Origin of the sequence: Pseudomonas sp. ML96, from assembly GCF_000761545.1 — a bacterium.
Classification (GTDB): Bacteria; Pseudomonadota; Gammaproteobacteria; order Pseudomonadales; family Pseudomonadaceae; genus Aquipseudomonas.
On sequence record NZ_JPMY01000003.1, the window covers coordinates 56681 to 114351 of the forward strand.

General features: G+C 65.3%; 36 protein-coding genes (2 of these 36 running past the window's edge). 19 read left to right on the top strand and 17 right to left on the bottom strand.

Translation table 11 applies throughout. The features are described 5' to 3' along the window. The 3 genes in view from IP89_RS02070 to IP89_RS02080 are tightly spaced (at most 52 nt apart) and all read right to left on the bottom strand, a layout consistent with a single transcriptional unit that may run on beyond the window. Positions 1-476, bottom strand: the beginning of a protein-coding gene (locus tag IP89_RS02070; RefSeq protein ID WP_043307277.1) for a carboxyl transferase domain-containing protein. 1132 nt of this gene lie to the left of the window's left edge; 476 of the gene's 1608 nt are visible here — the first part of the coding sequence; its start codon is at positions 474-476; its stop codon lies beyond the left edge, outside the window. 52 nt (positions 477-528) lie between these two features. Then, positions 529-1692, bottom strand: a complete 1164-nt coding sequence (locus IP89_RS02075) for an isovaleryl-CoA dehydrogenase (protein ID WP_043307278.1) — start codon at positions 1690-1692, stop codon at positions 529-531. A 28-nt stretch (positions 1693-1720) separates the two neighbouring features. Then, a complete protein-coding gene (locus IP89_RS02080) occupies positions 1721-2119 on the bottom strand; it encodes a MerR family DNA-binding transcriptional regulator (RefSeq protein WP_043307280.1) in 399 nt (132 codons plus the stop codon). Positions 2120-2216: 97 nt separating this feature from the next. On the opposite strand from IP89_RS02080, the gene IP89_RS02085 reads away from it, so the two are divergent. Both IP89_RS02085 and IP89_RS02090 read left to right on the top strand, forming a co-directional pair. Continuing rightward, positions 2217-2984, top strand: coding sequence for a 3-hydroxyacyl-CoA dehydrogenase (locus IP89_RS02085; protein ID WP_043307281.1), 768 nt, complete (start codon positions 2217-2219; stop codon positions 2982-2984). Positions 2985-2992: 8 nt separating this feature from the next. Further along, entirely contained in the window at positions 2993-4120 is a 1128-nt protein-coding gene (locus tag IP89_RS02090; protein ID WP_043307282.1) for an acyl-CoA dehydrogenase family protein, read from the top strand. A gap of 51 nt (positions 4121-4171) precedes the next feature. Here the strand turns inward: IP89_RS02090 and IP89_RS02095 are convergent, their stop codons facing one another. After that, positions 4172-5101, bottom strand: a complete 930-nt coding sequence (locus IP89_RS02095; RefSeq protein WP_043307283.1) for a LysR family transcriptional regulator — start codon at positions 5099-5101, stop codon at positions 4172-4174. A gap of 131 nt (positions 5102-5232) precedes the next feature. On the opposite strand from IP89_RS02095, the gene IP89_RS02100 reads away from it, so the two are divergent. Next, positions 5233-6462 (top strand): acyl-CoA dehydrogenase, encoded by a 1230-nt coding sequence (locus tag IP89_RS02100; RefSeq protein WP_043307286.1) that lies wholly within the window; start codon positions 5233-5235, stop codon positions 6460-6462. Between the two features lie 56 nt (positions 6463-6518). Here the strand turns inward: IP89_RS02100 and IP89_RS02105 are convergent, their stop codons facing one another. From IP89_RS02105 to xthA, 4 genes are all read right to left on the bottom strand, one after another. Continuing rightward, positions 6519-6704 carry a hypothetical protein gene (locus IP89_RS02105; RefSeq protein WP_043307288.1) on the bottom strand — a complete coding sequence of 62 codons (186 nt, stop codon included), beginning with the start codon at positions 6702-6704 and terminating at the stop codon, positions 6519-6521. Then, complete coding sequence (locus tag IP89_RS02110; protein ID WP_043307290.1) at positions 6704-7690, bottom strand: TerC family protein; 987 nt, start codon at positions 7688-7690, stop codon at positions 6704-6706. Before IP89_RS02110 ends, IP89_RS02105 begins: the two co-directional genes overlap by 1 nt. Before the next feature lie 155 nt (positions 7691-7845). Next, complete coding sequence (locus IP89_RS02115; RefSeq protein ID WP_043307292.1) at positions 7846-9201, bottom strand: substrate-binding domain-containing protein; 1356 nt, start codon at positions 9199-9201, stop codon at positions 7846-7848. A gap of 100 nt (positions 9202-9301) precedes the next feature. Further along, a complete protein-coding gene (xthA, locus tag IP89_RS02120) occupies positions 9302-10114 on the bottom strand; it encodes an exodeoxyribonuclease III (RefSeq protein ID WP_043307293.1) in 813 nt (270 codons plus the stop codon). A 133-nt stretch (positions 10115-10247) separates the two neighbouring features. On the opposite strand from xthA, the gene IP89_RS02125 reads away from it, so the two are divergent. The 6 genes from IP89_RS02125 (at position 10248) to IP89_RS02150 (ending at position 20510) form a co-directional block, all read left to right on the top strand. Next, positions 10248-10889 carry a GNAT family N-acetyltransferase gene (locus tag IP89_RS02125; protein ID WP_043307295.1) on the top strand — a complete coding sequence of 214 codons (642 nt, stop codon included), beginning with the start codon at positions 10248-10250 and terminating at the stop codon, positions 10887-10889. Positions 10890-10993: 104 nt separating this feature from the next. Continuing rightward, entirely contained in the window at positions 10994-11494 is a 501-nt protein-coding gene (gene tpx / locus IP89_RS02130; protein ID WP_043307296.1) for a thiol peroxidase, read from the top strand. Between the two features lie 163 nt (positions 11495-11657). Continuing rightward, positions 11658-12863 (top strand): MdtA/MuxA family multidrug efflux RND transporter periplasmic adaptor subunit, encoded by a 1206-nt coding sequence (locus IP89_RS02135; RefSeq protein ID WP_043307298.1) that lies wholly within the window; start codon positions 11658-11660, stop codon positions 12861-12863. Then, positions 12860-15958 carry an MdtB/MuxB family multidrug efflux RND transporter permease subunit gene (locus IP89_RS02140; RefSeq protein WP_043307300.1) on the top strand — a complete coding sequence of 1033 codons (3099 nt, stop codon included), beginning with the start codon at positions 12860-12862 and terminating at the stop codon, positions 15956-15958. Before IP89_RS02135 ends, IP89_RS02140 begins: the two co-directional genes overlap by 4 nt. Then, positions 15955-19062 (top strand): efflux RND transporter permease subunit, encoded by a 3108-nt coding sequence (locus IP89_RS02145; protein WP_043307301.1) that lies wholly within the window; start codon positions 15955-15957, stop codon positions 19060-19062. The genes IP89_RS02140 and IP89_RS02145 overlap by 4 nt, the downstream gene beginning before the upstream one ends. Then, positions 19059-20510 carry an efflux transporter outer membrane subunit gene (locus tag IP89_RS02150; protein ID WP_043307303.1) on the top strand — a complete coding sequence of 484 codons (1452 nt, stop codon included), beginning with the start codon at positions 19059-19061 and terminating at the stop codon, positions 20508-20510. Before IP89_RS02145 ends, IP89_RS02150 begins: the two co-directional genes overlap by 4 nt. Before the next feature lie 51 nt (positions 20511-20561). Here IP89_RS02150 and IP89_RS02155 read toward each other — a convergent pair whose 3' ends face one another. From IP89_RS02155 to IP89_RS02165, 3 genes are all read right to left on the bottom strand, one after another. Then, positions 20562-21011, bottom strand: a complete 450-nt coding sequence (locus tag IP89_RS02155) for a nuclear transport factor 2 family protein (RefSeq protein WP_043307304.1) — start codon at positions 21009-21011, stop codon at positions 20562-20564. 87 nt (positions 21012-21098) lie between these two features. Then, complete coding sequence (locus IP89_RS02160) at positions 21099-21758, bottom strand: glutathione S-transferase family protein (protein ID WP_043307306.1); 660 nt, start codon at positions 21756-21758, stop codon at positions 21099-21101. A gap of 50 nt (positions 21759-21808) precedes the next feature. Beyond that, positions 21809-22711, bottom strand: a complete 903-nt coding sequence (locus IP89_RS02165; RefSeq protein ID WP_043307309.1) for a LysR substrate-binding domain-containing protein — start codon at positions 22709-22711, stop codon at positions 21809-21811. 120 nt (positions 22712-22831) lie between these two features. Here IP89_RS02165 and IP89_RS02170 point away from each other — a divergent pair, with 120 nt between their 5' ends. The 10 genes from IP89_RS02170 to fhuB all read left to right on the top strand — a co-directional run bounded on the left by IP89_RS02170 (position 22832) and on the right by fhuB (position 36986). Further along, on the top strand, positions 22832-23266 hold the full coding sequence (locus IP89_RS02170) for a PACE efflux transporter (RefSeq protein ID WP_043307311.1): 435 nt from the start codon (positions 22832-22834) through the stop codon (positions 23264-23266). Between the two features lie 103 nt (positions 23267-23369). Beyond that, positions 23370-23846, top strand: a complete 477-nt coding sequence (locus IP89_RS02175; RefSeq protein ID WP_043307313.1) for a chemotaxis protein CheW — start codon at positions 23370-23372, stop codon at positions 23844-23846. After that, complete coding sequence (locus tag IP89_RS02180; RefSeq protein WP_043307315.1) at positions 23833-25317, top strand: CheR family methyltransferase; 1485 nt, start codon at positions 23833-23835, stop codon at positions 25315-25317. The genes IP89_RS02175 and IP89_RS02180 overlap by 14 nt, the downstream gene beginning before the upstream one ends. Next, a complete protein-coding gene (locus tag IP89_RS02185; protein ID WP_043307317.1) occupies positions 25302-25910 on the top strand; it encodes a chemotaxis protein CheW in 609 nt (202 codons plus the stop codon). The genes IP89_RS02180 and IP89_RS02185 overlap by 16 nt, the downstream gene beginning before the upstream one ends. 82 nt (positions 25911-25992) lie before the next feature. Further along, positions 25993-28194 carry a response regulator gene (locus IP89_RS02190; protein WP_043307318.1) on the top strand — a complete coding sequence of 734 codons (2202 nt, stop codon included), beginning with the start codon at positions 25993-25995 and terminating at the stop codon, positions 28192-28194. A 10-nt stretch (positions 28195-28204) separates the two neighbouring features. Continuing rightward, positions 28205-29266, top strand: a complete 1062-nt coding sequence (locus tag IP89_RS02195; protein WP_043307319.1) for a chemotaxis protein CheB — start codon at positions 28205-28207, stop codon at positions 29264-29266. 1 nt (position 29267) lies between these two features. Next, positions 29268-32846: an EAL domain-containing protein gene (locus IP89_RS02200; protein WP_043307322.1), complete on the top strand. Its 3579-nt coding sequence runs from the start codon at positions 29268-29270 to the stop codon at positions 32844-32846. 503 nt (positions 32847-33349) lie between these two features. Continuing rightward, positions 33350-34117: an ATP-binding cassette domain-containing protein gene (locus IP89_RS02205; protein ID WP_043307324.1), complete on the top strand. Its 768-nt coding sequence runs from the start codon at positions 33350-33352 to the stop codon at positions 34115-34117. Beyond that, entirely contained in the window at positions 34117-34974 is an 858-nt protein-coding gene (locus IP89_RS02210) for an ABC transporter substrate-binding protein (protein ID WP_043307326.1), read from the top strand. Before IP89_RS02205 ends, IP89_RS02210 begins: the two co-directional genes overlap by 1 nt. Beyond that, positions 34971-36986, top strand: coding sequence for a Fe(3+)-hydroxamate ABC transporter permease FhuB (fhuB, locus tag IP89_RS02215; protein ID WP_081963141.1), 2016 nt, complete (start codon positions 34971-34973; stop codon positions 36984-36986). Before IP89_RS02210 ends, fhuB begins: the two co-directional genes overlap by 4 nt. A gap of 54 nt (positions 36987-37040) precedes the next feature. Here fhuB and fhuF read toward each other — a convergent pair whose 3' ends face one another. The 6 genes from fhuF to IP89_RS02245 form a co-directional block, all read right to left on the bottom strand. Further along, positions 37041-37790 (bottom strand): siderophore-iron reductase FhuF, encoded by a 750-nt coding sequence (fhuF, locus tag IP89_RS02220; protein WP_043307327.1) that lies wholly within the window; start codon positions 37788-37790, stop codon positions 37041-37043. Positions 37791-37806: 16 nt separating this feature from the next. After that, positions 37807-39102 (bottom strand): lysine N(6)-hydroxylase/L-ornithine N(5)-oxygenase family protein, encoded by a 1296-nt coding sequence (locus tag IP89_RS02225; protein WP_043307329.1) that lies wholly within the window; start codon positions 39100-39102, stop codon positions 37807-37809. 150 nt (positions 39103-39252) lie between these two features. Further along, positions 39253-40251 (bottom strand): GNAT family N-acetyltransferase, encoded by a 999-nt coding sequence (locus IP89_RS02230; protein WP_043307330.1) that lies wholly within the window; start codon positions 40249-40251, stop codon positions 39253-39255. Then, a complete protein-coding gene (locus IP89_RS02235) occupies positions 40241-42427 on the bottom strand; it encodes a TonB-dependent siderophore receptor (protein ID WP_052080921.1) in 2187 nt (728 codons plus the stop codon). The genes IP89_RS02230 and IP89_RS02235 overlap by 11 nt, the downstream gene beginning before the upstream one ends. Positions 42428-42539: 112 nt before the next feature. Then, entirely contained in the window at positions 42540-47924 is a 5385-nt protein-coding gene (locus tag IP89_RS02240) for an amino acid adenylation domain-containing protein (protein ID WP_043307332.1), read from the bottom strand. Continuing rightward, positions 47921-57671, bottom strand: the 3' portion of a protein-coding gene (locus IP89_RS02245; RefSeq protein WP_043307333.1) for a non-ribosomal peptide synthetase. The gene runs 1037 nt beyond the window's last position; the window shows 9751 of its 10788 coding nt (coding positions 1038-10788); its start codon lies beyond the right edge, outside the window; it ends in the stop codon at positions 47921-47923. Before IP89_RS02245 ends, IP89_RS02240 begins: the two co-directional genes overlap by 4 nt.

Below are 57671 nucleotides of genomic sequence, written 5' to 3' on the forward strand. Positions count from 1 at the left end.
TCCGGGAACACCTCTTCCTGGCGCGGCAGGTTGGCGCCGCCGGAGTCCACCAGGTAGATGCACGGTAGGCGGTTCTGCTGGGCGATGGTCTGCGCGCGCAGGTGCTTCTTCACGGTCAGCGGGTAGTAGCTGCCGCCTTTCACCGTGGCGTCGTTGGCGATGATCATGCATTCGACGCCTTCCACGCGGCCGATGCCGGCGACCACGCCGGCGGCTGGCACTTCTTCGCCGTACACCTCGTGGGCGGCCAACTGGCCGACTTCGAGGAAGGGCGAGCCGAGGTCCAGCAGGCGGTTGATGCGCTCGCGTGGCAGCAGCTTGCCGCGCGAGGTGTGACGTTCCTGGGCCTTGGCGCCGCCGCCTTCGTGGACGCGGGCGAGCAGGGCGCGCAGATCGCTGACCTGGGCGAGCATGGCCGCGCTGTTGGCAGCGAACTCCGGCGAGCGGGTGTTGATCTGGGTATGCAGGATGGCCATCTGGCGCGCTCCGTCGACGGCGGCTGGGCAGGGCGCCCGTGCCGCCCGGTGATCACTTGGTCTCGTTGTACAGCTCGCGGCCGATCAGCATGCGGCGGATCTCACTGGTGCCGGCGCCGATCTCGTACAGCTTGGCGTCACGCAGCAGGCGGCCGGCCGGGTACTCGTTGGTGTAGCCGTTGCCGCCGAGCAGCTGGATGGTGTCCAGAGCCATCTTGGTGGCCATTTCGGCGGTGTAGAGGATCACCGCCGCAGCGTCCTTGCGCGACTCTTCGCCGCGGTCGCAGGCCTTGGCCACGGTGTACAGGTAGGACTTGGAGGCGTTCATGCCGGCGAACATGTCGGCCAGCTTGCCCTGCACCAACTGGAACTCGCCGATCGACTGCTTGAACTGCTGGCGCTCGTGCACGTAGGGCAGCACCACGTCCATGCAGGCGCTCATGATCCCGGTCGGGCCGCCGGAGAGCACGGTGCGCTCGTAGTCCAGGCCGCTCATCAGCACGGCCACGCCACGGCCTTCGCCGCCGAGGATGTTTTCCTCCGGTACTTCCACGTCCTCGAACACCAGTTCGCAGGTGTTGGAACCGCGCATGCCCAGCTTGTCCAGCTTCTGGTGGCGGGAGAAACCCTTGAGGTCGCGCTCGACGATGAACGCGGTCATGCCGCGCGAGCCGGCGTTGATGTCGGTCTTGGCATAGATCACGTAGGTGTTTGCGTCCGGGCCGTTGGTGATCCACATCTTGTTGCCGTTGAGCACGTAGCGATCGCCGCGCTTCTCGGCGCGCAGCTTCATCGATACCACGTCGGAACCGGCATTGGGTTCGCTCATGGCCAGGGCGCCGATGTGCTCGCCGGAGCACAGCTTGGGCAGGTACTTGGCCTTCTGCTCGTGTGTGCCGTTCTTGCGGATCTGGTTCAGGCACAGATTGGAGTGCGCGCCGTAGGACAGGCCGACCGAGGCGCTGGCGCGGCTGATCTCTTCCATGGCCACCACGTGGGCCAGGTAGCCCATGTTGGTGCCGCCGTATTCCTCTTCCACGGTCATGCCGAGCAGGCCCATGTCGCCGAACTTGCGCCACATGTCCATGGGGAACTCGTTGTCGCGGTCGATCTGCGCCGCACGCGGGGCCAGCTCGGCCTGGGCGAACTGGTGCACCGAGTCACGCAGCATGTCGATGGTCTCGCCGAGACCGAAGTTGAGGGTCGGGTAGCTCATGGTTCCACCTGTAATTGTTGGATTAAGTTCAGGAAGTAACGCTTTGATCTGAAACAGTTTCTGCCAGTGCAGCCAGGCAGCGCTCTTCGGCCGTGTCGAGCTCCAGCTGCATCTGTTCGATGTCCAGCAATTGCTGCTCCAGCTGGGCGCGGCGGGCGGCGATCTTGGCCATGAAGGTCTCCAGCTGCTTGCGATTGCCGCTGCTGGGGTCGTAGAGGTCGATCAGCTCCTTGCACTCGGCGAGGGAAAAGCCGATGCGCTTGCCGCGCAGGATCAGCTTGAGGGTCACCAGGTCCTTGGGCCGGTAGATGCGCTCCTGGCCGCGGCGCTCGGGCACTAACATGCCTTGCTCCTCGTAGAAGCGAATGGCGCGGGTGGTGACATCCAGCTCGCGGGCCAGATCGGAGATGGAGTAGGTGATGGACATGGCCGGCTCTCGTTTACCTTTACGTTAACGTAAACCTGTGCAAATCTGCCTGTCAATGTCGGCAGGGTCCGACGCCTCATCGATTCGAGGACTGTTCATGCGTATCGAAGACTCCGTATTCCTGATCACCGGCGGCGGCTCCGGCCTCGGCCTGGCCAGTGCTCGCGAGCTGGTCGGCCAGGGTGCCAAGGTGCTGTTGCTGGACATCAATGCCGAGGCCGGCGCCAAGGCGGCCGCCGAGCTGGGTGAGCGGGCGCGTTTCCTGCGTGCCGATATCAGCAGCGAGGCCGATGGCCGCGCTGCCGTGGAAGACGCCCTGCAGGCCTTCGGCGCCGTGCATGGGTTGGTCAACTGCGCCGGTATCGCGCCGGCCGAGAAGGTCATCGGCCGCAATGGCGCCCACGGCCTGGACAGCTTCCGTCGCACCATCGAGATCAACCTGATCGGCAGCTTCAACATGCTGCGCCTGGCCGCCGAGGCCATGGCCAGGAATGAACCAAACGAGGGTGGCGAGCGTGGCGTGATCATCAACACCGCCTCGGTGGCCGCCTTCGACGGGCAAATGGGCCAGGCCGCGTACTCCGCGTCCAAGGGCGGCGTGGCCGCCATGACCCTGCCGGTGGCGCGCGACCTGGCTCGCTCGGGCATCCGCGTAATGTGCATCGCGCCGGGCATCTTCGAGACGCCGATGATGGCCGGCATGCCCCAGGAGGTGCAGGACTCCTTGGCCGCCAACGTGCCGTTCCCGCCGCGCCTGGGCCGCCCGGCCGAGTATGCCGCGCTGGTCCGCCATATCGTCGAGAACGCCATGCTCAACGGCGAGACCATCCGCCTGGATGGCGCGCTGCGCATGGCCGCCAAGTGAGGTGAACGATGCTGCCCAGTGAACAGGACATCCTGATCCGCGACATGGCCCGCCAGTTCGCCCAGGAGCGGCTGAAACCCTTCGCCGCCGACTGGGACCGCGAGCATCGCTTCCCCGCCGAGGCCTTGAGGGAAATGGCTGACCTCGGCTTCCTCGGCATGCTGGTGCCGGAAGAGTGGGGCGGTGCGGCCACCGGCCATCTGGCCTACGCCATGGCTCTGGAGGAGATCGCCGCCGGCGACGGCGCCTGCTCGACCATCATGAGCGTGCACAACTCGGTGGGCTGCATGCCCATCCTCAAGTTCGGCAGCCAGGAGCAGAAACAGCGCTTCCTCCAGCCCTTGGCCAGCGGCGCCATGCTTGGCGCCTTCGCCCTGACCGAGCCACAGGCCGGTTCCGATGCCAGCGACCTGCGCACCCGCGCGCGGCGAGATGGTGATCACTATGTACTGAATGGCGCCAAGCAGTTCATCACTTCCGGCAGCCACGCCGGGATGGTGATCGTCTTCGCCGTGACAGACCCGCAAGCCGGCAAGAAGGGCATCAGCGCCTTCATCGTGCCGACCGACACGCCCGGCTATTCGGTGGTGCGGGTGGAGGACAAGCTTGGCCAGCACGCCTCGGACACCTGCCAGATCCAGCTCGACGAGGTGCGCATCCCGGCATCATTGCGCCTGGGTGAGGAGGGCGAGGGCTACCGCATCGCCCTGAGCAACCTGGAAGGCGGGCGCATCGGCATCGCCAGCCAGTCAGTGGGCATGGCCCGCGCCGCATTCGAGGCGGCGCGCGACTACGCCCATGAGAGGCAGACCTTCGGTAAGCCGATCATCGAGCACCAGGCCGTGGCCTTCCGCCTGGCCGACATGGCTACGCAGATCGCCGTGGCGCGGCAGATGGTGCATCACGCAGCTAGCCTGCGCGAAGCCGGCCAGCCGTGCCTGACCGAGGCCTCGATGGCCAAGCTGTTCGCTTCGGAGATGGCCGAGAAGGTCTGCTCGGCGGCGATCCAGACCCTGGGCGGCTACGGTTACCTCAAGGATTTCCCGGTGGAACGCATCTACCGCGATGTGCGCGTGTGCCAGATCTACGAGGGCACCAGCGATGTGCAGCGTATGGTGATCACGCGCAGCCTGTAGGGAACAAGAAAAAAGGGGCCGAAAGGCCCCTTTTTCATGCGAGTTGCATCGTCAGGCCGATTCGGCGGCCTTCTTTTCCTGGGCGATGACCTGCTGCGACAGCTCGATCAACTGCTCGCGCATCCAGCGGTTGGCCGGGTCCTGGTCGGTGCTCTCGTGCCAGTACAGGTGGGTCTCCAGGGCCGGGACGTCGTTGACCGGCAGGTCGACGAAGTGCAGGCCATGGCGACGGGCGAAGCGCTCCGGCACGGTCACCGCCATGTCGGTGTTGTGCAGCACGCTGGAGGCCATCAGGTAGTGCTGCGAGCGCAGCGCCACCTTGCGTTGCAGGCCCATCTTGCCCAGTGACAGGTCGACGTAGCCGAGGCCGCTGCGGCGGCTGGAGATCTGGATATGGGTCAGCGACAGGTATTCGTCGAGGTTCAGCTTGTCCTTGGCCAGCGGGTGGGCCGGGCGCATGGCGCAGACGTAGCGATCTTCCATCAGCTTGACGTGGCGTACCTGCGGGTCGGTGTTCAGCGGCGCATCCACGGCGAAGTCCAGGCGGCCGGCGGCCAGCTCCTTGGTGGTTTCGCGGCGCTTGGCCTGGAAGCTCTCGATCTGCACCGAGGGCGCCAGCCGGCGCAGACGCTGGAACAGCGTCGGCAGGAGGATCTGCTCGGAGAGGTCGGTCATGCTGATGCGGTAGGTCTTGTTCGCCTGCAGGGCGTTGAAGGTGCGGCTCTCCTGCACCGACACGCGCAGCAGCTGCAGGGCGTTGCGCACCGGGCCGATGATGTTCTGCGCCATCGGCGTGGGCACCATGCCCTGGGCGGTGCGCACGAACAGCGGGTCGTTGAAGGTTTCGCGCAGGCGCGCCAGGGCGTTGGAAACGGCCGGCTGGGTGATGCCGACGATCTGCCCGGCGCGAGTCAGATTGGCCTCGGTATAGATGGCGTCGAAGACGATGAAGAGGTTGAGATCGACCTTGTTCAAATTCATGTCCCGCTCCGTGCATCAAGCCTTATCGCATATTGCTTATGAATGTTGATAAGGGAGGAAAATAGCTTAGATAAATCGAGGGTGCTGTTCTAGCATCATTCCACATCGAAGCCAACCACCAAGGTATGCCCATGGATTTCGCCTACTCCCCCAAGGTCCAGGAACTGCGTGAACGCGTCACCGCCTTCATGGAAGCCCACGTCTACCCGAACGAAGCGGTGTTCGAGCAGCAGGTCAACGAAGGTGACCGCTGGCAGCCGACCGCGATCATGGAAGAGCTCAAGGCCCGCGCGAAGGCCGAAGGCCTGTGGAACCTGTTCCTGCCGGAATCCGAGTACGGCGCCGGCCTGACCAACATGGAATACGCGCCGCTGGCCGAGATCATGGGTCGCTCGCTGATGGGCTCCGAGCCGTTCAACTGCTCCGCACCGGACACCGGCAACATGGAGACCCTGGTGCGCTACGCCAGCGAAGCGCAGAAGAAGCAGTGGCTGGAGCCGCTGCTGTCCGGCGAAATCCGCTCCGCCTTCGCCATGACCGAGCCGGGTGTGGCTTCCTCGGACGCCACCAACATGCAGGCCAACGCCGTGCGCGATGGTGACGAGTGGGTGATCAACGGCCGCAAGTGGTGGACCTCCGGCGCTTGCGATCCGCGCTGCAAGATCATGATCTTCATGGGCCTGACCAACCCGGACGCGCCGCGCCACCAGCAGCACTCGATGATCCTGGTGCCGACCGACACCCCGGGGGTGAAGATCCTCCGCCCGCTGCCGGTATTCGGCTACGACGACGCCCCGCACGGCCACGCCGAAGTGCTGTTCGAGAACGTGCGTGTGCCCTATGAGAACGTGCTGCTCGGCGAGGGTCGCGGCTTCGAGATCGCCCAGGGTCGCCTCGGCCCAGGCCGTATCCACCACTGCATGCGCTCCATCGGCATGGCCGAGCGCGCGCTGGAACTGATGTGCAAACGCGCCGTCAGCCGTACCGCTTTTGGCAAGCCGCTGGCCCGCCTGGGTGGCAACATCGACCACATCGCCAACTCGCGCATCGAGATCAACCAGGCCCGCCTGCTGACCCTGAACGCCGCGTACATGATGGATACCGTGGGCAACAAGATCGCCCAGAGCGAGATCGCCCAGATCAAGGTGGTAGCGCCGAACGTCGCGCTCAACGTGATCGACCGCGCCATCCAGATCCACGGCGGCGCCGGTGTCTCCAACGACACGCCGCTGGCGTACTTCTACGCCATGCAGCGCACCCTGCGCCTGGCCGACGGCCCGGACGAAGTGCACCGCGCGGCCATCGGCAAGTACGAGATCGGCAAGTACGTGCCGCGTGACGCGATGAAAGCCAGCCGCTGATTGTCAGCTGCAATGCAAAAGGCCCGCGCAAGCGGGCCTTTTCGTTGCTGGGCGGTTCAGGAGTGTTCTTCGCTGCTCTCGTCACGCTGCTGCTGGCGCAGCCAGCTGAAACGCTGGTGCAACTGGGCGGCGAAGGTGCGTGCCGCCAGCTCCTCATGAAAGCTCAGGGTGCGTTTGCCCAGGCTCACCAGCCATAGCGCATGGCCGTTGTGCTCTCGTCGTTCGATACGGACATCCGGCATCAGGGCTCGCTCTTCTGCTCGCGGGTCTTCAACAGCGACAGCAATACGCCGCCAGCCAGCAGGCCGAAGGTTACCCCGAGCGAGAGCAGGGCGGGAATCTTGCCGATGAAACCGTGCAGGAAGATCTTGCCGCCGATGAAGATCAGCACCAGCGCCAGTGCGTACTTCAGGTAGACGAAACGGTGCATCAGAGCCGCCAGGGCGAAGTACAGCGAGCGCAGGCCGAGGATGGCGAAGATGTTCGAGGTGTAGACGATGAACGGGTCCTGGGTGATGGAGAACACCGCCGGTACGCTGTCCACGGCAAACACCAGGTCGGCCAGCTCGATCAGCACCAGGGCGAGGAACAGCGGCGTGGCATAGAGCAGGGAGTGCTCGGCGCCTGGCGGGCGATGGCGAATGAAGAAGTGCCCGCCATGCAGCTCGTCAGTGACCCGCAGATGCTTGCGCAGGAAGCGCAGCAGCGGATTCTGCGACAGGTCCGGGTGCTGCTCCTCGCGGCTGAACATCATCTTCACCCCGGTGAACAGCAGGAAGGCGCCGAACACATAGAGAATCCACTCGAACTCCTGCACCAGCGCCGTGCCCAGGCCGATCATGATCGCGCGCAGCACGATGACGCCGATGATCCCCCAGAACAGCACCCGGTGCTGGTAGCGCCGTGGAATGCCGAAGAAGCCGAAGATCATCGCCATGACGAACACGTTGTCCATCGACAGCGACTGCTCGACCAGGAAGCCGGTGTAGAACTCCAGGGCCGGCTGGCTGCCCAGTTCGTACCAGACCCACAGGCCGAACAGCACGCCGACGCCGAAGTAGCCGCTGTACAACAGCAGGCTCTCGCGCATTTCGATTTCGTGCTGGTCGCGGTGCAGGATGCCCAGGTCGAACACCAGCAGGGCGATGACGATGGCCAGGAAGCTCAGCCACAGCCAGGTGGCGGTGCCGAGTACGGGCGAGGTGAGAAAGTCGATCAGCGGATCCATGAGCCCCTCCGTCGCTGTCTGACAGACAGTGACTCCGACATCACGGCGATGGCTCGCCGCCAGAGGGGCCCGGCGTCACTTGGACCGGCCGTTGTGGCCGGTCATGTGGTTAAGGCTAGGTGGGCTCGGCGGGTTCGGCAACCGCGCGGGGCGACTCAGTAGACCCAAACCTCGACGCGGCGGTTCTTCAGACGGCCTTCGTCGGCATCGTTGGCGGCCACCGGCATCTGTTCGCCGAGACCGGAGATTTCCTTGAAGATCACCCCGCCCTTGGACAGGTCGCGGCGCACGGCCATGGCGCGCAGCTTGGACAGCAGGGCGGCGCGCTCGGGGTCGCTCTTGGGGTCGCCGAAGCCGACCAGCACCACCTTCTGGCGCAACTTGTCGTTGCCCTTGAGGTAATCCATGACCCGCTCGATATCGCGCTGGGCCTTGTTGTCCAGGGTCGCGCTGCCTTCCTGGAAGCGGAAGTTCACCGACAGGCGCTGGGCCTCATCAGCCAGCTTGCGGTAGTCGTCGGGCATGTGCGCGCTGGCCTGAACCTTGACTGCCTTGACCGTCTGCGAGATGAAGCCGCTTTTTTCGACGATGGCCTGCCCGGCCGGGCTGTGGGCGAACTGCACCAGGGCCTTGACCCATTCGTTGGTGCTGCCTGGCGGGTTATAGAGGAACAGGCGACGCGACAGCGGGTAGTCCTCGGTGGCGATGGTCGCGGCGCTCGGTGGCATGGGCTGCGACTGGCCGTCAGCGATCGCCAGGGCCTTGCTGCTGCGTACGTAGGGCAGGCCGATGAAGCCGATGCCGCCCGGGTCCTGGCTGACGCCATCGGACAGCTTGTCGCTGGACTCGAAGCGCTTGGCCCCAGCGGTCAGGGCCTTGCCATGGGCGGCCAGGACCAGCTCCTTGAAGGTATCGAAGGTGCCGGACTTGTCATCGCGGGCATACACGCTGATGGCGCCGGGCTTGCCGCCCAGGGCCGACCAGTCCTTCACCTCGCCGGCGAACACGGCGGCGATCTGCTCGGTGGTCAGCGCCTGCAGCGGGTTGTTCGGGTTGACGATGATGGCCAGGCCGTCGATGGCGATGACCTGCTCGGCGCTGGCGCCACGCATGTCGCCCAGACCTTCCAGGCTGCCGGCCTCGGCATCCTTGATTGGCCGCGACGAGGCGGCCAGGTCGGCGCTACCGTCCTGCAGGGCGACGAAACCAGTGCCGGAGCCGTGGGCGGCGACGTTGACCTGCAGGGTGCGGCCCAGCTTGTCTTCGGCCAGCACGTGCTGCTCGTTCTCCGCGCCGGGTTCGACGCGCACATTGCCGAAGCCCTGGCTCTCGAACAGGCCGACCACCAGGGCCGGGCCGAGCTTGGCGCCGATGGTGTTGGAGCCCTGGATGCGCAGGAGCGTGGAACTGTCGGCGGCGAACACCGACCAGGGCAGGGCGTAGCAGATGAAACCGAGGAGCAACCATGCATAGACATGGCCGGGAGTGTGCCGATCACTGGCGCGGGACATGGAGCAGACACCTTGTGCTAGAGGGGTTAAGGCGTCGCGGAGATTAAGTCGGAAAGGTTACGCGGATGTGACAAGGGGCGCCGTGGCGCCCCTTGTTGGATCAGCTCAGTTCCAGCCAGATGGGGGCGTGGTCCGAAGGTTTTTCCATGCCGCGTAAATCGTAGTCGATGCCGGTGTCCTTGATTCGCGCCTGTAGCGGCGCGCTGGCGAGGATCACGTCGATGCGCAGGCCGCGCTTGGGCTCGTCCTCGAAGCCGCGGCTGCGGTAGTCGAACCAGCTGAAGCGGTCGTTGATCGCCGGGTTGTGCAGGCGGAAGGTGTCGACCAGGCCCCAGCTCTTCAGCGTGGCCAGCCACTCGCGCTCTTCCGGCAGGAAGCTGCACTTGCCGGTCTTCAGCCAGCGCAGGCGATTGGGCTCGCCGATGCCGATGTCGCAGTCTTCCGGCGAGATATTGATGTCGCCCATCACCACCAGCGGCTGGCTCGGCTGGAAACGGCTGGTCAGCAGGCTCTGCAGGTCGGCGTAGAAACGCTGCTTGGCCGGGAACTTGGTGGGATGGTCGCGGCTTTCGCCCTGGGGGAAGTAGCCATTCATCACGGTCACCGGGTTGCCGTGCTCGTCGGCGTAGGTGCCATAGATGAAGCGTCGCTGCGACTCCTCGTTGTCATCGGGGAAGCCCTTGTGCAGTTCCAGCGGCGCCTGGCGCGAGAGCAGGGCGACGCCGTAGTGACCTTTCTGCCCGTGGTAGTGCACGTGGTAGCCGAGCTGGCGGATTTCGGCTTCCGGGAACTGGTCGTCGGAGACCTTGGTTTCCTGCAGGCCGATCACGTCTGGCTGGTGCTTCTCGATCAGCGCCTGCAGCTGATGGGGGCGGGCGCGCAGGCCGTTGATATTGAAGGAAACGATCTTCATGGGAGGGCTACCGACAGGGAAAACAGCGATGCTAGCCCAGCACTCCGGCGACGGCCAGCGTCTGGCAGCTGGCGAAATGCGGTGCTAACTTGGCCTTCGACCCGCCAAACCTATAACAATCGAGGTCAGCCTGATGCCACACCGCACCGCCGAAGTCCGTATGCTCGACCATGGCTACGCCCGCGAGGCCCGCTCGCTGCTGTACCACGCCTACCGCCACGACCCGACCTTCGCCTACCTGTTCGAGAGTGAACGCCCCGGCTTCGACCAGCGCGTGCGCGCCACCGTGCGCGAGCTGGTGCAACAGCACTTCGCCGAGGAGCTGCCGGCCATTGGCCTGGTGATCGAGGAGCGCCTGGTCGGCATCGCCCTGATCGCGCCGCCGATCCGTCGCCTGGATATCACCGAGAGCTGGGGCTGGCGTCTGCGCATGCTGATGACCACCGGCTTCCGCTGCACCAAACGCTATCTGGAATATCACGACGCGGTGCTGGCCTGCCTGCCGCCAGGGCCGTACCACGTCCTGCCGCTGATTGGCGTGCACCCGCAGTTCCAGGGGCAGAAGCTCGGCGAGCAGTTGCTCTCAGCCCTGCACGACTGGTGCGCCGAGGATGCCGGCTCCCAGGGTGTGGTGCTGAATACCGGCAACCCGCATTACCTGGAGTTCTACCAGCGCCAGGGCTACGAGGAGATCGGCGAGGTGGCGGTGGGGCCGATCCGCGAGCACGTGTTCTTCCATCCCAACCCGCAGCCCGCCAGGCAAGCCACCGGTTGAACGCAACTGCCCATTGCCGTGTCAGTACCGGGCGGTCACACTGGCGCCCATTTCCCCGCTGGGTGCCGTGACCCCCGGCATCAACACTAAGTAAGGAACTCGCAATGGCTCAAGTAACCCTCAAGGGCACCCCGATTCAGGTCGACGGCCAACTGCCGCAGGCCGGTCAGCAGGCTCCGGCGTTCAGCCTGGTGGCCAAGGACCTCTCCGACGTGACCCTGGCCAGCCTGGCCGGCAAGCGCAAGGTGCTGAACATCTTCCCGAGCATCGACACCCCGACCTGCGCCACCTCCGTGCGCAAGTTCAACGCCGAGGCTAGCGCGCTGCCCAACACCGTGGTGCTGTGCATCTCCGCCGACCTGCCGTTCGCCCAGGCGCGCTTCTGCGGTGCCGAAGGTCTGGACAACGTGGTCAACCTGTCGACCATGCGTGGCGCCAACTTCCTCAAGGACTACGGCGTAGCCTTCGCCAACGGCCCGCTGGTTGGCGTTTCCGCCCGCGCCGTGGTGGTGCTGGACGAGAACGACAAGGTGCTGCACAGCGAGCTGGTTGGCGAGATCGCCGATGAGCCGAACTACGCTGCAGCCCTCGCTGCCCTGAAGTAAGCGAAAGCGCTTCACCGACAACGGCCTGCCATTGCAGGCCGTTGTTTTTTCTAAATTTCCAACTTCCTGTTACGTCTATCTAGGTAAAAAGGCGGTAAAGACCCTTTGCCTGGCCGCTGGGAGTACTTATCGTTCACCCTCCCAAGGACAGTGACCCCGCGCCATGCCCGAATCCCGCAGTATTTCCAGACCTTCCCGTTCCTGGCTGATTGCCCTGATCGTTCTGCTCATCGCCCTGGTTGCCTGGTGGCTGTGGCCGAAGGCGCCTGAGCAGAAGCCCGGTGGCGACTTCGGCCCCTGGGGCGGTCCGGTACCGGTGCGGCTGACCGAAGTAGGTAGCGGCGACTTCCATATCGAACTCAAGGCGCTGGGTACCGTCACGGCGCTGAACACCGTCAACGTGCGCTCGCGGGTGGATGGTGAGCTGGTCAAGGTGTTCTTCGAAGAGGGGCAACTGGTCAAGGCCGGCGACCTACTGGCGCAGATCGACCCGCGCCCGTATCAGGTAGCGCTGCAGCAGGCCGAGGGCACCCTGGCGCAGAACCAGGCGCAGCTGAAGAACGCCGAGATCGACCTGGCGCGCTACCAGGGCCTGTACGCCGAGGACAGCATCGCCAAGCAGACCCTCGACACCCAGCAGGCGCTGGTCGGCCAGTACAAGGGCACGGTGAAGAGCAACCAGGCCGCCGTCGCCGACGCCCGTCTCAATCTCGATTTCACCCGTATTCGTGCGCCGATCACCGGCCGCCTCGGCCTGCGCCAGGTGGACCTCGGCAACCTGGTGCGCAGCAGCGACACCACGCCGCTGGTGGTGATCACCCAGGTCGAGCCGATCGCCGTCAACTTCACTCTGCCGGAGAAGGACCTGCCGCCGGTGCTGGCCAAGGTGCGCGATAACCAGAAGCTGCTGGTGCAGGCCTGGGATCGTGGCGAGCAGCAACTGCTGGCCGAGGGTGAGCTGCACAGCCTGGACAACCAGATCGACGTGGCCACCGGCACCGTCAAGCTCAAGGGCCGTTTCAGCAATGCCGGCGAGCAGCTGTTCCCCAACCAGTTCGTCAACGTGCGCCTGCGCGTCGAGACTCGCCAGCAGGCCACGCTGATCCCGTCCGCCGCCGTGCAGTTCGGCGCCCGTGGCACCTTCGTCTTCGTCCTCGGTGCCGACGACAAGGTGCAGCTGCGCGACATCAAGGTCGGTGCCAGCGATGGCGCCACCAGCCTGATCGACTCGGGCGTCAAGGTCGGCGAGCGTCTGGTGCTGGAAGGTACCGACAAGCTCAAGGAGGGCAGCCAGGTACAGGTGATCGGCAATGAGCCGGGCGCCTTGGCGCAACCGCAAGGCCAGGCCGCACAGAAGCAGGGCGCATGAACGCCTCACGCCTGTTCATCCTGCGTCCGGTCGCCACCACGCTGCTGATGGTGGCGATCTTCCTTACCGGTCTGATCGCCTACCGCCTGCTGCCGGTTTCCGCGCTGCCGGAAGTCGACTACCCGACCATCCGCGTGCTCACCCTTTACCCAGGCGCCAGCCCGCAGGTGATGACCAGCGCGGTGACCGCGCCGCTGGAGCGCCAGTTCGGCCAGATGCCGGGCTTGAAGCAGATGTCCTCGACCAGCTCGGGCGGCGCCTCGGTCATCACCCTGCGCTTCACCCTGGACGTCAATCTGGATGTGGCCGAGCAGGAAGTGCAGGCGGCCATCAACGCCGCCACCAACCTGCTACCTGACGATCTGCCGGCGCCGCCGGTGTACAACAAGGTCAACCCGGCGGACACCCCGGTACTGACCCTGGCAATCCGCTCCAATACTTTGCCGCTGACCCAGGTGCACGATCTGATCGATACGCGCATGGCGCAGAAGATCGCCCAGATCAGTGGCGTCGGCCTGGTCAGCCTGGCCGGCGGCCAGCGCCCGGCCGTACGTATCAAGGTCGATCCAGAGGCACTGGCCAGCCACGGCCTCAACCTGGCCGACGTGCGCACCCTGATCGCCGCGCAGAACGTCAACCAGCCCAAGGGCAACTTCGACGGCCCGACCCGCGTCTCGCAGCTGGACGCCAATGACCAGCTGAAGTCCGCCGCCGAATATCAGGACCTGATCCTCAAGTACGAGAACGGCGCGGCCCTGCGCCTGCGCGACGTGGCCAAGATCGTCGACGGCGCCGAGAACGAGCGCCTGGCCGCCTGGGCCGACCGTAACGAAACGGTGTTGCTGACCATCCAGCGCCAGCCCGGCGCCAACGTCATCGAGGTGGTCGACCGCATCCAGCGCCTGCTGCCGCAGATCACCGCGGCGCTGCCGGCCAGCCTGGAAGTGCAGGTGCTCACCGACCGCACCCAGACCATCCGCGCGGCAGTCAAGGACGTGCAGTTCGAGTTGGTCCTGGCCATCGGCCTGGTGGTGCTGGTGACTTTCCTGTTCCTGCGCAAGGTATCGGCCACCGTTATCCCGTCCATCGCCGTGCCGCTGTCGCTGATCGGCACCTTCGGCGTGATGTACCTGGCCGGCTTCTCGATCAACAACCTGACGCTGATGGCCCTGACCATCGCCACCGGCTTCGTGGTCGATGACGCCATCGTCATGCTGGAGAACATCGCCCGCCATCTGGAAGAGGGCGAGACACCGTTCAACGCCGCGCTCAAGGGCGCCAAGCAGATCGGCTTCACCCTGATCTCGCTGACCTTCTCGCTGATCGCCGTACTGATTCCGCTGCTGTTCATGGCTGATGTCGTGGGCAGGCTGTTCCGCGAGTTCGCCATCACCCTGGCGGTGGCCATCCTGATTTCCCTGGTGGTGTCGCTGACCCTGACACCGATGATGTGTGCGCGTCTGCTCAAGGCCGAGAAGGAAGAGGAGCAGGGGCGTTTCTACAAGCGCGCCGGCGCCTTTATCGACGGTCTGATCGAACGCTATGCCGTGGGCCTGACCTGGACCCTGCGTCACCAGGGCCTGACTCTGCTGGTGGCCATCGGCACCCTGGCGCTTACTGTGGTGCTGTATCTGGCCGTGCCCAAGGGCTTCTTCCCGGTGCAGGACACCGGGGTGATCCAGGGCATCTCCGAGGCGCCGCAGTCGATTTCCTTCAAGGCCATGAGCGAGCGCCAGCAGCGCTTGGCCGCAGTGATCCTGCAGGACCCGGATGTCTCCAGCCTGTCCTCCTATATAGGCGTGGATGGCGATAACCCGACCCTGAACAGCGGCCGCCTGCTGATCAACCTCAAGCCGCACCGCGAGCGCGAGGCCACCGCCAGCGAAGTGATCGAGCGCCTGCGCCCCGAGCTGGCCAAGGTGCCGGGCATTGCCCTTTACCTGCAGCCGGTGCAGGACCTGACCATCGAGGATCGGGTCAGCCGTACCCAGTTCCAGTTCAGCCTGGAGTCACCGGACGGCAAGCTGCTGGAGGAGTGGACGCCCAAGCTGATCAGCGCCCTGAGCGAGCAGCCGGAGCTGCGCGACATCGCCAGCGACCTGCAGAACCAGGGCCTGCAGGTGTTCCTCAACATCGACCGCGACGCCGCCTCACGCCTGGGCGTGACCGTCGGCAATATCGACGACGCGCTGTACGACGCCTTCGGCCAGCGGCAGATTTCCACCATCTTCACCCAGGCCAGCCAGTATCGCGTGGTGCTGGAGAGCATGGGCGCCGGCGAGCTGGGCCCGCAGGCCCTGCAGCGCATCCATGTGGCCACCGCCAGTGGCGGCCAGGTGCCGCTGGCTTCGCTGGCGCGGGTGGAAGAGCGCCCGGCCAGTCTGCTGGTCAACCATATCGGCCAGTTCCCGGCGGTCACCGTGTCGTTCAACCTGGCGCCGGATGTGTCGCTGGGCGAGGCGGTGCAGGTGATCGAACGGGTCGAGCAGCAGATTGGCATGCCGGCCGGCATCCAGAGCCAGTTCCAGGGTGCTTCGGAGGCGTTCCGCGCCTCGCTGTCGTCGACCCTGCTGCTGATCCTGGCGGCCATCGTCACCATGTACATCGTGCTCGGCGTGCTCTACGAGAGCTACATCCATCCGATCACCATCCTCTCGACGCTGCCTTCGGCCGGTGTCGGCGCGCTGCTGGCGCTGCTGCTGACTGGCAACGATCTGGGCCTGATCGCCATCATCGGCATCATCCTGCTGATCGGCATCGTCAAGAAGAACGCGATCATGATGATCGACTTCGCTCTCGAGGCCGAACGGCACCAGGGCATGGCGCCGCACGAGGCCATCTACCAGGCTGCGCTGCTGCGCTTCCGGCCGATCCTGATGACCACTCTGGCTGCGCTGTTCGGCGCCATCCCGCTGATGCTGGCCTCGGGCTCCGGCGCCGAGCTGCGCCAGCCGCTGGGCCTGGTAATGGTCGGCGGCCTGTTGCTGTCCCAGGTGCTGACGCTGTTCACCACGCCGGTGATCTACCTGGCCTTCGATCGCATGTCGCGGCGGCTGCTCGGCCGTAGCGCCTCGGGAGTGGCGCTGGCGCCATGAACCTTTCCGCGCCGTTCATTCGCCGGCCGGTAGCGACCCTGCTGCTGAGCCTGGCGATCATCCTCGCCGGGCTGGTCAGCTTCCGCCTGCTGTCGGTGGCTCCGCTGCCGAACATGGACTTCCCGGCCATCGTCATCAGCGCCAACCTGCCAGGCGCCAGCCCGCAGACCATGGCCTCCAGCGTCGCCACGCCGCTGGAACGGGCGCTGGGCAGCATCGCCGGCATCAGCGAGATGACCAGTCGCAGCGCCCAGGGTAATACGCGGATCATCATCCTCTTCGAGATCGGCCGGAACGTGGACGCCGCCGCCCGCGAGGTGCAGGCGGCGATCAACGCCTCGCGCAACCTGCTGCCCAGCGGCATGCGCACCATGCCGACCTACGAGAAATTCAACCCGTCGCAGGCGCCGATCATGGTGCTGTCGCTGACCTCGCCGCAGCTGGACAAGAGCCAGCTGTACGACCTGGCCTCCACGGTGATCGCGCAGAAACTGTCGCAGGTGCAGGGCGTGGGCAAGATCGAGATCGGCGGCAGCTCGCTGCCGGCGGTGCGGGTGGAGCTGGAGCCGCGTCTGCTCGACCAGTACGGCGTGGCACTGGACGAGGTGCGCACTGCCATCGCCGAGGCCAACCGCGACCGGCCCAAGGGCGACCTGGCCGACGGCGACCGCCACTGGCAGATCCAGGCCAACGACCAGATGCACAAGGCGGCCGAGTACCAGGACCTGATCATCCGCTACGAGAACAACGCGCCGGTGCGCCTCAGTGATGTGGCCAAGGTCCGCGACTCGGTGGAGAACCGCTACAACTCCGGCTTCTACAACGACGAGAAGGCCGTGCTGCTGGTGGTCAACCGCCAGCCGGGGGCCAACATCATCAAGACCATCGAGGACATTCGCCGCGACCTGCCGGCACTGGAGGCGGTGATGCCGGCCAGCGCCAAGCTGGAGGTGGCGATGGACCGCTCGCCGGTGATCCGCGCCAGCCTGCACGAGGCCGAGCGCACCCTGCTGATCGCGGTGGGCCTGGTGATCATGGTGGTGTTCCTGTTCCTCGGCCGCTGGCGCGCCTCGCTGATCCCGGCGCTGGCGGTGCCGGTGTCGCTGGTCGGCACCTTCGCGGTGATGTACCTGCTGGACTTCTCGCTGAACAACCTGTCGCTGATGGCGCTGATCATCTGCACCGGCCTGGTGGTGGACGATGCCATCGTCGTGCTGGAGAACATCTCGCGGCACATCGAGGCCGGCGAGAAGCCCATGGCCGCAGCTTTCAAGGGCGCGGAGGAGGTGGGCTTCACCCTGCTGTCGATGAACCTGTCGCTGGTCGCGGTGTTCCTCTCCATCCTGTTCATGGGCGGCATCGTTGGCAGTCTGTTCGGCGAGTTCGCCGTGACCCTGACCGCCGCCATCCTCATCTCCCTGGCCGTGTCGCTGACCCTCACGCCGATGCTCTGCGCGCGCTGGCTCAAGGCCGAGGAAGAGGAGCGCGAGCCCAGCCGTCTGCAGCAGGTCGGTGCGCGGGTGCAGGAGCGCGTGCTGGCCTTCTACGGGAGAACCCTGGAATGGGCACTGGCGCATTCGCGGCTGACCCTGACGGTTCTGCTGCTGACCATCTTCGGCAACTTCTACCTGTTCGCCACCGTGTCGAAGAGCCTGGTTCCCGAGCAGGACACCGGCCAGCTGATCGGCTTCGTCCGCGGCGACGACGGCCTGTCGTTCCAGGTCATGCAGCCGAAGATGGAGGAATTCCGTCGCGGCCTGCTGGCCGATCCGGCGATCCACAGCGTGGCCGGTTTCATCGGTGGCGAGAGCGGCATCAACAACGCCTTCTTGGTGGTGCGCCTGAAGCCCATCGCCGAGCGCGATGCCTCTTCGCGGCAGGTGATGGACCGCCTGCGCCAGAACCTGCCCAAGGTGCCCGGCGCGCGACTGATGCTGATGGCCGACCAGGATTTGCAGTTCGGCGGCCGCCAGGGGCGCAGCTCGGAGAACGAGTACGTGCTGCTGGCCGGCGAGATGGAGCTGCTCAAGGAATGGCTGCCCAAGGTGCGCGACACCCTGGCGGCGCTGCCCGAGCTGACCGATATCGACGCCAACGAGGGCGAGGGCGCCCAGCAGATCAACCTGGTGGTGGACCGCACCACGGCGCAGCGCCTGGGCGTGGACATGGCGATGGTCACCAGCGTGTTGAACAACGCCTTCAGCCAGCGGCAGATTTCCACCATCTACGAGACGCTCAACCAGTACAGCGTGGTAATGGAGATTGACCCGAAATACGCCCAGTACCCGGAGGCGCTGGACCAGATCCAGGTGATCGCCGCCGACGGCGCGCGCGTACCGCTGTCCGGCTTCGCCCGCTGGGAGCGCAGCCTGGAGGAGGACCGGGTCAACCACCAGGGCCAGTTCGCCGCCGAGAGCATCGGCTACAGTCTGGCGCCGGACGTGACGCAGGACCAGGCCAACGCGGCGATTCGCAAGGCGGTGGATGAGCTCAACCTGCCCACCGAAGTGCAGGGCCAGCTCGGTGGCACCGGCGGCCAGTTCGAGAAGGAAGCCCAGGGCCAGCCGGTGATGCTGCTGATCGCCCTGCTGGTGGTGTACATCGTGCTCGGCATCCTCTACGAGAGCTATATCCACCCGCTGACCATTCTCTCCACATTGCCCTCGGCGGGTGTCGGCGCGCTGGCTGCGATCCTGCTCACCGGTGGCGAGTTCAGCATGATCTCGCTGCTCGGCCTGTTCCTGCTGATCGGCGTGGTGAAGAAGAACGCCATTCTGATGATCGACCTGGCCCTGGAGCTGGAGCGCAACGAGCACCTGAGCCCGCAGGAATCGATCCGCCGCGCCTGCCTGCTGCGCTTCCGCCCGATCATGATGACCACCCTGGCCGCCATGCTCGGCGCACTGCCGCTGTTGCTCGGCCAGGCCGAAGGCGCCGAGATGCGCCAGCCGCTGGGCCTGGCCATCGTCGGCGGCCTGGTGCTCAGCCAGTTGCTCACCCTCTACACCACTCCGGTGGTCTACCTGTATCTCGACCGCCTGCGCCATCGGGTCAACCGCTGGCGCGGCGTACGCAGTGACGCTGCTCTGGAAACGCCGCTATGAAGCCTGTACTGCCCCGTTTTTCGCCTCTGCTGGTTGCCTTGCTGCTGGCCGGCTGCGCCGTCGGCCCGGACTATCTGCGCCCGGATAGCGCGCCGTCGGCCGAGTTCAAGCAGGCCGCCGGCTGGAAGTCCGCCGCACCGGCCGATACCGCGCTGCGGGGCGACTGGTGGAAGCTCTACGGCGACGCCGAGCTGGACGCGCTGGTCGAGCGCCTGGACGCCAACAACCAGAGCCTGGCCTCGTCTGCGGCCCAGTACCGTCAGGCCCAGGCCTTGGTGCGTGGCGCGCGGGCCGGCTTCTTCCCGACCATTGGCCTCAACACCGGCGTGACCCGCGCCGGCCAGGGCGGTGGTGACAGCACCATCGGTACCACCGGCGGCATCAGCGTCAGCGGTGGCGGCCAGTCGCAGGTGTCCAAGAGCTACGAGGCAAGCCTTGGCGTGAGCTGGGAGCTGGACCTGTGGGGCAAGCTGCGCCGCCAGCTGGAGTCGGAAAACGCGGGACTCGATGCCAGCAGCGCCGACCTGGCCGGCGTGCGCCTGAGCCAGCAGTCCGAGCTGGTGCAGAACTACCTGCAACTGCGCGTGCTGGATCAGCAGAAGCGCCTGCTCGACGAGACGGTGGCTGCCTACAAGCAAGCCTTCCGCATCGCCGAGAACCAGTACAAGGCCGGCATCGTGCCGAAATCCGACGTGACCCAGGCGCTGACCCAGCTCAAGGGCACCGAGGCCGAGGCGGTGGATCTGGAATACCAGCGCGCCCAGTTGGAGCACGCGATCGCCGTACTGGTCGGCGTGGCGCCTTCCGAATTCGAACTGGCGGTGCGCGATGACGTGCCGGCGCTGCCCAGCGTGCCGGTCAGCCTGCCATCAACCCTGCTCGAGCGCCGCCCCGACGTGGCCGCCGCCGAACGCCGGGTGATGGCCGCCAACGCCGAGATCGGCGTGGCCGAGGCCGCCTACTATCCGGAACTGAGCCTGTCCGCTTCGGGCGGCTATCGCAGCGGTGGCCTGGACAACTGGATCAGCTCGCCCAACCGCTTCTGGTCCATCGGTCCGGCCTTCGCCCTCAACCTGTTCGATGGTGGCCTGATCCGCTCCCGCGTCGAGCAGGCCGAGGCGAGCTACGACCAGACCGTGGCCGACTACCGGCAAACGGTGCTGCGCAGCTTCCGCGAAGTGGAGGATTATCTGGTGCAGCTGGCCGTGCTGGAGCGCGAGGCGGTGGTGCAGCAGGAGGCGCTGGACGCCGCCCGCGAATCGCTGCGGCTGATGCTCAACCAGTACCGCGCCGGTACCGTGGAGTTCACTGATGTGGTCAGCGTGCAGACCACCGCGCTGTCCAACGAACGCACCCGTCTGACCCTGCAGGGCAGCCGCCTGACCGCCAGCGTGCAGCTGGTCGCGGCCCTGGGCGGCGGTTGGCAGGGACTGCCAGTCGAGGAATAACGCTGCGATCTCGCTGCCGTCCAATCGACGCGCAGCAGATCCCAGGTAGGCTCAAGGCTTGATGGTCGCCTCGATGCGCACGATTTTCGGTTCGCCGTCGATCAGGCGCAGGCTGGCGGTTTCCTGCATGCCAGTGCTCATCTCGTGGCCCTGCATGCTCAGGGTTTCCTTGGTGGTGTCCTTGACCGTGGCGCTCTGGCCGTCGGCGGCGATCTCGATCGACTCGATGGCCACTTCCATGCGGTAGCTTTCCAGGCCGCCCCAGCCTTGCTGCAGCAGCTGGCGGTATTTGCTGGCATCGAGTTCGATGCTGCCGTTGGGCGCGCTGATATGGATGCGCACGTCGTCGCTCATGTGCGACAGGGTGGCGTCGATGTCGCGTTTCGAGGCGTCGGCCGCCACCTGGTCGTACAGGCTGCGGATACTGGCTTCGGTCAGCGCCGAATCGGCGTGGGCGAGTGGGGCGAACAGGCAGAGCAGGGACAGCGCGAGCTTTTTCATCGACCTTCCTTGAGCGTGTGAGAGCGGATTGCTGATGCTAGCGGCATCGCGCCTGCGAAATAAATCCCTGTCTTTGTAAAGAGCGGATCAGTCCCGATCTGGCGCCCCCAGCGGGAAGAACGCCCGGTAGGGGCGTGCCTCGTCCACGGCGCGGGCGAAGGAGGGCCGCTGCAGCAGGCGCTGGCGATAGGCGCGCAGGGTAGGCAAGGCCTCGTTGATCGGCTGGGTCCAGTCGGCGTAGAACAGGAAGGGCGCGGCCGCGCAGTCGGCCAGGCTGAAGCTGTCGCCGGCTGCCCAGGTGCGACCCTGTAGACGCCGCTCCAGCCAGGCGTAGGCGGTGTCCAGCATCTGCCGCGCCTCGTTCACACCGTAGGCGTCGCGGTTGTGCTCCTGGCGCAGGGCATCGAACACGCACTTCTGCTGCGGCGTGGAGATGTAGTTGTCGAATACCCGGTCCATCAGGCGCACTTCCAGAGCCAGGATCGGGTCCGCGGGGATCAACCGCACCGGTCCGGGGTGGCGCAGCTGCAGATGCTCGATGATGACGCTCGACTCCAGCACTGGCAGGCCATCGTCCAGCAGCAGCGGAAAGCGCCGCAGCGGCCACAGCTCGGCCAGGCGTTGCATGTTCTGCGGCTGCTCCGGCGCCAGCAGGCGGTACTCGAAGGGCGTGTCGTTCTCGTAGAGGGCGATCAGCACCTTCTGGCAGTAGGAAGAGAAGGGGTGAGCGAAGAGTTCCAGGGCCATGTTGCGCGTCTCCGTGGGATGGGTCTGCTACTGGTCGAATGGCGCCTGGCTCAATCGACAGCCGTCGTGTTTTCTTGCAGCACTTCCTCGGCCAGCCAGTCCAGCAGCGCCTTGACCGCCGGCTGGCGCTCGCGGCCCGGTACGCACAGTGCCAAGTACGGTGCACCGGGCAGGCTGATGTCGGCGCGGTAAGGGCGCAGCAGGCCGCTGGCCAGGCTGTCGGACACCAGCACCGAGCTGGCCAGCACCAGGCCCTGACCGGCAATGGCCGCCTGCAGAGCGTAGTGCTCGTCCGGATAGTCGCGGCGGGTAGCCGCGAGCACCCAGTCCTCGCCGGACTGTTCGGCCCAGCTCTCCCAGACCGGCAGACCGGACATCGGCGCGTCCCAGCCGACACCGATCAGGTCCGGGCGCCGTTGTGGCATGTCCTCCCGCAGCTGTGGCGCGGCGTAGGCCGCGAAGTGCTCGTCCATCAACTGTTGTTGGTGCAGTTGCGGGTAGTCGCCCAGGCCGCAGCGAATCACCAGGTCGAGGCTGGAGTCGCGCTCCAGGTCGACCAGCTCGTTGCTGGTCTCGATGCGCACGCGGATGCCGGGATGGCGTCGATAGAAGCGACCGAGGCGCGGCACCAACCAGAGCGCGGCGAAGGCCGGCATGGTGTTGAGGCTCAGGCTGTGTTCGCGCGGCTGCGGGCGCAAGGCCTCCAGGCTGCGGTCGATCTCCAGCAGGGCGCCATGCAGGCTGCGGCGCAGCCGTTCGCCACCTTCGGTCAGGCGCACGCCACGACCCAGGCGTTCGAACAGCAGGGTGCCGAGCCACTGTTCCAGGCCTCGGATCTGGTGCGACACGGCGGTGGGCGTGACATTCAGCTCCAGCGCAGCGGCGCGAAAGCTGGCCAGGCGGGCCGCCGATTCGAAGGTGCGCAAGGCGGTGAGGGGAATTCGCGCGAACATGCCTATCTCCACAACAGGTGAGTTGGATTCATCTTGGCGGACTATAGGTCATTTGTCCCTGAGTGGCTCCATGCATAGATTTCACGCCATGGAAACGAGCTGCAAAGGGTGAGGTGAGCTATGCAAGGGGCGAAGAGAAAGGTCGTACAGGCGCTGCTCTACGAGCTGGTGGGCGCGCTGTTCGTCTCGCCGGTGATCGCCTGGGGCTTCGACGAGAGCCTGGTCTACTCCAGCACCCTGGCGCTGCTGCTGTCGCTGGTGGCGCTGAGCTGGAACATGGTGTTCAACAGCCTGTTCGAGTACTGGGAGGCACGTCAGCTCCAGCGCAGCCGCACGCTGAGACGGCGCATCCTGCACTCGCTGGGCTTCGAAGGCGGGCTGGCACTGCTCCTGGTACCGCTGATGGCCTGGTGGCTGGATATCACCTGGTGGCAGGCGCTGGTCGCCGATTTCGGCCTGCTGCTGTTCTTCTTTTTCTATGCATTCGTCTTCCAGTGGGCCTTCGACGCGCTGTTCGGCGTGCCAGACTCGGCCATGGAGGCTTGCCGCGGCTGAAGACGAATAGGAGTGATTACCTGACTGCGGGGACGGGTTCGCTGGACGTTGCGTAGTGCTGGGCTAGGGTAAAGATGAGTGCTAGCGGCAACTGGATGCCTCTATGGATAGATTATCTGTGCTGCCCTTTCGGCTAGCAGGACAGCACCTGGCGGTACCTCTGGACAGCGTGATCCGGGTGATCCCGGCCCTGCAGTGCATGCCATTGCCTGGGGCCCCGCAAACCGTTATCGGCCTGGCCAATGTGCGCGGGCAGATCGTTCCCGTGGTCGACCTGGCTCGGCGCTTCGCCTGGCAGACGCCGCCGCTCGGCCTGTGGCAGCCATTTCTCTGGCTGCGTAGTCGCGCTCGCGAGCTGCTGGTTCCGGTGGAGCAAGTGGAAACGGCGACGCAATGCGAGCCTGACGACCTAGTGCCCGCCGCCCAGCCGCAGGTGCCCAGCGAGCTGCTGCGCGGCGTGCTGCGCACGGAGGAGGGCATGCTGCTGATCCAGGACATCGAGCAGGTACTCTCGGACGCCGACGAAAACGAACTGCAGCAGGCGCTGGATGCCAGAGGAGCGGGCCATGCGCCAGGCTGATCCACTCTGCTCGCCGCGCCTGCTGGAGCTATTGGCGAACAAGGTGCATCAGCATCTGGGCCTGGATTTCTCCAGTTCCCGGCGCGCTGACCTGCTGCGTCGCCTGCGCCAGCTGGCCGAGGAGCAGGACGGCGAGTCCTCGGTATGGTTGGAGCACCTGGCCTTCGACGACTGGGATGACGCGCAGATTCAGCGTCTGATTCCGGCGTTCACCGTGGGCGAAACCTACTTCCGTCGCGATCCCGAGGCCTTCGACTGGCTGGCTCGCCAGCACCTGCGCCCGGTGCTGCAACGCCGCCGCGAGGCTGGCAACTACCGGCTGCGCGTGTGGAGTGCTGCCTGCTGCACCGGCGAAGAGGCCTACAGCCTGCTGTTCATGCTCGACGAGCTGTTGGGTGGTGAGCGCGAGCGCTGGACCGTGGAATTGCTGGCCAGCGACATCAACTCCATCTTCCTGGCACGTGCCGAGCAGGGTTGCTACGGGCAAAACGCCTTCCGCCGTAACGAAGAGGCCTTCCGCAGCCGCCATTTCCAGGCCGAGGGCAATGCCTGGCGAGTGCGTCCGCAGTGGCGTGGGCGCATCCGTTTCCTGCAGCACAACCTGAGCGCTGGTCCGTTGCCGGACCCTCGCAGCGGTCTGTTCGCCGTCGACCTGATCCTCTGCCGCAATGTGCTGATGTACTTCTCCGCCGAACATGCAGGCTCGACGCTGCGCGGCCTGCTGGCGAGCCTGAGTACCGACGGCATTCTGCTGCTCAGCGCGGTGGAGGCGGGCCTGGCCAGCCAGGCCGGGCTCAGCGGTTTCTGGGCTGGTAGCAACTATGCATTGGCGCCGGGCGGGCAAATGCCACGGTCGACCACGGTCGTCCCGCAGTCAGCGACCCGCGAAGCGCAGCCCATGCACGCCAGGCCGCAGCCCCCCACCGACACAGCGGTAGCCGCAGAACCAGCGCAGGAGCCGCTCTGGCAACGCGCCATCGCAGCTCTGGACCAGGGACGCCACGAAGTCGTGTGGGAGCTGATTCAAACCTACCTGAATCAGCCAGGGCTGACGCCGAACCAACGCTATGAGGCTTGTCTGTTGCAGGCCCGCAGCTGGGCCGAACAACACCGCAGCGCCGAGGCCAAGGAGTGGCTGCAGCGCGCGCAGGCTCTGGACCCGGCAGCGCTGCAGCCGTATTGGCTGCAGGCCATGCTGGCCCGTCACGAGGGGGACGTGCAGGCAGCGCTGCAGGTACTGCACAAGTTGCTGTACCTGGCGCCGGAATGCCCGATGGCGCACTTCCAGCAGGGCCTGTTGTTGCGTGAAACGGGCCGTCGCCAGGCTGGGGACAAGGCGCTGCGTCTCTGCTGCCGTTTGCTGCAGGACGAAGTGCACGAGCCGTTGCAGTTCGCCGAGGGGCTGGGCCGTGTCCAGCTGCAGCAGTTGTGCGAGCAACTTCTGGGGGATGAGCCATGCCCACCTTCCTGAACGACGAACAGCGCTGGGAACAACTGCGCGAGCGTCTGGCGGAGTTCGAGCGGCGCATCGACGAGGGCTTTGCCCCGGATCTAGAACAACGCGAAGAGCGCCTGCAGGCGCGCACCCGCGAATGGGCGCGCAGCCTGCAGGAGGAGCGCCCGGACAGCCTGATCGAAGTGCTCTGTTTCACCCTGGGCGAGGAGGTCTATGCGGTGGAGAGCCGCCATGTGGTCGCGGCGCTGCCGCTGCCGCAGTTCACGCCCTTGCCGGGCACGCCGCCCTTCGTGCTGGGCATCGTCGGGGTGCGCGGGCATATCGTCTCGGTGCTGGACCTGCGGGTGTTCTTCGAACTACCGATAGAGGGTCTCTCCGACAAGAACTACCTGGTAGTGCTGCGCAGCCCGGAGATGGAGTTCGGCCTGCTGGCCGACCGTATCCGCGGCATCGAGCAGCTACGCCGCGACAGCCTGCAGAGCGAGCTGGCCAACCTTACCGGCATCCGCGCGCGCTACCTGCTAGGCGTGACCCCGGATCAGAAGACCGTGCTGGACGGCGCGCGCCTGCTGGCCGATCCCGATCTGCAGATTCGTGACGACGACTAGGCACATGGAGGGCAGGATGCCGATTAGCCATCAACGACCACGGCAGACTTCGGTCTGCGCCGGATCTGCGAGCTGAGCCGCCATGCCCCTGGATCGTGATGCCCTCAGACAACGCCTGCTGGCCAGCTTCCGCGCCGAGGCGGCGGAGCGCCTGGCCATCCTGGCCGATGCCCTGGCCAACTGGCGCGAGGGCGGGGCCAGCCAGGACGACGTCGAATCGCTGTTCCGCGAAGTGCACAGCATCAAGGGCGCCTCACGCGCCGCCGGAGTCAGCCAGATCGAACAGCTGTGCCATGCCTGGGAGAGCCTCCTCAGCGGAGTGCGGCATGGCGACCTGGAGCTGAGCCGCGAGCGGGTCGAGTTGTGCCGGCTGACGCTCAAGGTGGTGCAGCGCCTGCATGCCGAGCAGCCCGTGGAAGAACATGAGCTGGCCCAGCTGATCGACAGCCTCAACGACAGCGCCATGGGCCAGGAGGTGGCGCTGCCAGCAGTGGAGGTGGGCACTGCGGAGGTGAGCCCCCAGGACCCGGCCACGGTACGGGTCTCGACCCAGCGCCTGGATGCCTTGCTGTTCCATAGCGAGGTGCTGCTGCAGCACAAGCTGGAGGCCCAGGCCCATTTTCGGGCGCTACAGGAACATGCTGCGGCCTTCGAGCCGCAACGCAGCAAGCGAATGTTCGGCTCCGGCGCCTTGCGCCAGCTGCGCGAAAGTCTCAACGAGATGCCCGAGGGCGCCCGTGATGGGCTGAGGAGCGTGCTCGACTATCTCGACTGGAGCCTGTCCCAGTTCGACCGTCTGCACTTCGGCGCCAGCCGTCTGGCCAAGGCCGGTGGCCTGCTGGCCCAAGGCCTGACCCAACTCTCCGAATCGCTCACCGCCGAGATGCAGGACGCCTTGTTGCTCTCCGGCAGCAGCCTGTTCGAAGGCGTGCCGGCTATGGTCCAGGACCTCGCCAGCCAGGCTGGCAAGCGCGCGGAACTGGAAGTGCGTGGCGCCAGCCTGCAGATCGACAAGCGCATTCTCGACGAGCTGCGCGTGGTGCTCACCCACCTGCTGCGCAACGCCATCGACCATGGCCTGGAAACCCCGGAGCAACGGGCTCTGCAGGGCAAGAGCGCGGCGGGCAAGCTGCTGGTGGAGCTGGTACAGGAATCCGCCGACCGCTTCGAGCTGCGTGTCGGCGACGACGGGCAGGGCATCGATGTGCGTAGACTGAAGGCCAAGGCCGTGTCCGCCGGGCGCCTCAGCCCCGAGCAAGCCGAGAACCTGGGCGAGCGCGAGGCGCTGGCGCTGATCTTCGTCTCCGGCCTGTCCACCAGCCCGATGCTGACCGACATCTCCGGGCGCGGCCTGGGCATGGCGATCATCCAGGACACAGTGGAGCGCATCGGCGGACGCATCGAGACCGAGACCCAGCCCGGTGCGGGCACCTGCTTCCACCTGCATCTGCCGCTCAGCCTGTCGACCTTCCGCGCAGTGATAGTGCGCAATGCCGAGCGCGTGTTCGCCGTGCCGGCGCTGGCGGTGGAGCGCTGCCTGCGGGTGTCGCCGAGTGCCATTCGCACCCTGGAGAACCGTCCCACTCTGGCCTTCGAGGGCCAGGTGCTGCCGCTGTGGCCACTGGGTGATGTGCTCGGCCTGGCACAGCCGGCGCTCGGCAGCGGTGACCTGACCCTGCTGCTACTTCGCGTGCGTGGCGAGCGCTTCGTGCTGCTGGTGGAGGAACTTCTCGGTGACCAGGAAATCATCGTCAAGAGCCTGGGCAAACAACTGCTGCGAGTGCGCAACCTGATGGGCGCCACCTTGTTGGGCGATGGCCAACTGGTGCCCATCCTGCATCCGGCCGACCTGTATCGCAGCGCACTGGCCAGCGAGGCTTCCAGCCTCAGCCAGAAGCCAAGAGAGCAGCGCGGTGAGACGCTCAAGCGCTTGCTAATTGCCGAGGATTCGTTCACCTCGCGTGGCCTGCTCAAGGCCATCCTCGAGGCGGCGGGTTACCGAGTCACCACCGCCAACGATGGCCTGGAGGCCTGGAATGCCTTGAAGCAGGGGCAGTTCGATTTGCTGGTGTCCGACGTGGAAATGCCGCGTCTGGACGGCTTCACCCTGACCTGCCGCATCCGCGCCGACCGTGAGTTGGCCGAGTTGCCGGTAGTGCTGGTGACAGCCCTGCATTCCGCCGAGGACCGCGCACGCGGTCTGGAATCGGGCGCCAATGCCTACCTGGCCAAGAGTGGCTTCGAGCAGGACAGCCTGCTTGAAGCCATCCGCCGGCTGCTCTGAGGGAGATGCGATGCGCGTATTGGTAGTGGACGATTCACCGGTGACCCGCATGCTGCTGCGCGCCGTACTCGAGGGCGAGGGCTTCGAGGTGCGCGAGGCGGGCAGCGGTGACGAAGCGCTACAGGTACTGGCCGGGTTCACCCCGGACATCGTCACCATGGACGTGCACATGCCTGGCATGAATGGCTACGAGACTACCGAACGCATCCTCGAACGCTATCCGCTGCCGGTGGTGATCCTTTCGGCCAGCATCGATCACCGCGCCTCGGCCACCGCCATGCGTGCACTCGAGGCAGGCGCCCTGGCGGTGCTGGAGAAACCCACCGCACCGACCGCCGGGGACTTCGCCGACCGCATCGAGGAGCTGCTGCGCACACTGCGCAATATGGCCCAGGTAAAGATCAGCCGGCGCCAACGGCGCAGCGAAACCAGCATCACGCCCGGCATTCCTCCCGTGGTGGCGCAAACCGCGGCGCTCGCGCCGCAGCTGGTGGCCATCGGCGCCTCGGCCGGCGGGCCGCTGGCCATCAAGGCCATGCTCCAGCGCCTGGTACCACAACCCTGGCCAATCGTGCTGGTGCAGCATATCGCGCCGGGCTTCCTGCCCAGTTTTCGCGACTGGCTGGCCAGCCTCACGCCGATGCGTGTGTGCGTCGCCGAGAACGGCCAGAGCCTGCTGCCGGATGTGCTCTATCTGGCGCCGGATCACCATCATCTGGGTTTCGCCGCCAATCGCGGCGTGCTGCTCGACGATGGTCCGCCGGTCGAGCACGTGCGTCCGGCCGCCAACCACATGTTCCGCTCGGTCGCCCGCCATTTCGGCAAGCAGGCGATCGGTATCCAGATGTCCGGCATGGGCCACGATGGCGCCCAGGGCCTGGCCGAGCTGCACAGCACCGGCGCGCTGACCCTGGTGCAGGACCCCAGCAGCGCGGTGATCGACTCGATGCCCAAAGCTGCCATCGAGCTGCAGGCTGCACGCCAGGTGCTGCCGCCCGAAGGCATCGCCGAGCTGCTCAATGCAATAGCCGCCCACATGGCTGTAGTGAACGGAAGCAATGGGAGGGAATGACATGTACGCGGATGCCGAAATCCTGGTGGTGGAAGACAGCCCCACCCAGGCGACAGAGCTGCAGTACATGCTCGAAGCCGTCGGCTGCAAGGTGCGCGTCGCGCGCAATGGCCGCGAGGCGCTGGAGATGGTGGCGGTGCGCAAACCGACCATCGTCATCAGCGACATCGTCATGCCGGAAATGGACGGCTACGAGCTGTGTCGCCAGCTCAAAAGCTCGGCGCAGACCCAGGCGATCCCGATCATCCTGGTGACCTCGCTGGCCGATGCCCGCGACGTGGTGCATGGCCTGGCTTCCGGGGCGGACAACTTCATCGTCAAACCCTTTGACGAGAAGTACCTGATGTCGCGCATCCGCTACTTCCTGATCAACCTCGAGCTGCGGACCCACGAGCGCGTGCAGATGGGCGTGGAAGTGGTGCTGGAGGGCGAGCGCCACTTCATTACCGCCGGCCGCCAGCAGATTCTCGACCTGCTGATCTCCACCTACGAGCAGGGCGTGCGTCTAAATCAGGAGCTACAGCACAAGCACGACGAGCTGACGCGCACCAATTCGCTGCTCAACTGCCTGTTCCACTTCACCAGTGGGCTGACCGACGCCAAGAGCGAGCGCCATGTGATCGATGCCGCGCTGCGGCGCATCCTCGAGTTCCCCGACGCGGTCGGCGCCTGGCTGCTGCTGGACGCTTCCGGCGATCCCAAGGAGCCCGCGGTGGTGGCCGGCGCCTGTGCGCGAGGCCCGAACTACGCCACTGCCGACCTGGACAGCTGCGCACTCAACTGCCCGTGCCGACACGCCTGGCATGAGGACAAGCTGAGCCAGCCGAGCAACATCAGTAACTGCCCGGCGCTCAGCGCCAAGCCAGGGGAGGGTATCCACGCCAGCATTCCGCTGCAGTTGAGCGGCGAGACCATCGGCATGCTCAACGTGGTGCAACGCGACGCTCGTCCCTGGTCGGCCGACTCGCTCAGCGCCCTGGCGTCCATTGGCCGTCAGCTGGCCATGGCTCTGGGGCGGGTGCGTCTGTTCGAGAGCATGGAACAGCTGGTGGAGCAGCGTACTGAGGCTCTGACCACCAGCGAACAATTGCTGCGCAAGGTGCTCGACAACCTGCCGGTGGGGGTGTTCGTCACCGACCCGCAGGGCCGCCTGATCATGAGTAACCCGGAGAGCAGCCTGATCTGGGGCGGTGCGCACCCCGGTGGCACCGAGGGGTACGCCCACTACCGCGGCTGGTGGGCTGAGAGTGGCGAGCGCATCACCGAGAGCGACTGGTCGATGATGCGCGCGGTCAAGCAGGGGCGCATTTCGCGCAACGAAGTGATCGACATCGAGACCTTCAAGGGCCAGCGCAAGACCATTCTCAACTCGGCTGTGCCGTTCCTCGATGCCAACCAGGTGATCCAGGGCGCCATCGTGGTGATCCAGGACATCACCGAGCAGCGCCGTCGCGATCTGGAGATCCGTACCCGCACGCGGGCCGTGGAGGCCAGCGTCAACGCGGTGATCATCACCGACGCCGAGCAGGATGATCACCCCATCGTCTACGCCAACCCGGCCTTCGAGCGCATCACCGGTTATTCGGTGCAGGAGGTGCTGGGGCGCAACTGCCGCTTCCTGCAGGGCGCGGAGCGCGACCAGCCCGAGCTGGACAACATTCGCCGCGCGCTGGCGGCGCAGGAGGAGGGCGCGGCACTGCTGCGCAACTTCCGCAAGGATGGCTCGGAGTTCTGGAATGACCTGCGGGTAGCGCCGGTGATCAACGATCGCGGCAAGGTCAGCCATTTCGTCGGCATCCTCCACGATGTGACAGAGAGCAAGCGCTACCAGGAGGAGCTGGAGCATCAGGCCAACCACGACAGCCTCACCGGCCTGCCCAATCGAAACCTGCTCAACGACCGTATCGGCCAGGCCATCGCCTTCGCCGGGCGCGACAACAGCCCGTTCACCGTCGCCTTCATGGATATCGACAACTTCAAAGTGGTCAACGACAGTCTCGGCCACGGCATCGGCGACCAGTTGCTGGTCGAGGTTGCTTCGCGCCTGCGCGGCGGCATCCGCGACATCGACACCATCGCGCGGCTGGGCGGTGACGAGTTCGTCATCGTGCTGGTCGACGGCATGCAGCTCAGCGAGCAGATCAACTGGTTGGAAGGCCTGAAAAACCGCATCGCCACGCCGATAATGCTCGACGACCAGGAAGTGCTGGTCAGCTGCAGCATCGGCTTCTGCTGCTATCCCGCCGATGGCCGCGACGTGGAAACCCTGCTGCGCAATGCCGACACCGCCATGTACCAGGCCAAGCACCAGGGGCGTAACCGTATCTGTGCCTTCATGCCGGAGATGAACGAGCAGGTGCAGACGCGCCTGGCCCTGGAACGGCAGATCCGCCATGCCCTGCAGAACCAGGAATTCATTGTCTTCTACCAGCCACAGCTGGACCTGCAGAGCGGCCGCCTGTGCGGCTTCGAGGCGCTGGTGCGCTGGAGTCGCGACGGCAGCATCGTGTCGCCGGCCGAGTTCATTCCGCTGGCCGAGGAGACCGGCTGGATCGCCTCCATCGACTTCTATGTGTTCGAAGTGGTATGCCGGCAGCTGGTGATCTGGCGCGAGTTCTTCGGCCAGGACCTCAGCGTGGCGGTCAACTTCTCGGCCATCAGTTTCGCCGAAGACGACTTCATCGAGCGCATCCTCGGCGTGCTCAAGGCCCAGGCCATTCCGCCGCGCTGGATCAAGGTCGAGCTGACCGAAACCATCCTCGCCAGCGACGCTGGCGAGGTGCAGAAGAAGATGCAGCGCCTGTGCGACCTGGGCGTGCGCTTCTCGATCGACGACTTCGGCACCGGCTATTCCTCGCTGGGCTATCTCAAGCGCTTCCCGTTCCGCCAGCTGAAGATCGACCGCAGCTTCATCACCGACATCCTCACCGAGCCGGACAGCGCCTCGCTGGCGCGCTCGATGATCTCCATCGGCCATAACCTGGGCATCCGCGTGATCGCCGAAGGGGTAGAGCAGGCCGAGCAGATGAGCTTCCTGCGCGCCGCCGGCTGCGACGAGCTGCAGGGATATTTCTACTCACCACCGCTGCCGCCGCTAGCATGCATGCAGTTCCTCCAAGGCAACGCGCCGCTCAGCCTGCCGACCAACATCATCGATGGCAGCGCACGTTATCTACTGGTAATCGACTCGGCGGAGCAGGAGCTGGATGAACTGCGCCGCACCCTGCGCCTGGAGAGCTACACCATCCTCAACGCGGCTGATGCCCAGGAAGCACTCAGCCTGATGGCTACCCACCCGGTAGACGTGGTGTTGGCCGACCTGGAGCTGGCGGACATGAGCGGCGTGGACTTCCTGCGCAAGATCAGAACCATCTACCCGGACGCAGTACGCATGCTGCTGGGCAGCGCCAATGCAGTGACCAGCATCCTCAAGGCACTCAACGAAGGCGTGATCTACCGCTTCGTCACCAGCCCTTGGGAGGCGGAGGATCTGCGCAATCAGGTGCGCGATGCCTTCCAGTTGCGCGAACTGCACCGCGAGAACAGGCGCCTGCGCGAGCAGTTCGACCAGACACGCTGAAGGAGAGGGCAAAGACTTCGCAGCGAGACTCTGGTGGTGTTGTCGTTCAGTGCGTCAGCACAAGCTGAAGCCGGTCACCATTGCTGGATGTTTGATTCAGCGTCCAGAAAGAGACAAAGGCGACGGCCAGGGTGCTGCTGTTCCGAGAGCTGGGATTATGATTCGTGAGCGGCGTCTGTTATGGATTCTGAAATGTCGAACACATATCGGATTCGGTTGTTCGAGGTGGGGCTACAGAGCCGAGGCTGCCTACGCATGATTAGCACAGTTGTAATGCGGAGATGGGCTAAAGGGTTCCGTCTCTTTATACATTATTTAACATAATATACATTATGCGAATTTATGAGTGCACATCTCTAGGCCTGTTCGTAAGTTCGCATACAGCGCCTTTCGTTAAATCCGAGGATTTGTCCTTCCTTTTTATGATTCAATCTTGTTTGCAGTAGATAATCGTTTTTGGCTAAAGTCCCCGCCTTCGAGAGGCCGGCATTCAAGGATCGACCATGTTCCGACTCGATGCAGTCAGCTTTAGTCTGCCAGAGCGCACGCTTCTGCATCCGCTCACGCTCGATATTCCTCAGGGCCAAATGGTTGGCCTGATTGGCCATAACGGCTCCGGCAAATCCACGCTGTTGAAGATGCTGGCGCGCCAGCAGCCGGCAAGCACCGGTCGAGTGCTGCTGGACGACAAACCTGTATCTGACTGGAAGGATCGCGACTTCGCTCGCCAAGTGGCCTATCTACCGCAGCAACTGCCATCGGCGGAAAGCCTCACGGTGCGCGAACTTATCGGGTTTGGTCGCTATCCCTGGCACGGACTGCTTGGCCGTTTCGGGGCCGAAGACCATGCCAAGGTCCGCGAGGCCATGGAATTGACCGACACGCAGCGCTTCGCCGAGCGCATGGTCGACAGCCTATCTGGTGGCGAGCGCCAGCGTGTCTGGCTGGCCATGTTGCTGGCACAGAACAGCCGCTATCTGCTGCTCGACGAACCCACTTCGGCTCTCGATATAGCGCACCAGGTTGAGGTGCTAGGCCTGGTGCATCGCCTTAGCCAACAACTGGGACTGAGCGTGATCGTGGTACTGCACGACATCAATATGGCTAGCCGCTACTGCGACCGCCTGATCGCGCTGCACAGCGGCCGGCTGCTACTGGACGGCAGCCCAGCCGAGCTGATGACCGACAGCAATCTGGAGGCCATCTATGGCCTGCCCATGCAGGTGCTCAGCCATCCCCACGGCCAGCAACCTATCGCCGTGGTGATCTGATGCGTTGGCTGATCTGCATGCTAGTACTGCTGACGGGACTGGCCAAAGCCGACGCGCACCAGCCACGTATCGCGGTCATCGACTGGGGGCTGACCGAGACGCTGTTGGGACTGGGCGTGACGCCCATCGCCGTGGCACAGACCGAAGGCTATCGGCGCTGGGTTCAAGCACCAGAGTTGCCCGCCGAGGTCGTCGATCTCGGCCTGCGCATCGAGCCCAATCTCGAGCTGCTCAGCCAACTCAAGCCGGACATGATCCTGATCACCCCGCAGTTTGCCGTCAGCCGCCCACAGCTCGAACGTGTCGCACCGGTCCACGAGTTGGCTATTTATACGCCGGAGGCCGAGGCCTATGTCGGTGCCCAGCGCGTGACTCGCGAGCTGGCAGCGCTGCTCGGCCGCCAGGCCGAAGGCGAAGCCATGATCGCCCGTATCGACGCCAATATGGCGCGGGTCAAGCAGCACCTTGCCGCGCAGAAGTTGCCACCTTTCTATGTGATGACCTTCCTCGACCAGCGTCATGTAAGGCTGTTCGGCAAACAGAGCATCTACCAGGGCGTGCTGGATCGCACCGGGTTACGCAATGCCTGGACCGGGCCGACCAATTACTGGGGTTTCAGTCAGCAAGGCATCGAGCGCCTGGCCGAAGAACCTAGCGCTGCCCTGCTCTACCTGGAACCCATGCCGCCCGGCACTGCCGATGGCCTGGCGCGCAGCGCCTTGTGGCAGCAGCTACCGGCCGTGCGTGAGCAGCGTCTGTACGGCCTGCCACCGGTATGGAGCTTCAACGGTTTGATGGCCGCCGAGCGCTTCGCCCACCTGCTGGAGGCGCGTCTGGCGCCGGAGGCCGCGCAATGACGGAGCTGCTGGCCCAGGGGCCTTTACCGGTTCGCGAGCGTCGTGGTTTTTCCAGCCACCCGGGTTGGTTGTGCGCTGTGCTGCTGATTCTGGCGCTGGGCCTGGCGCTGAGCGATCTCGGCCGTCGCCTGCCGCTGGGCGAATGGGCTCAGGCCATGATCAGCCCTGTCGACGGCGATATGCAGCAGTTGATCCTGCACTTCAGCTGGTTCCCGCGCCTGTGCATGGCCTTGCTCTGTGGCGCCGTACTCGCTCTGGCCGGCACGCTGATGCAGCAGGTGTTGCGCAATCCGCTGGCCTCGCCGACGACCTTGGGAGTATCCAGTGGCGCCCAGCTCGGCCTGCTGGTGGCTACGCTATGGGCGCCCTGGGCGCTCGACTATGGCCGAGAGTGGGTCGCGCTGGCCGGTGGTGGTATCGCCGCCCTGCTCGTCTTCGCCCTGGCTTGGCGCCGTGGCCTGGCACCGTTGACGTTGATTCTCGCTGGCCTGGTGGTAACCCTCTATCTCAGCGCATTGAACGTGACGCTGATGCTGGTGCAACAGCAGGACCTCAATGCAGTGTTCATTTGGGGCTCGGGCTCGCTCAGCCAGAACAGCTGGGGTGGCGTGCAATTCCTCATCCCGCGCCTGCTGCTGGGCATGCTGCTCCTGCTGCCATTGCTGCGCCCGCTGGCGTTGCTGGAGCTGGACGACAGTGGCGTGAAGAGTCTCGGCGTACCGCTGCGATTCCTGCGTTTCGTCACCCTTTCGCTCTCCGTGTACCTGGCGGCCTGTGTGGTCAGTACCGTCGGGGTCATCGGCTTCATCGGTCTAGCAGCGCCGGCACTGGTGCGTTTGCTTGGTGCACGTACTTTCGCTCAGCGCCTGCTCTGGGCACCGTTACTCGGTGGTTTGCTGCTGTGCGTTACAGACTTGGGCATCCAGCGTCTGGCGGGCAGCCTGGCCGAGCTGGTGCCTACTGGCGCGGCGACTGCGCTGCTGGGGGCGCCGTTGCTGCTCTGGCTGCTGCCACGCCTGCGCCTGGCTGGCGGGCAACCGCAGAGCGGTGATAGCCAGCATTTCGAGCGCCACCCCTTCCCCGCTCGACGCTTGGCACCGTTGATGATTTTGCTGGCGCTAGCACTGCTGATCGCGCTCGGCCTGGGCCGTGGGCTGGATGATTGGCAATGGAGTCTCGGTGATGCCGCGTTGCTCGACTGGCGTTGGCCACGAGTCATGGCTGCCGCGGCCGCGGGCTGTATGCTCGCTTTGGCTGGATGCATGATCCAACGTCTGACCGGCAATCCCATGTCCAGCCCAGAAGTACTTGGCATCAGTGCCGGCGCCGCGCTGGGGCTGATCGCTCTGCTCTTCCTGCTGCCCTATTCAGGCCCCCTCGCCCAGTTGGCCCTGGGCGGTTTGGGCGCGGGGTTGACCCTGCTGCTGTTGCTCGGCCTGTCACGTCGTTCCGGTTTCGCTCCGGAGAAGGTGTTGCTGATCGGTATCAGCATTACCGCGCTGTTCGATGCACTGCAGGTAATACTGCTGGCAGGTGGTGATCCGCGTGGACAAAACCTGCTGAGCTGGATGTCCGGCTCGACCTATTTCGTCGGTCCGCAGATGGCAATCTGGGTACTGGTATGCAGTCTGGTTCTGCTGCTTGCCGCCCTGCCCTTCGGCCGCTGGCTGGAACTGCTGCCATTGGGCGAAGGCACGCCCCGCGCTCTTGGCGTGCCGCTAGGACTCAGCCGCTTCGTGCTGCTTTTACTAGCAGCGCTGCTGACTGCCGGCGCCACCCTGATCGTCGGGCCACTTAGCTTTATCGGCCTGTTGGCCCCGCACCTGGCGCGTTTGCTCGGCCTGGCGCGCGCGGTGCCGCAGATGTTCGGTGCAGCATTGCTCGGCGCACTGGTGATGGTCGCGGCAGATTGGCTGGGGCGCACCCTGCTGTTCCCGGCGCAGCTGCCCGCTGGCTTGCTGGCCTCGCTGCTGGGCGGCGCCTACTTCATGCTGTGTCTGTATCGGCGCTGATGGTGGGCTGTTCGCTGCATTTCTGAGCCCACCCTAAGCCGGTGGGCTAACGAATCAATCCAGAACGGCTGTACCTTCAGCCGGCGGCTCTTCCAGCAACGGGCAGTTGTCGCACATATCCATGCCCAGTTCGTTGCGAATGCAGCACAGCTTGCGCTGGCGCCAAGGCGCGCAGCCCTCGCCTTGCGGTACATAACTCACCGGTTCGAACAACGGATTGCGCGTGCCATCTGGTCGCAGCTTTGACTCCAGCACCTCGAAACCCTGAGCCAGCATCGGCTTGGGGAATGGCAGGCCGCCGAGCGTGGACATGAACCATTCGAAGTAGTTACCGGCGTTGCTCCACAGCACCCGCGCCGCGATCTTGCGGTGGCTGCGCAGCGCCTCGATGAAGGCCGGCAAGTTGTCATCCAGTAGTCCGGAAAACCGCTCGAAACCATTGGCAGGAGTCGCCGCCCAGCGCTCGCCGGCATGCGGCAGCTTGAACGCCTCGGGCAGGCCGTCGGCGCCCACCACCACCTGGATCTCGTCGAAATCCAGCGGCAGGCGCCAGTTGAGGATCAGGCCTGCCGCCAGTACCGGTGGAATCAGGCGCAGGAAATAGTATTTCGACCAGAGCGACATCAAGGCGCGGCGATCACCCTCAGCATGCTCGGGGCCGAAACGCAGCATCTGCTCTTCCAGACGCGCAGCGCTGACAAACTCACGCCCGGGCAATGCCGGGCGTGGGTCATCCGCAAGGGTGAGTACATCGCGGTAGTGGGCGAATGGCCCTTGGAACAGCGGGGCAATGGCCGGGATCATCGGCCCCCCGCCTGGGTCAAGCACATGCGCTGGCGACTCCTGTCGTTTGGCGTCGATGGCTGTTGTCCAGCAAGGCGTCGACCACTTCCTGCGAGCGAATGGCAAGCACCGAGAGCAGCGTGTCGCTCAGGCCGTGACTGGCCTCGCAGCAACCCTGCAGGTAGATGCCCGCGCTCATCTGCGGCTGGCAGCTCAGACGATAGTCGCGCTCCACGCCTTCGCCAAGATGCTCCTGCAGACCTTCGAGCAGGCGTTTGTAGCCATCGCGGCGATAACCGGTGGCCAACACTACCGCATCGAACAGACGATCCTCGCGTCCCTCCGGACCATTCAGGGTCAGGCGAATGCCCTCGGCGCCAGCCTGCACGGCCTCGATGCTGCGCTGCGTGAGCAGGCTGTGCGGCGCGTGGCCGGTGACCTTCTGCAGGTACAGGCGGTGGTAGATGCTCTCGATCAGGTCCAGGTTGACCACCGAATAGTTGGTCTGCGCATTGGCCTGGATGAAGGCTTCGCGCTCCTCCGGAGCCTGGCCGTAGACCACGTCGGTATAGGCCGGATCGAAGATTTCATTGATGAACGGGCTGTCATCGGCCGGACGCAAGGCCTGGCTGCGCATCACCATGCTGACTTCAGCCGCCGGGAAGCGCCCGCACAGGTCGCTGAAGATTTCCGCTGCGCTCTGTCCTGAGCCGATCACCGCCACGCGCTTGGGCTCGGCGCAGCCCTGGATGCGCTCCAGATAGCTGGAGGAATGGATCACCCGCTTGTCACCGCGCAGTGGGCGGAACATCTCTGGCACCACCGGCTCGCCGCCGATACTGACCACCAGGTTGCGGGTGATGCGTGCGCGGGTGCGGCCATCGGCCAGGCGCGAGATCACCTTGACCCGGGTCACGTCGCCACCATCCAGCACCGGCTCGACGGCGATGACTTCCTCGCCGTAGTGCACGCGCTCGCTGAACTGCGCGGCAGCCCAGGTCAGGTAGTCGTTGTACTCCAGGCGCGACGGCGTGAAGGTGCTGATGTTGATGAAGGCTTCCAGGCGACGCTTCTGGTGCAGGTAATTGACGAAGGTGTAGCGGCTGGACGGATTGCGCAGCGTGGCCAGGTCCTTGAGGAAGGAGATCTGCATGCGGCTGTCGTCCAGCAGCATGCCGCCGTGCCACTCGAAGGCCGGCTTCTTCTCCAGGAAGCAGTAGCGCAGGCCGTTCTCGCGTACGCGACGGTCTTCGTCCAAGGCCACCGCGATGGCCAGATTGGCGGGCCCGAAGCCCAGCCCGATCACGTCGTATTCCAGTGTTTCTATGCTCATGTCAGGCCCCGATCCTCTGCGGATGGTTCGTGTGAAGGCCAAGTCAGCCCCTGGAGGCACTCGCCTCGCCCAACCTCATCAGTTTCACGGCCGCGCTCGGGCGCGGCTCTTTTGTTCTAGGCTCGCGAACAGCAACCGCGAGCCGTACTGCTATGCCAGACGGCAGCGTTCGAAGAACACTTCGCGGGACTGCACCATGAGTGCGGCTCGCTTGTGCGGGAAATCGAATTCCTTGGCCTTGTGATACCCCTGCGCCTGCATGTGGCCGATCATCTTGGCATTGTCGGCGCGAGGTTCGGCGACCACCCGCTGGGTACGCGGATCATCGAGGAACAGGTAGTGGGTCAGCGCGCTCAGCCAACTGGCCACCTTGTGCGGGCCGCGATGGCTCTCCTCGCCGACCAGCATGTGGATGCCGCGGTCGTAGTCCGCCACGTCGTAGAACGGCGCGATGCGGTCTTCCTTGGCCCAGTAGGCCTCGTAGTAGGCGAAGGGCTCATCGTCGAAGCAGCCGATCAGGGTCAGCACGCGCGGGTCCGCGGCCAGCTCTTCCAGGTAGCGGCGATGTTTTTCGAGATCGCCCTCCTCCTGCCAGAACGCGGCCACACGGGCACTGTTCTGCCAGCGATTGAAGCGTTCGAGGTCGCTGTCGATGTCTAGGGTGCGCAAGGAAATCCAGGCACCCAGATGGACATCGAAACGGCGATAGACCTCGCCCACCGGTTTCGGCGCGCGGCGCGGGTGACGACGGCCATGGGCATGCATGACCATCTGCTGCGGGTAACCAGCACTGCCAACGTTGCGCAGGAGACTGGCAGGAAGTTGCCAGAACAGCGAACGCTCGATGCGCAGGCTGTCACCCTCACCCACCAGCAGGCCGCTGGTGAGCAGGGATGGATCGATCGAGTCCAGCTGCAGACGCAGGGCCTGCAGCTGGGGATTGTTGGCAAAGCTCCAATAGGCCAGTGCCCACAGGGCCTTGGCCTGGTCCTCAACTGCCAGCTCCAGCGGCACCAAGACCTCGTCCTGCCGACGCACGCGCAGCAGAGCGCGTTCGTCCAGATGCAGAGCCAGACTGGCGCCGTCGTCACGAGCGGTCAGCCGCTGCCCGTTGGGCAGCGACAGTTGTTGCAATGGATTAGAAGTCATAACTCACACTGGCGATGACGTTGCGACGGTTGCCGTACCAGCAGTAGTAATCACAGGCCGTGACGTACTCTTTATCGGTCAGGTTGCTGGCGTTCAATTGCAGGCGGATGTCCTGAATGCGATACCCGACCATGGCGTCTACCAGGGTGTAGGACGGTACTTCCAGGGTTTCGGTGTTGTCGCCATAGCTGGAGCTGGTGTGACGCACGCCGGCACCGAACTCCAGGCCATCGAGGACACCACCGATGAACTGGTACTTGCCCCACAGAGAAGCCATCTCGTCAGCGACGTTGGCAGGAGCCTTGTCTTTTTCAGCATCGACTGTGGTCTTGGTCGTTTCTGGATCGAGTTTGGTATAGCTGGCGATCAGGCTGATGTTTTCGGTGACATTGGCCTGAGCCTCAAGCTCGATACCCCGGCTGCGGACCTCACCCAGTTGAGTTGGAACTCCTGCACGGGTCTTGGTGACGTTCTCCTGTGTCAGCTCGAATACTGCCGCAGTAAACATCGCGTCCAGACCTTCCGGCTGATACTTGATGCCAACTTCCTTCTGATCGCCCTCTTGCGGCTCGAACGGATCCCCAGTGACTCGATTGATGTCGGTGACCGGCAAGAAGAACTCGGAGTAGCTGATATAGGGGGTCAGACCGTTGTCCATGACATAAGCAACACCACTGCTCCAGGTGAAGTTGTCGTCACGCACGTTATGACGGGCATTGGTAGTCTGATTGTCGAAGTCAGTGCGTGAACGATCGTAGCGGCCGCCCAACAGGAACACCCAATTGTCGTATTTGAACTGCTCTTGGATATAGAGGCCGTTCTGATCGGCGCGAGTGTCTTTATCTTCCAGAGCAAAAGCACCGATGGGAGCATTGTTACCCACAGGGAAACCAAAGTACGGTGTGGAGTTGCTCGGGTTGTATATGTCCAGCAGAGGGATGGTTGGTGCAGTGGGGTAGCCGTTGGGGCTGCGATCATTGATCTTCAGTTGCTGATAGTCATAGCCAAGCAGCAGTGTGTTTTCCCAGCGATCACCGAACCAGTTACCGAGTAATCGGTTATCTACCGATAGATTGTCGGCTTTACCATCATTGTAAGTCAGCCCTCGGGCAATCAGCCGGTTGCTGCCAGGGGCATTACCGAAATAGAACAGTTGGCGCAGTTCCAGATCCATATGGCCGTAACGCAGGTTCTGCTGGAAGTCCCAGTTGTCGCTGATGCGATAGTTCAGCTCGTAGCCAAGGGTATATTGATCACGTTCGAAGGTTTCGTACTTGGGATTGCCAACTGCAGTATCAGTGTCGATATCACCATTGGGGTTCGGAAGTATGGTGCCACTGGGCGGCAGGAACTGTAGCTGCGGATCCGAGCGATCTTTCTGCATGCTGGCCAGCAGGGTCAGCGAGGTGTCTTCGTTGAAGTTGAACGTCATCGAGGGGGCCAGCAGGATGCGGGCAGCATCTACGTCGTCCACCTGAGTACCAGTATCACGGCTCAGCGCGACAACGCGGTACAGCACGTTGCCCTCCTCATCCAGCTTGCCCCCCACATCGGCGTTGACCTGCTTGCGGTCGAAGCTGCCGTACTGGATGCCAACCTCGCTCTTGGCATCGGCTGTTGGGCGCTTGCTCTGCAGGTTGATCAGACCGCCCGGCGGAGTCTGTCCATAGAGCACGGAAGCGGCGCCCTTGAGCACTTCGATGCGTTCGAGCATGTAGGGGTCGATTTGCCAGCTGTAGAAGGAACTGGAGTAGATGCGCGAACCGTCCATGAACAAACCGTTGTTGGCTTGCTTGAAGCCCCGCACGATGAACCAGTCTTGCTTGTTGTCCTCACCATAGAAGCCGGCTTGCACCCCCGCGGAGTAGCGCAGCGCCTCGCTAATGGTCTGGACGTTGCGATCATCCATCTGCGCCTGGGTCACAACGGACACCGAGCGAGGGGTTTCACTCAGTGGAGTATTGATTTTTGTAGCACTGCGGCTGTTCTTCGCCACATAGCCGTCGTCCTCGCCAACCGGGCTGTCCAGCTCACCACTGATATTGGTGGCCTCCAGCTTCACCGCCTCCTCGGCGTACAGGCCTACACTGAACGCGCTCAGCGCAAAGGCCATGGCCAGTGGTAGGCGGGCTCTCGCGAACGGTACTTTGGCTTGGTACTTAGCTTGCTGTTCCATCAACACTCCCCACTTAAATCAAATTAGAAAGATTCGCATTTGTTGTTCTTGCACCTACTAGACGAATCGCTTCTGGAAAAATTTACCTTCCCCTGACATTTCTCGATCGTCCTCAGCGCGCCAGCAAGCCGGCCAGGTCTGCGAGTACCTGCGGGTGGCGCACGATGCCCTGATGGTCGGTATCCACCAGGCGATGAGCCGCCGTCCTGCCCTGCACCTGTTCCAGGCCGGACTCCAGCAAGGCAGCGCGCCCGCCCGGTTGCGCCGCCCACCAGCAATGTGGACGCACCTTGACCCTGGGCAGCGCATAGCCGGCGCATAGGCGGCGCATGTGCTGCTCCAGTGCCCAGGCGAACAGCAGTTCCTCCAGGCTCTGGCGGGTCATGCCGTCCAGCGGCTGGCCAGCGAACCAGCTGCCGCAGGCCTGCGGCCAGTCCAGCGGTTCGAGCTGCAGCAGCTGCTCGAACAGGCCGTCCCAGGCCCTGGCTGGCAGCCCCGGGGCCAGCAACTGCAGATGCTCGACCAGCTTGGCCCGCGCCTGCGGATGGCGGGCGTCATCGCCTGCAATCTCGATGCCCGGTACGTAGCAGTCGAGCAGACCGAGGAAGGCCACCTCTTCGCCGCGGGCCTCCAGACGAGCCGCCAGTTCCAGCGCCAGGCTACCGCCCAGCGACCAACCGACCAGCCGATACGGCCCCTGCGGCTGTTGCTTGAGCAGTGCGGCCAGGTAGGCATCGGCCATATCGCCCAGTGAGGCATCGCGCCAGCTCGGATCAAGGAAGCTGCGGCACTGCAGGCCGAAGACTTCGCGCACGCCGTCCAGGCGCGCCGCCAGCGGCTGGTAGCCGGTGACCCGGCCGGTCACCGGGTGCGGACAGAACACAGGCGCTGCCGGCGCATCCTGGCGAGTCAGACGCAGCAGCGGCGACGGCCCCTGCACGGCCTGGCCGCGGGCCAGCTCCAGCAGGCCGAGGAGCTCCCGACGATAGTCCGCAGCCAGGGCCTCGACGGTCTCGGGGCGATACTGGTTGGCTGCGTACTCCCAGGACAGCTGCAGCTGGCCATCGAACACCTGGCCGTTGACCGCCAGGCGCGCGGCCAGCGGGTTGCTCGCCGCTACCGCCGCGCCACCGCCGGCGGCCGGGCGGAACCAGTCCGTCGCGGCACCGGCCTGGTACTGGCCGAGGTAGTTGAAGATCACTTCGGCATCCGGCACCGCGCGCAGCGCCGCCTGTGCCGCGGCCGAGCCCAGCCAGCGCAGCACGCCGTAACCCTGACCGCCATGTTCGACCTGCTGCAGACGTTGCTGAACCTGTTGCAGCTGCTCGGCTGCCGCGTCGAGCTGCGGCAGCTGCAACGGATACAGGCTGGTGAACCAGCCAACCGTACGCGACAGATCCAGCTCGCCGGTCAGCGCCTCGCGGCCATGGCCTTCGAGGTTGACCCGCAGGCCCGGCTGGCCGCTCCAGCGACACAGGGCGCGGGTCAGCGCGGTAAGCAGCAAGGCGTCGATACGTACGCCCAGCTGCGCCGGCGCTTGCAACAGGCGCTTGGTCTCGCTGCTATCCAGGGCCAGGCTCACTTCGCGCTTGTCGCCATGAGCAGCGGTGGCGCCATCCAGTTCACGTGGCAAGACCAGCGCCGGGCCGCTCAGGCAGCTGCACCAAGCGTCCAGCTCGATCTGCGCCGCTTCGCTGTCTGCCCAGCTCTGCAAGGCCTCGCTCCAGCCTTTGTAGGACTGGCTCTTGCCCGGCAGGCGCACGGCCTGGCCGGCCTCCAGCTGGCGATAAGCAGCGAGAATGTCTTCCAGCAGAATGCGCCAGGACACGCCGTCCACCACCAAGTGGTGTACCGCCAGCAGCAGTCGCTCGGGTTGACCAGCCTGCTTGAGGTAGAGCGCGCGCAGCAGTGGGCCGTTGGCTAGGTCGAGACTCTGCTGGGCCTGCTGGTAAAGCTGATCAGCCTCGGCATCACTGCCGGCCTCGCGCAGCCACAGCAGCGGCTGCTCGGCATCCACATCGGCATAGCGCTGGTGCCAAGCGCCCTGCTCTTGGCTGAAACGAAGGCGCAGGCCGTCGTGATGGGTGACCAGGGCCTGCAGGGCCTGCTCCAGCAATTGAGGATCGAGCGAGCGCAGCAGCTCCAGGTTCAGCGCCTGGTTCCAGTGCGCCGGGTTGGTCTGGCCCATGGCGAAGAAATGCGCCTGGATCGGCGTCAGCGGCAACTCGCCGGCTACAGGCTCTTGCACTTCCTCCGCTCCGGCCAGCCGCGCAACCTTGGCTAGTTCGGCCAGGCGCGGGAACTGGAACAGCTCGCGCGGCGCCAGTTGCAACCCTTGCTGACGGATGCGGCTGACCACCTGCAGCGCGACGATGGAGTCGCCGCCCAGTTCGAAGAAATGATCCTGGCGCCCTACCCGCACAACGCCCAGCACTTCGGCCCAGATGGTGGCGAGGATGCGCTCGTTGTCGGTTTGCGGTGCCTCGTAGTCCTGGCTCTGCCAGGTCGGCTCCGGTAGCGCGGTACGATCCAGCTTGCCGGCCGGGGTCAGCGGTAGTTTTTCCAGGGCGATGATCTGCGCCGGAACCATATAGTCCGGTAGCACCTTGGCCAGATCTGCGCGCAGGGGATTGGCGTCGGTGCTGTCTTTGGCCACAACGTAGCCGACCAACTGCTTGCCGGTCGGCGTCTCGCGGGCAATCACCGCCGCTTCCTGCACTCCGTTGAGGGCCAGCAACTGGCTCTCTATCTCGCCCAGTTCGATACGGAAACCGCGGATCTTCACCTGATGGTCGACACGACCGAGATAATCCAGGGTGCCGTCTTCGCGCCAGCGCACCAGGTCGCCAGTGCGGTACATGCGCTCCCCTGCAGTACCGAATGGGTCGGGCAGGAAGCGTTCGGCAGTCAGTTCCGGGCGTTGGAAGTAGCCACGGGCCAGGCCGACTTCGCCGCCGATATACAGCTCGCCAGCCACACCGATGGGCAGCAGGTTCAGTTCTGCATCGAGGACATAGAGGCTGCGCGGTCCGACCGGGTTACCGATCGGCGCATAGGCCGCTTCGAAGCTGTCACCGGGGAAGGCTTCCCAGATCAGCGGCGTCACCACCGTCTCGGTCGGGCCATAGCCATTGATGATGCGCTGGGGCTCCAGCACCTTTTGCAGGCGCTCGTAGGTTTCGCGGGTAAAGGCTTCGCCACCCAGCGTCCAGGAACGGACCGGCAGTTTCAGATTCTGCGACTCGACCCAGTCCAGCAATTGCTGGGCATAGCTGGGTGGCAAGCAGGAAATGGTCACGCCTTCGTCAGCGATCACCTGGCAGGTTTTCTCGGCGCTCCACAGCTCCTGATCGCGGATGACCAGGCGGCTGCCGAAGGCCAGCGGCACTGTCCAGCGTTCCAGGGCACCGTCGAAACTGATCGAGGCGAAGTGCAGCTCCACATCGCCGGCCGTCATGCCGTAGCGCTGGCCGATGGTCTGCACATGCATGCTCAGGCCGAGATGGTTCACCGCCACGCCTTTCGGCTGGCCGGTGGAGCCCGAGGTGTAGATCAGATAGGCCAGATTGAGCGGATGCAGCTGCACCGCCAGAGCCGAAGTATCGAAGGCGCTCAGATCGAGCTGATCCAGATACAGCGGCTCGACGCCCTCACCCAGCGGCAGACGTTCGGCCAGGTCGGACGAAGTGATCAGCCATTTAAGCCCCGAGTCCTCGACCATGTAGGCCAGGCGCTCGCGCGGGTAATCCGGATCCAGCGGCACAAAGGCACCGCCGGATTTGAGCACCGCCAGCATGGCGATAATCATCCCGTTGCCGCGCTCAAGGGATACACCGACGCGGGCTTCCGGGCGTACGCCGCGGGCCAGCAGCAGATGGGCCAGGCGATTGGCGTGGGCCTCCAGTTCAGAGAACGAAATACGCTCTCCGCCATGCACCAGGGCGATGGCATCCGGACGCTGACGCGCCTGCTCGGCGATCAGCTCGGGCAGCAGGCACGCAGCATCGAAGCCCTGTCGTGGCGTGTTCCACTCAGCCAGGCGTGCCTGGTCGCCGGCATCCAGCAGTTGCAGACGCACCAGAGGCTGATCCGGCATGGCGCTGACCTGCTCCAGCAGGCCCAGCAGATGGGCAGTCATCTGCTGCATCTGCGCATTGTCGAGGCGCTCGCGGGCCCAGGTCAGGGTCAGGCGCAGCTGGCCAGCACTGTCCTCCAGACTGTCCAGAGCCAGGTCGAACAGTGCGTGCGGCACGCCCTGGGCCAGCGGTTCCAGGCGCAGGCCGGGCAGCTGCAGGGCGCCGAGGTCGCGTTTCTGGTGGTTGAACAGCACCTGGAACAGCGGTGTCTGGCCCAGGCTGCGCTCGGGCGCCAGGGCTTCCACCAGCTGGTCGAATGGCAGATCCTGCTGATCCTGGGCATCCAGGGCGTGGCGGCGCACCTCGGCGAGCAGCTGGCGGAAGCTCATACCGGCGTCGAACTCGGCGCGCAGCACCTGGGTGTTGACGAAGAAGCCCACCAGCGGCGCCGTCTCGGCGCGTTGGCGGTTGGCCACCGGCACGCCGACACGGATATCGCGCTGGTTGCTGTAACGGGCCAGCAGCAGCTGGAAGGCTGCCAGCAGCAGCATGAACAGGGTCGCGCCCTCGCCCTGGGCCAGTTGGCGCAGGCGCTCGGCCAGAGCCGGCGGCACTTCGATGGCTTGGCGCTCGGCATGCCGCTGGCCGGTGGCATCCAGCTTGTAGGGCAAGGCCAGCACTGGCTGCTCGCTGCCCAGGCGCTCGCGCCAGTAGCCGAGCTGGCGCTGGCGCTCGCCGGCCTCCAGCCAGGCGCGCTGCCATTGGGCATAGTCGGCGTACTGGATCGGCAGCTCGGCCAGCTGCGGCGCCTGCCCCAGGCGCAGCGCGGCATAGGCACGGCCCAGTTCCTCGGCAAACACACCAATCGACCAGCCGTCGGAGACGATATGGTGGCAGACGACCTGCAGGCGCCAGCGCTGCTCGTCCAGGCGCAGCAGCTGCACGCGCAGCAGCGGCCCCAAGGCGAGGTCGAAGGCGCGCGCCGCATGGGTATCGGCCAGAACCTGTACCTGCTCCGGCTCGCCGCGCAGATCACGCTCCTCCAAGGCCAGCGGGCCCGGCGGATCGATGCGCTGGCATAGCTGGCCAGCATGTTCGTAGAAACGCGTGCGCAGCGCCTCGTGGCGCTCGACTATCAGCTCCAGGGCGGCCAGCAGCGCGCCGCGATCCAGCTCACCCTCCAGGGCGAAGGCGCCGACCATATGGTAGGCGCTGCTGTCCGGCTCCATCTGCGCCACCAGCCACAGGCGCTGCTGGGCATGCGAGGCGCTCAGGTGCTCGCCGCGCGGCGCCGGTACCAGCGGCAGGCGGTCGAAGCGGATGCCCTTGCCGGCCAGCAGTTCGAGAAAACGCTTTTGCTCGGGGGCGCCGAGGGCGAGGAAACGGCGCGCCAGGGCGGCCTTGTCGATGGGCGCGGTCACAGGGCCTCCAGTTCGTCGAGCAGCGCGGCCATGTCGCGCAGGTCTTGGTCTTCTTCCTCGGCGGCGGCCGGGGCCTGGCCGTCGAGGGTGGCGGCCAGGGCCGCCAGGTTTTCCGCTTCGAAGAAGGCGCGCAGCGGCAACTCCAGGCCCAGGCGCTGGCGCAACAACGCCACGGCCTGGGTAGCCAGCAGCGAGTGGCCGCCGAGCTCGAAGAAGTTGTCGTCGAGGCCGACCTGCTGCACTTCCAGCACTTCCTGCCAGATGCTCGCCAGGGCGATCTCCCGCTCACCTTGCGGCGCGCGGTAGCTGCGGGCCTGCCACACCGGCTCAGGCAGCGCGCGACGCTCCAGCTTGCCGTTGGGCGACAGTGGCATGCGATCGAGGCGCATCAGAATCGACGGCACCATATGCTCGGGCAGCTCGACCTTCAGCGCGGCCTTGATCCCGGCTAGCCAGGAGGCTTCGTCGGCCGGTAGCGGCTCGGCCACCACATAGCCGACCAGCTGTTTGCCGATCTGGCTGTCGCGGGCCACCACCACGGCCTCGGCGACGCCCGGCTGGGCACCGAGCTGGGCCTCGATCTCGCCCAGTTCGACGCGGAAGCCGCGGATCTTCACCTGATGGTCGATGCGCCCCAGGTAGTCGATGGCGCCGTCGGCACGCCAGCGCACCAGGTCGCCGGTGCGGTACATGCGTCCGCCCTCGGTGCTGAACGGATCGGGCAGGAAGCGCTCGGCGGTCAGCTCGGGGCGGCGATGGTAGCCGCGCGCCAGGCCGATGCCGGCGATATACAGCTCGCCAGGCACGCCTTGCGGTACCGGGTTGAGCTGGGCATCGAGGATATGCAGGCGCAGGTTGGCGATCGGTCGGCCGATCGGCACGGCATGGCGGCCCTCCTCCAGGCACGTCCAGTGGCTGACGTCGATGGCCGCCTCGGTCGGGCCGTACAGGTTGTACAGGCCGGCACCCGGCAGGCGCTGGAAAGTACGCACCTGCAGCTCGGCCGGCAGCGCTTCACCACTGCAGATAACGCGGGTCAGGCTTTGGCACTGCTCCACATCCGGATGCAGCAGGAAGGCCTGCAGCATGGACGGCACGAAGTGCAGCGTGCTGACCTTGTGGCGCTGAATCAGCTCCACCAGTTTCTGCGGATCGCGGTGATCGCCGGGAGCAGCCACGGCCAGGCAGGCGCCGGTAATCAGCGGCCAGAAGAACTCCCATACCGAGACGTCGAAGCTGAACGGGGTCTTCTGCAGCACCACGTCGCCGGCACCCAGCTGGTAGGCCTCCTGCATCCACAGGATGCGATTGGCCAGGGCCTCGTGGCTGTTGCCAGCGCCCTTGGGTTTGCCGGTGGAGCCGGAGGTGTAGATCAGGTAGGCCAGGTCGTTGCCCTGCAGGGTAACGACCGGCGGTGTGGTGCTCTCGGCGGAACAGTCCTCGCGATCCAGGCTCAGCGCCTGCAGCCCGGCTGGCAACGGCAGGCGCTCCAGCAGCGCGCTGTGCGACAGCAGCAGGTCGACGCCGGAATCCTCCAGCAGGTAGGCCAGGCGCTCCAGCGGGTATTCCGGATCGAGCGGCACATAGGCACCGCCGGCGCGGACGATGGCGTGCAGGCCGATCACCAGTTCCAGCGAGCGCTCCAGGCTGATGCCGACCAGGCTGCCACGGTTCACCCCGAGGCCGCGCAGGCGGTTGGCCAGTTGGTTGATGCGCTGCTCCAGTTCGGCGTAGTTCAGCGTCTGCTCGCCAAATGCCAGGGCTGGCGCCTGCGGCGCGCGCGCCGCCTGCTGACTGATGCACTCGCTGAGGTTGACCAGCGGGCCGTAGTCCTTGGCTGTGGCGTTCCAGCCGGCGAGCTGGGCCTGCTCGTCTTCTTCCAGCAATGGCAGCAGGCCGATGGGCTGCGTGGGATCGGCGCAGATGCCATCCAGCAGACGCACGAAGTGCCGCGCCAGGCGGGCGATGGTGCGCGCCTCGAACAGCTCGGCGGCGTAGCTGACGAAACCGCTGAGGCTACCGTCGGCGGCTTCTTCGGTATCCAGCGCCAGGTCGAACTGGGCGCCGGCGGCGCCCGGGTCGTGCGGTTGTACGCGCAGGCCCGGCAGGCTGCCGAGGGCGCTGAAATCCACCTGCTGGTGGTTGAACGCCACCTGGAACAGCGGGTGATGACTCAGGCTGCGGCTCGGCTGCAGCGCTTCCACCAGTTGGTCGAACGGCAGCTCTTGATTAGCCAGAGCATCGCGGCTGGCTGCAGCCAGTTCGCCGAGCAGCTGGCGGAACGGTTTGAGCCCGCTCGGCTCGCCGCGCAGCACCAGGGTGTTGATAAAGCAGCCGAGCACACCATCCATTTCCGCCAGGCTACGACCGGCTACCGGTACGCCGACGCGGATATCCTCCTGGCCACTGTAGCGGTGCAGCAGGCTCTGCCAGGCGCTCAGCAGCAGGCTGAACAGCGTGCTGCCTTCACGTTGGGCCAGGGCGCGCAGTTGCGCGGTGAGAGCGTCGCTCAGCTCGAAACGCCAGCGCATGCCCTGGCGTGCACCATGGGCCGGGCGCGGATGGTCGGTGGGCAGCTCCAGCAGCGGCTGGTGTTCGCCCAGGCGCGCCTTCCAGTAATCCAGCTGGCGCGTGGCTTCGCTGGACTTCAGCCAGTCGCACTGCCACTGGGCGTAGTCGGCGTATTGCAGCGGCAAGGCGGTGAACTGCGCCGTATGGCCCTCGGCGAAGGCTGCATAGGCGGCGGAGAACTCGCCGATAAAGCGCTGCATCGACCAGCCATCGGAGACGATGTGGTGCTGGATCAGCAGCAGGCGATATTCCTGGTCGCCCAAACGCAGCACGGCAATCCGTAACAACGGTTCGCTAGCCAGGTTGAACGGCCGCTTGAGCAGCTTCTGTGCGTAATCGCGGGCCTCGGCTTCACGTTCGTTGGCAGCCAGCTCACGCAGGTCGAGCCAGTCGATACGCTGACCCTGGGCCGGCAGGATGCGCTGGCGTGCTTCGCCGTTGACCTCGACAAAACGGGTACGCAGCGCCTCGTGGCGTGCTTCCAACTGGTCGAAGGCGGCCTGCAACGCCTGGCGATCCAAACGGCCCTGCAGGTCGAGGCCAGCCGGCATATGGTAGGAGCCGTTGCTCGGATCCAGGCGATTGAGGAACCACAGGCGCTGCTGGGCATGCGACAGCGGCAGGTCGACACCTCGCGGCAAGGCACGCAGCACCGGCGCATCGGCTGCTTTGCGCTGCAGGGCGACGGCGCAATCGGCCAGGCGGCTCTGCTCGAACAGCGCCTTGAGCGGCAGCTGCAGGCCCTGCTGGCGGATGCGGCTGACCACCTTGAGTGCGACGATGGAGTCGCCGCCCAGTTCGAAGAAATGATCCTGGCGCCCTACCCGCTCGACACCCAGTACCTCGGCCCAGATCGCGGCGAGGATGCGTTCGTTATCAGTCTGTGGCGCCTCGTAGGACTGGCTCTGCCAGATCGGTTCCGGCAGCGCGGCGCGATCCAGTTTGCCGGCCGGGGTCAGTGGCAGTTTTTCCAGAGCGATGATCTGCGCGGGGACCATATAGTCCGGCAGCACCTTGGCCAGCTCGATGCGCAGGGTATTGGCATCGATGTTGTCACACGCGACCACATAGCCCACCAGCTGCTTGCCGCTCGGCGTCTCGCGGGCGATCACCGACGCTTCCTGCACGCCATCTAGGGCCAGCAACTGGCTTTCAATCTCGCCCAGTTCGATACGGAAACCGCGGATCTTCACCTGATGGTCGACGCGACCGAGGTAATCCAGGGTGCCGTCTTCGCGCCAGCGCACCAGGTCGCCGGTGCGGTACATGCGCTCGCCGGCAGCACCGAACGGATCGGGCAGGAAGCGCTCAGCCGTCAGTTCCGGGCGCTGGAAGTAACCGCGGGCCAGACCGACTTCACCGCCGATATACAGCTCGCCAGCCACGCCGATGGGCAGCAGGTTGAGTTCGGCATCCAGCACATACAGGCTGCGCGGGCCGACCGGGTTACCGATCGGCGCGTATGCGGCTTCGAAGCTATCGCCGGGGAAGGCTTCCCAAATCAGCGGCGTCACCACCGTCTCGGTCGGACCGTAGCCGTTGATGATGCGCTGGGGCTGCAGCACCTTCTGCAGTCGCTCATAGGTCTCGCGGGTAAAGGCTTCGCCACCCAGAGTCCAGGAACGCACCGGCAGTTTCAGGTTCTGTGATTCGACCCAATCCAGCAGCTGCTGGGCATAGCTGGGCGGCAAGCAGGAAATGGTCACGCCTTCGTCGGCGATTACCTGGCAGGTCTTCTCCGCGCTCCACAGTTCCTGGTCGCGAATCACCAGGCGGCTGCCGAAGGCCAGCGGCACGGTCCAGCGCTCCAGGGCGCCATCGAAGCTGATCGATGCGAAATGCAGCTCTACATCGTCCGGAGTCATGCCGTAGCGCTGGCCGATGGTTTGCACATGCATGCTCAGGCCGAGGTGATTCACCGCCACGCCCTTGGGCTGGCCGGTAGAACCGGAGGTGTAGATCAGGTAGGCCAGATTGAGCGGATGCAGCTGTACCGCAGGCACTGACGAATCAAAGGCGGACAGATCGAGCTGATCCAGATACAGCGGCTCGACGCCCTCGCCCAGCGGCAGGCGCTCGGCCAGATTGGAGCTGGTCAGCAGCCACTGCAGGCCCGAGTCCTCGATCATGTAGGACAGGCGCTCACGCGGGTAATCCGGGTCGAGTGGGACAAAGGCACCGCCGGATTTGAGCACCGCCAGCATGGCGATAATCATCCCGTTGCCGCGCTCCAGCGAGACGCCGACACGGGACTCCGGGCGCACACCCTGGGCGACCAGCAGCTGGGCCAGGCGATTGGCGCGGACCTCCAGCTCGGCGAAGGCTATCCGTTCAGCACCATGCACCAGGGCGATGGCCTCGGGGCGCAGACGCGCCTGCTCGGCGATCAGCCCGGGCAGCAGGCGTGCAACATCGAAAGCCTGGCGTGGCTTGTTCCATTCGCTCAGCAGGAACTGCTCGGTTCTGCTGACCAGCTCCAGGCTGCCCAGCGGCTGGGCCGGGTCGCTGCATACCAGCTGCAGGGCCTGGCGCAGCAGCGCCTCGACCTGGGCGATGCCATCGGCGTCGAAGTGCGCGCGGTCGTAGGCCAGCAGCAGCTCCAGGCGGCTGCCCGGCAGCACGGCCAGGGTCATCGGGTAGTGAGTGAACTCGTGGCTCTGCGGCAGGCCCAGGCTCAGCTCGCCGCGCTCGGCCTGCTTGAGGGCATCGCCCAGCGGGTAATTCTCGAATACCAGCAGGCTGTCGAACAGCGCCTCGCCGGCACTGCCGACCCAGCGCTGGATATCGTGCAGCGGGCTGTGCTCATGCTCGCGCAGCTGCAGGTTCTGCACCTGCAGCTCGGCCAGCCAGTCGCCCAATGGCTGCTCGGCCGGCAGCTGGATCGCCACCGGCAAGCTGTTGATAAACAGGCCGAGCATCTGCTCGCTGCCGGCCAGTTCGGTCGGGCGACCGGCCACGGTGGCGCCGAAGCACAGGCTGCGCTTGCAGGTCAGACGCGCCAGCAGCAAGCCCCAGGCGGCTTGCACCAGGGTGTTGAGGGTCAGGCCGTGACGCTGGGCGAAGCCGCGAATCTGTTGTTCGGTAGTAGCGTCCAGCGGCAGCGGATGACGGGCATGGCCCTGCTCCGGTGCGCGGCATGGCAGGCAGCCGGCGATGCGGGTGACGCCATCCAGCGGGGCCAGCTGTTCGCGCCAGAAGGCCTGTTCGGCCTCGGCATCCTGGCCGTCGAGCCAGCTGATGTAATCACGGAACTGGCTGCTCGGCGCCGGCAGGCGGTCACCGTGGTACAGGGCGAGCACTTCGGCGAACAGCAGGCCGTTGCTCCAGCCGTCCAGCAGTAGGTGGTGCAGGGTCCAGGCAAGCACGAAGTCGCCGGTGCCGCGCTGGATCAGCGCCAGGCGCAGCAGCGGTGCCTGGTCGAGGGCAAAGCCACGTTCGCGCTCGGCGCTGCAGAAGGCTTGCAGCTGCGCATCGAAATCAGCGACACCGCGCCAGTCGAGATCCTGCCAGTCCAGTTCAACCTCGGCCTGCACCAGTTGCAGCGGGCGTTCGCCAAGCAGGAAGCGGCTACGCAGCACACCATGACGCGCCAGCACCTGGCGCCAGGCGTTCTGCAGGCGAGCCGGATCGAGACCGGTGAACGGCAGCAGCAGTTGGCTGACATAGCTGCCGGCGCCTTCCAGCTGGCTGTGGAAGAGCAGGCCCTGCTGCAGTGGCGACAGCGGGTGGATATCTTCCACGCCGGGCAGCGCATCCAGCTCGGCCTGGCTCAGGCCGGCCAGCGGCACGTCGCTGGGGGTCAGGCTGGCTGGGGTTTTCTGGCAGTGCTGGGCGATGGCGCGCAGCTCGTCCTGCAGGCGGGTGAGTAGGCCTTCCAGGGGCGGTCGCGCCAGTTGCTGCGGGTTGAAGTCCAAGTGCAGATGCAGGGCGCCACCACGTTGCTCGGCGTTGATCACCAGCGGTGCGTCCAGCGGCGCATTGGCTTCGCGCCACAGGCCTCCTTCGCGCAGGCGCAGGCCATTGCCACCCTCGTCGAACTGGCCGAGGTAATTGAACAGCAGTTGCGGGGCTCGCTCGTTCAGTTGCTCGCGCTGGCGCAGCAGGCCATAGCCGAGGCCCAGATCGGGCACGGCGCGCAGTTGCTCCTTGATCGCCTTGAGGCTGGCGGCCAGCTCGGCTTCGGGTTGCAGGCGCACGGGGTAGAGACTGGTGAACCAGCCGACGCTGCGCGACAGGTCGATATCGTCGAACAGCGGCGCGCGGCCATGGCTTTCCAGGTGCACGGTCAGCGTTGGTTGCTCGCTCCAGCTGCACAGCACGCGGCTCAAGGCGGTCAGCAGCAGCTCATCGGCACGTAGGCGATAGGCCTGCTGGCCGGCTTGCAGCAGATCGCGAGTGAAACCGGCGTCCAGGCTCAGCTCCAGGCGCTGGCGAGTGCCTTCGCTACCGAAATCGCTGCTCAGCAGCGGCAGTTCGCCACCGGCGGCCTGCTGGGCCCGCCAGTACGGCAGTTGTGCGTTGACGTCCCAGCCGGCCAGGCGTTCGCCCCAGGTCTTGAAGGCGCTGGTCTTGGCCGGCAGTTGTACCGCCAGGCCGCTGGCCAGTTGCAGGCAGGCGCGCTGCAGGTCTTCCAGCAACACGCGCCAGGACACGCCATCGACCACCAGGTGGTGGATCGACAGCAGCAAGCGATCGGCCTGGCCCGGCTGGGTGAGGTAGAGACCGCGCAGGTGCGCGGCGCTGGCCGGGTCGATGCTGCGCTGGATGGCGTCATAGTGCGGCTGCGGGTCTTCACCGGCGGTCAGCTCGACCCGGTGCAGCAGAGGACTGCCTGCTTCGGCAGCATGTACTTGCCGCCACTGGCCATCGTGCTGCTCGAAGCGCAGGCGCAGGGCGTCGTGGTGCTGAACCAGCGCTTGCAGGGCCTGCTCCAGCTGGGTGGCTGGCAACGGCTCGGCCAGTTCGAGCAGCAGGTACTGGTTGCACGGCGCCAGGCCCTCGCGCTGCAGCAAACGCGCCTGGATCGGCAGCAGCGGCGCTGCGCCAGTTACCGGGCCTTGGTCGGCCAATGGTGCGGCGACGCTGCGGGCAACGCCGGCCAGCTGCATAAGGGTCTGTTGCTGGAACAGGTCCTTGGGCGTCAGGCCCAAGCCTTGCTGGCGAGCACGGCTGACCACCTGCAGCGCAACGATGGAGTCGCCACCCAGCTCGAAGAAGTGATCCTGGCGCCCTACCCGCCCCACACCCAGCACCTCGGCCCAGATGGCAGCGAGGATGCGTTCGTTGTCGGTCTGTGGTGCCTCGTAGCTCTGGCTCTGCCAGGCCGGCTCCGGCAGCGCGGCACGATCCAGCTTGCCGGCCGGGGTCAGCGGCAGCTTGGCCAGGGCGATGATCTGTGCCGGCACCATATAGTCCGGCAGCACCTTGGCCAGCTCGGCTTTGAGCTGCGCCGTATCGGTGCCCTCTTTGGCCACCACATAACCCACCAGTTGCTTGCCGCTTGGCGTTTCGCGGGCAATCACCGCCGCTTCCTGTACCCCTTCCAGGGTCAGCGACTGGCTCTCGATCTCACCCAGCTCGATACGGAAGCCGCGGATCTTCACCTGATGGTCGACGCGACCCAGGTAATCCAGGGTGCCGTCCTCGCGCCAGCGCACCAGGTCGCCAGTGCGGTACATACGCTCGCCGGTCGCACCAAACGGATCAGGCAGGAAGCGTTCGGCAGTCAACTCGGGGCGCTGGAAGTAGCCGCGGGCCAGGCCGACTTCGCCGCCAATATACAGCTCGCCGGCGACGCCAATGGGCAGTAGGTTCAGCTCGGCATCCAGCACATACAGGCTGCGTGGGCCGACCGGGTTGCCGATGGGCGCATAGGCCGCTTCAAACGAGTCACCCGGATAAGCTTCCCAGATCAGCGGGGTGACCACCGTCTCGGTCGGGCCATAGCCGTTGATGATGCGTTGAGGCTGCAGGACTTTCTGCAAGCGCTCGTAGGTCTCGCGGGTAAAGGCTTCGCCACCCAGGGTCCACGATCTGACAGGTAGCTTTAGGTTCTGCGACTCGACCCAATCCAGCAGCTGCTGGGCGTAGCTCGGCGGCAGGCAGGAGATGGTCACGCCTTCATCGGCGATCACCTGGCAGGTCTTCTCGGCGCTCCACAGTTCCTGATCGCGGATTACCAGACGGCTGCCGAAGGCCAGCGGCACAGTCCAGCGTTCCAGTGCACCGTCGAAACTGATCGAAGCGAAGTGAAGCTCCACATCGTTCGGCGTCATACCGTAGCGCTGGCCAATGGTCTGCACATGCATGCTCAGGCCAAGGTGGTTCACCGCCACGCCTTTGGGCTGGCCGGTGGAGCCCGAGGTGTAGATCAGGTAGGCCAGGTTCAGCGGATGCAGCTGCACGGCAGGCACCGAGACCTCGAAAGCGGAAAGATCCAGCTGATCCAGATACAGCGGCTCGACGCCCTCGCCCAGCGGCAAACGCTCGGCCAGATCGGACGAAGTAATCAGCCACTGCAGCCCCGAGTATTCAACCATGTAGCTGAGGCGCTCGCGCGGGTAGTCCGGGTCGAGTGGGACAAAGGCACCGCCGGATTTCAGCACCGCCAGCATGGCGACGATCATGGCGTTGCCGCGCTCAAGGGATACGCCGACACGGGCTTCCGGGCATACGCCGCGGGCTACCAGCAGATGGGCCAGGCGATTGGCGCGCGCCTCCAGCTCGGCGAAGGCAATCCGCTCGCTGCCATGTACCAAGGCGATGGCATCCGGACGCAGGCGTGCCTGCTCGGCGATCAGCTGCGGCAACAGGCGTGCAGCATCGAAGTCCTGCCTCGGCGTATTCCACTCGCGCAACTGTGCCAGTTCAGGTGCAGTCACCAGCGCCACTTCGCCCAGGGCCGCCTGCGGTGCGCTGGCGAAACCATCGAGCACTTCGAGGAAGCCGGCGATCAGACGTTCGATGCTGTTCTCGGCGAACAGGTCGGCTGCGTAGGCGAAGTTGATCAGCAGCTCGTCGCCCTTGTCGCGCACAGCATCCAAGGCCAGGTCGAAGGGAATCTGGCTGGATGGCAATTCAGCGAGGCTGGTTTCGATACCCGGCAGCCAGTTGGCTGCCAGCGGGTGCTGGCGGCGGTAGTTGAAAGCCACCTGGAACAGAGGCTGCTGGCCCAGA

Coding starts and splice junctions, on each gene's coding strand:
- IP89_RS02075 (WP_043307278.1), bottom strand. CDS start 1,692: ATGAGCTACCCGACCCTCAACTTCGGTCTCGGCGAGACCATCGACATG.
- IP89_RS02080 (WP_043307280.1), bottom strand. CDS start 2,119: ATGTCCATCACCTACTCCATCTCCGATCTGGCCCGCGAGCTGGATGTC.
- IP89_RS02085 (WP_043307281.1), top strand. CDS start 2,217: ATGCGTATCGAAGACTCCGTATTCCTGATCACCGGCGGCGGCTCCGGC.
- IP89_RS02090 (WP_043307282.1), top strand. CDS start 2,993: ATGCTGCCCAGTGAACAGGACATCCTGATCCGCGACATGGCCCGCCAG.
- IP89_RS02095 (WP_043307283.1), bottom strand. CDS start 5,101: ATGAATTTGAACAAGGTCGATCTCAACCTCTTCATCGTCTTCGACGCC.
- IP89_RS02100 (WP_043307286.1), top strand. CDS start 5,233: ATGGATTTCGCCTACTCCCCCAAGGTCCAGGAACTGCGTGAACGCGTC.
- IP89_RS02105 (WP_043307288.1), bottom strand. CDS start 6,704: ATGCCGGATGTCCGTATCGAACGACGAGAGCACAACGGCCATGCGCTA.
- IP89_RS02110 (WP_043307290.1), bottom strand. CDS start 7,690: ATGGATCCGCTGATCGACTTTCTCACCTCGCCCGTACTCGGCACCGCC.
- IP89_RS02115 (WP_043307292.1), bottom strand. CDS start 9,201: ATGTCCCGCGCCAGTGATCGGCACACTCCCGGCCATGTCTATGCATGG.
- xthA (WP_043307293.1), bottom strand. CDS start 10,114: ATGAAGATCGTTTCCTTCAATATCAACGGCCTGCGCGCCCGCCCCCAT.
- IP89_RS02125 (WP_043307295.1), top strand. CDS start 10,248: ATGCCACACCGCACCGCCGAAGTCCGTATGCTCGACCATGGCTACGCC.
- tpx (WP_043307296.1), top strand. CDS start 10,994: ATGGCTCAAGTAACCCTCAAGGGCACCCCGATTCAGGTCGACGGCCAA.
- IP89_RS02135 (WP_043307298.1), top strand. CDS start 11,658: ATGCCCGAATCCCGCAGTATTTCCAGACCTTCCCGTTCCTGGCTGATT.
- IP89_RS02140 (WP_043307300.1), top strand. CDS start 12,860: ATGAACGCCTCACGCCTGTTCATCCTGCGTCCGGTCGCCACCACGCTG.
- IP89_RS02145 (WP_043307301.1), top strand. CDS start 15,955: ATGAACCTTTCCGCGCCGTTCATTCGCCGGCCGGTAGCGACCCTGCTG.
- IP89_RS02150 (WP_043307303.1), top strand. CDS start 19,059: ATGAAGCCTGTACTGCCCCGTTTTTCGCCTCTGCTGGTTGCCTTGCTG.
- IP89_RS02155 (WP_043307304.1), bottom strand. CDS start 21,011: ATGAAAAAGCTCGCGCTGTCCCTGCTCTGCCTGTTCGCCCCACTCGCC.
- IP89_RS02160 (WP_043307306.1), bottom strand. CDS start 21,758: ATGGCCCTGGAACTCTTCGCTCACCCCTTCTCTTCCTACTGCCAGAAG.
- IP89_RS02165 (WP_043307309.1), bottom strand. CDS start 22,711: ATGTTCGCGCGAATTCCCCTCACCGCCTTGCGCACCTTCGAATCGGCG.
- IP89_RS02170 (WP_043307311.1), top strand. CDS start 22,832: ATGCAAGGGGCGAAGAGAAAGGTCGTACAGGCGCTGCTCTACGAGCTG.
- IP89_RS02175 (WP_043307313.1), top strand. CDS start 23,370: ATGGATAGATTATCTGTGCTGCCCTTTCGGCTAGCAGGACAGCACCTG.
- IP89_RS02180 (WP_043307315.1), top strand. CDS start 23,833: ATGCGCCAGGCTGATCCACTCTGCTCGCCGCGCCTGCTGGAGCTATTG.
- IP89_RS02185 (WP_043307317.1), top strand. CDS start 25,302: ATGCCCACCTTCCTGAACGACGAACAGCGCTGGGAACAACTGCGCGAG.
- IP89_RS02190 (WP_043307318.1), top strand. CDS start 25,993: ATGCCCCTGGATCGTGATGCCCTCAGACAACGCCTGCTGGCCAGCTTC.
- IP89_RS02195 (WP_043307319.1), top strand. CDS start 28,205: ATGCGCGTATTGGTAGTGGACGATTCACCGGTGACCCGCATGCTGCTG.
- IP89_RS02200 (WP_043307322.1), top strand. CDS start 29,268: ATGTACGCGGATGCCGAAATCCTGGTGGTGGAAGACAGCCCCACCCAG.
- IP89_RS02205 (WP_043307324.1), top strand. CDS start 33,350: ATGTTCCGACTCGATGCAGTCAGCTTTAGTCTGCCAGAGCGCACGCTT.
- IP89_RS02210 (WP_043307326.1), top strand. CDS start 34,117: ATGCGTTGGCTGATCTGCATGCTAGTACTGCTGACGGGACTGGCCAAA.
- fhuB (WP_081963141.1), top strand. CDS start 34,971: ATGACGGAGCTGCTGGCCCAGGGGCCTTTACCGGTTCGCGAGCGTCGT.
- fhuF (WP_043307327.1), bottom strand. CDS start 37,790: ATGATCCCGGCCATTGCCCCGCTGTTCCAAGGGCCATTCGCCCACTAC.
- IP89_RS02225 (WP_043307329.1), bottom strand. CDS start 39,102: ATGAGCATAGAAACACTGGAATACGACGTGATCGGGCTGGGCTTCGGG.
- IP89_RS02230 (WP_043307330.1), bottom strand. CDS start 40,251: ATGACTTCTAATCCATTGCAACAACTGTCGCTGCCCAACGGGCAGCGG.
- IP89_RS02235 (WP_052080921.1), bottom strand. CDS start 42,427: ATGGAACAGCAAGCTAAGTACCAAGCCAAAGTACCGTTCGCGAGAGCC.